This is a genomic window from Flavobacterium sp. HTF, assembly GCF_003105115.1.
Lineage (GTDB): Bacteria > Bacteroidota > Bacteroidia > Flavobacteriales > Flavobacteriaceae > Flavobacterium.
Map to the genome: position 1 here is coordinate 1 of NZ_QETH01000028.1, position 53207 is coordinate 53207.

Below are 53207 nucleotides of genomic sequence, written 5' to 3' on the forward strand. Positions count from 1 at the left end.
CATTTACAGGTATATTCAACAAAATGAGTATTTCTCTTGCGTCGGTTTTTAATGATTCTACTTCGGGGAGTTTAATTAAAAATACAAACTACATTGCTTTTGGTTTAAAGACAAACCTGATTACTTACAGAAACGAAAGACAAAATCAAAAATTAAAAAATGCCCTGGCTAATTTTTCTAAAAGAATAGCCGACTTACGACCAAATCAAAATGATGTTGATAAGCTGGATATAGAGTTAAACAATATCGATAATAAAATCAGGGCACTCTATACAAAACTAAAAAGCGAAACTGATGATGCTGTAAAAGACAGTATTAATACCGAATATCAGAAAGCGATTGCCGAAAGGACACTTATCCAGAAAAAGATAGATGATTTTGAAAACCAGGCTCCTGATTTGTTAGAAGAAAATATCAAAAAAGATACCCTGATCCAGAATTATTTAAAGGAGCTGGATGATCTTCCTTTAATTCAGGTTGATGTCGCCTTTGCTTATTCTGAAGCCTTTCCGGACAACGCAACAAATAAAAAACGTTTTAACAGAAGTGGTCTGTGGGCGACTGCTGCCCTGAATGCCTTTAGCGTTGATAAAGCTCAACTAAATGATAATCTCGCATTTATTTTGTGTGCCAGATTACTTAGTGACAATTTATTAGAAGAAGGCTCTTTGGATGTGTTCAAACGTGAAGATGCATTTGATTTGGGATTTAAATTAGAATATTCCATTAAAGATTTATCTATTTCTTATGAGTACATAAAAAGGGATTATTCAGATAAAAGCAATTTGAACAGTGAGAGAAAAGTGGGTTCTATACAATATAAAATAAGTGACGGATTATATGTAACGGGTGCATACGGAACTAATTTTGGAATTGACAAAAATCTCTTCACTTTATTTGGTATAAACTATGGTTTTGGAAAATCTTCATTAAAAGCAAATTAAAAAATAGAAAGAATTACAATCAATTAATAACATTTAATCAGATTTAAAATTAATTCTGTAAGATAAATCATTTATAATTACACACTTTTTTGAAATTAAACATAAAAACAGGTATTTATACGTGTATGCAGAATAAAAATTAGTGCTAAAATTGCAGAGAATAATTTTTAACCTTAATTTTTTAGTTATCCGCAAGGAATTGTAAATGAAAAACTTTTTTTGGAACAATTAGTGAGATTTAATCCTTCATAAGATTTAAATCTCACTTTTTATTTTAAGACAAATCTAAAGTCTGTAATTATTTCAGCAGATTCTTTCTTTGCAGATCCATTACCTCTTTTGTGTTCGCTTTAATCAGCAAATCGAGAAATTTGCCATAGCCGTTTTCAATTTTATATTCTAATTCGTTTCTGTATACCGGAAACAAACTATAGATATTTATTTTTCTGTCTTCACTGTAAAATTCTGTAAAATCTTCCTCAAATGTTACCGACGGCAGTACAACACAGCCCGAAAAATCGGTTTCTTCATCATAAGGTTCCAAATCTGTTGTAGCCTGCAAACTGTGCCCGACAGCCAGCCAGGATTCATTTTGATGCGGCACTCTCGCTGCTGCTTTCAGCATCGAGATAATCCAGCTGTTTCTTTCTTTTCCTGTATATACTTCATGAAATTCTATCTCTTTAGGGAGTAACAACATGAGTTCACAAAAATGATAATCTTCAGGGTTTTCTATACTTTCGGGTACATTCATTTTTAATAAACTCATTCCGGAAGTGATTAAAATATTAAAATCATTATCGGCCTGGTTTATTAAAAAGACATCTAAATGAAAATCTAACGAGAGTATTTCATGAAAAACGGTAATTTCATCTTCCTCAAAAAACTGATTCAGATGCTGGTCGAGGCTTTCTATATTTTCATAAAAATGCTCTTCTCCATTAATATCTTTGCGTATATCTCTGTCCATATAATTTTATTTTAAATGCTGCTTTTTTGGTAAAAGGTCTTTGTAAAACTAACGAAATCTTTTTAAAGAAATAATACTTTCGCTATAGTTCCTGTTGTTTTAAACCGGATAAAATATCTTACCCATGATAAAACTTTAATCAGGGCCTAATGATTATGAATCAATACGTTCTCAAATATCACTCATTAACAAAAGAAATGCTTAAAAAGGTAATTTTCAGGATGAAAATAGTTAATTAAGGGTTAAAAATATCAATTATTATTTGATTTTTATAGCTTTGCAAAAATCCACATTTTTACCAAACCCAATTGGGAAAACAAATTATAATACCTAATGCCAATGCGATCTATTATTTCGACATTTTTGTTTTTAATATTTGCCTGTTCAAATTCTTACGCACAACTGAGTTCTGATAAAATATTCGAAAGTTTTAAACAGGGAGAACGTACCAATTGTTCTTCTATTGCCTTTATTAAAGCATCCCTGAACATTTACGGATTAGATAACCTGTTTCTGGCTGAGAAATTAACCGACAGTTTATATCAGATAACATTAAAAAATAATGCAACGTTTAAGCTAAAAGCGGATGAATTAAACAAAGCCAAATTTTCTGCCGGTTTTGTATTTATCAAATTCAATGAAGACAGCGAAAGAATCAAGGATTATGCCGTATTGACTTATGCGGTAATGGCCAAATACAAACAGATTATCGATAAGCAGAAAACTTTTGACAGAGCGTTGGAGAATTTAGAAGACGGTGAAGTATATACCCCGACTATTTATAAATATTTAGGATTCGAAAAAGGCAAACAGGTACAAGAGTTAAAACGACTTACCGGAAGCGAATACTGTGGTGTTGTGGCCTGGTCTAATGCTCATGCAGTTTTTGTTTGCGAAGATTTTATGGATTATTATGGCAACAAAAAAAGCCTTTGGCACAAATATCCGGGACGTTTCAGGATAATAAAATCATAAGGAGTTGAAATAACTAAACTTTAATACCAATACCGCTCAAAAATCAAATTTCGGGTGGTATTTTTGTTTTATATAAATGCCACGAATTAAAGCCTGAACTTATATGACACGAGAAAATTATATTCCCTTTCATAAAGAATTCTTACTCGAACAACAAATTGCCGCTTTTTCTGAAGACAAAAAGAAAGTTGATGATTTTAAAAAGTTATTCGATATTGTCGAACATTATTATCATTACGAAGCCTTTAACCTAAACCGAAACCTGAAAAAAAATTATGCTTTGTTTGATCCGGACCTAAGCGAAAAGGAACGAGAAGCATTTATTGGCAAAAGTGATTTTTCTGTTTTTAAAGAAACGCTGCTTACGGTTTTGAAACATGGTAACTATACCCGGATAGAAAAGGAAACTTTAGACAAAGCTTTTAAAGAATCTGACTTAATCGGTTTGAATCTTTCTATAGATTTTAATGCTTTTAAGGATTATGAGCTGTACGTTCGCGGAAGCCATAAAGCAAAAGAAACCGTTAAAAAATATATTTTCTGGAAAAAGGAAATTGAGGTCGAATACTACGACCGAGTTATGATCTACCTGAATTATAACGAAGCCGATTACCTGAAAGAGAAAAAGGTTAAATTAGGAAAAATGCCTGTTGATCCGGGTTCTATCGGATTGAAAATATTTAAACGTGTTCCTAAAAATGATTTGGAAACGATTTTTCCAAACGCAATTCCGAGAATGTCAACCCGGGATAAATTATTCTTCTGGGTGCCGGGAATCGGTGGCGGAATCTCATTATTAAGCACAACGGTAATTCCTGCCTTAATTGGCATGTACGCTGCGTATCAATCGGGAGAAGCAATTGATTTGCTAAACAGTAAAGCTTCGCTGAATCAGGGCTTGATTGCTTTGGGAATTCTTTGTGCGTATCTGTTCCGCCAGTATAGCAATTTCATTAATAAAAAAATCAGGTACGGAAAAATGCTTTCTGACAGTCTGTATTTTAAAAATCTTGGAAATAACAGTGGTGCTTTTTATTCGCTTCTGAATTCATCTGAAGAAGAAGTGCTTAAAGAAACTATTCTGGCATATGCCTTTCTGGACAGAAGCCCGGAGCCATTAACTGCCGAAGAACTTGATCTGCAAATAGAATCATGGTTTGAAACCAAACTCAAAACACAGCTTGATTTTGATGTAAAAGACGCTTTGGAAAAATTAAAAAGTATTGGCCTCGGAATAGAAACCAACGGAAAATGGGACGTTATACCGCTCGATAAAGCCCTTATAAAAATTGACGAATTATGGGATAACGTTTTTGATTATAACCAGAAATAAAAAAAGAGAACTATTAAGTTCTCTTTTTGTTGTATAATATTGTAAATCTATTCGTTTTCTGCTTCTACCAGATCTTCTATAGATTCTCCGGCATCACCAACGGCAACCAATTCAGGTTTTGAAGCTTTTAGGGCGTTGAATCTTTCCAGTTGTTCCAGCTCCCCTTCTTCTCCGCTAAAATACGGGAACACATCCATAATCGGAGATTCTGAAATCGCCGGGATTGTGTAATCACCCATTGTATTTTTCATTACCGTAATCGTATTGTCGTAAGCTTCCTTTACATCATTGGCCTGGATCAGGAGATACATATTCGATTTTCTTTCTTTACCGCTTTCTTCATCATAAGCCATAAGGGATACTTTTGATTTAAACCAGCGGTCGGCATTTTCAAACGGATGTATTTCGGCATAGTTTGCCACTTTTATATTCGTGATTTTAAATTCTTCACTTACATACGCCGCCATTTCTTCATTGATTCTGCTTTCTGCTTCAGTATACGATACAGCATCTACCAAATAAGGTTCTGTCGTCACTTTTTGCCCGCCAAGCTCATCTGTTTTTCTGTATTTTACTTTGCATTCGTACCAAATTGCGCTCATTTCTTCTATTTTTTAAGGATGCCAAAGATAGATTTTAGCGAACATAAAAACGGTAAATTCAAAAAATAGATATTCACAATTTGAGTTAAATTTTAGTTTTGGCTTTTCTGCTGCATTTTGCTTTCTTAATGTTTTATTAATCAAAATGCTATGCCAAACAGTAAATTAAACTCCGAAATAATTTCTAAATTTGTAAGGATAATCTATAAAAACAGTATCTACCCCAAAACTATTTATACAAATTTAAAAACTACAAAATGAAACTTACCAAGTATTTAAGCGAACAAGGTTATGATTTAATTGAAGGTCCCGTAAGAAATCATAAGCCTTTGCAGTTATGGCTCAAACAACCTCTTGATGAAGCGCAGCTTTATTATGCAAGTATAGATCACGCTTTTAAGAGCGATGTTGTCCTGACCGAAATTGAAAACCCGACACTGAATGTAAACGGAACTCAAAAAGACGATTACGGATTTAATATCGGGATTACTCTTTTAGAGGAAATTCTGAGAACGCTGGGCCTTGGCTCTCTTGAAATAACTTCTAAAATCAAATCGGGCAAAACAGTAACGATTAGTTATGAAAATTCAATTACAAAAGAATATGCTATCGGAAATGTTGAAGAATATTTGTATGCCGCCGATTTTCTGCACCCAAATCCGTCACTTCTAAAAAATGCAAACCGCAATAATCTCCTCCTGATCACAGGAACTGTATTTGCCAAAAACCTTGTCGTGGATATCGAAAATAATTTTGCTTTGGACGCTGCACTGGTAACGAGCCTGAATAATATTGCTACCGGTAAACTGGATTTTACGATAAGCAATCAGAATACACTAAAAATGACCTCTAATGTTGGTATTTATTTTCCGATTGCGGTAAAAGTAAACCGTATCGATTTTGACCGAAGCCGGTTTAAAAAATTGATATTGATAAGCGACGGCAATAATATATTCTAGCCATACATTTTTGTGAAATGTATAATTTTTGGGATGTAAAAACAAAGTGAGCAAAAATTCTATAGCTTTGTTATATAACTAACTAAACCCAAAATTATGAGAACATTAGACCAATGGTTTGAAGAATACGCAGTAAGCCATCAGAACCCGAAAAACAAAGCGATACATTATGTATGTGTTCCGGCAATTTACTTTTCGATTGTAGGCTTATTAATGAGCATTCCGAGTGGATTTATTGCCAATACTTTACAACTCAATGCGCCTATTATAGAAAACTGGGCTGTTGTGGTTTTGCTTTTTGTGCTTATTTTCTATATCCGGTTATCGGTTGCAATGGCTGTCAAGATTGCGATTTTTTCGGCAATCTGTCTCGTTGTCAATTATTACATTGGTCAGTTTGTGCCTTTGTGGCTGTTCTCTATTGGTGTTTTTGTAATCGCCTGGATCGGGCAATTTTACGGCCATAATATTGAAGGCAAAAAACCTTCTTTCTTAAAAGATCTTCAGTTTTTGATGATCGGGCCGGCTTGGGTTGTCGAGAATTTGTTTTCCAGAAAAAGTTAGGAATTAAGGGCTATAAGTAATGAGTTTTATGCCAATTGGAAATTTATAAGCAGTAAAGTTTTGCAGCCTCATTCTGTTTAGACAGATATACGTTTGGTATATTTTTGGCTTACTAATAAGTATTTATTAATCTTAAAAATTAATTATTATGAAAGTAACTTATTATGGGCATTCCTGTTTTTCTGTTTTTGCAAACGGAAAACATATTCTTTTTGACCCTTTTATTACGCCAAACGAATTAGCAAAAGATATTAATGTAGACGATATAAAAGCAGATTATATCTTTATTTCGCATGCACATTACGATCATATTTTAGATGTTGAAAGAATTGCCAAAAACACAGGAGCGAAGGTTCTGGGAAATTTCGAAATCTATAACTGGCTCTTAAAAAACGGAATTGAAAATGCGCATCCGATTAATCCGGGTGGTAAATTCAGTTTTGATTTTGGGACTGTAAAATGTGTTATAGCCCAGCATCCGAGCAGCTTTATGGACGGTTCTTATGGCGGAATTGCCTGTGGTTTTGTGCTTTCTACTGTTGATGGAAATTTCTATTACAGTGGTGACACTGCACTGACGCTTGACATGCAGCTGATTTCGAAATTTACTGCGCTTGATTTTGCTGTTTTTCCAATAGGCGATGGACTCACTATGGGTATTGAAGAAGCTATTGAGGCTTCTAAGCTTGTTGGGGTTTCTAAGATATTAGGGGTTCATTATGATACTTTTGGTTTTATCGTAATGGATCATGAAAAGGCAGAAAATGATTTTAAAAACGCAAATCTGAATCTTTATTTACCTAAAATCGGCAGTACAATTGAGCTGTGAGCTTAGTCATTTTTTCTCTGTATTTCACTGAATGTTATCTTTTTAACGAAATACAGTCAGACGATATATTCATTAAATTGCTCAAATACATATTTACAATCATTTTCTGAAAATAGTTTTTCCGGATTTTGCTTTTGAAAACCGGTGCCCTAGCCCAGACAGGAACGGCATCCTTTTTCTGGCTTCTTTAGCCAGGAAAAGATATAGTGGATGGCTGGATTAGCTCCTAAAAAAAATTGAGACAAAAAAAGATCTTCTTTGTCTCAATTGAAATATTTTTAAAATTATTTGAGCAGTTATCGCGCAGTATTTTTTAAATCGTTGGTGATTTTTTCTTCTGTTGGTCTCAATGTAGCCAAATAAATAATGAGTAAAATTCCAATTAATAGAAAATCAGGCTTTACAAACAATATCACAAACGCTGCTCATTCTAGAATTGCCCATCGTACAATGGATGCTGTTTGGTAAACCGGTAAATTTTCTTCGGGAGTTAATTGCGGATTTGCTTGTTTTAATTGCGATTTAAAAATAAAATTACCCATCACTATTGCCAGAACCGGTATTATCAGATACACAACTGATGTAGCATCTATAGTCGGAATTTTTAAATATTGAGCAGAGGGCTCTGCAATAAAAAAATAAGCTAAACTTACGCCCGCACAAACGGCAAGGTGAATAATTTGAATGGTTTTAATTTTTTCTTTCATGGTTAATTTTGAAACAGGTTAGTTTTTCCTGAACGAATATAAGAATAATCAATTCTAAATCGAGAAAGAAATTAAAACAAAAACATCTTAGGGATACTAAGATGTTTTGAACATAATGAGGCTAATGATTTAATCTATTAGTATACTTTCAATTGCTTTTTCCATAGCATGTTCCTGTACTTGTGGTACTTTTAAGCCTTCTGCACGAATTGCTGTAAGATCTGTCATTCCCAGAAATCCGAGGAAAGCTTTTAGAAAAGGTATCACAAAATCGTTTGCCTTACCCGGGCCTTCAGAATAAATACCGCCGGAAGTCATTGCTACATAAATTTTCTTTCCTGTAACCAATCCGACAGGGCCGGTTTCTCCATATCCAAAAGTTATTCCGGCTCTGGTGATATGATCAATCCATGCTTTTAAGGATGTATGTATGGTGAAGTTATAGAGAGGAGCACCAATAACGATAATGTCAGCCGCTAGTAATTGCTTTACCAAATCATTAGAAAGGCGCAAAGATTCTCTTTCTTCCGGAGTCAGCTGTTGATCGGGAATAAAAAATGTACGAAGAACTTCGGGAGTCAGATGCGGAATTTCCAAATCAACGAGGTTTACTTCTTCGAGTGTGTTTTCAGGATATTTTTCCTGAATTTTTTCGATTATGGCATGACCTAATTTGATGCTATATGACTGGTTGCCTTGTAAACTTGACATTAAATGAAGGATTCTTTTCATAGAAAAAATGTAATTAATTAATAGTTTTTGTTTTCTTTAAATTCTAAAAGACTGCTTTTAATATTCATCATTTGATTATTGTATAACAGAATTTATGATCAACAAAATTACATCCCACAGTAGCTCAAAAAGCATGACTTACCAAAAGGAAAGCGGTTACTTTTAGGAAAGTGCTTATCTTTGTACCTATGAAAATAGTTGAAAATGAAGTGCTTCCAACCAAACAAGAATGTGATAGTTCGTTAAGAAATATACTAGACGCTTTGTATGTTTTAAACGGAAAATGGAAAATACCATTGATTCTCTGTCTGGTACAATCGCCTAAACGATTTAACGAAATCCAGAATGCACTTGCCGGGATTTCGCCAAAAGTACTGGCAAATGAACTCAAGGATTTAGAACTGAATGATTTTATAAAACGGAATGTTTATCCCACAACTCCCGTAACTATAATTTATGAAGCGACTGATTATAGTTCAACTTTAAAAAGTGTTATTACTGAATTAAGCATTTGGGGCGAGCAGCATCGCGAAAAAGTGAAGGCAAGTATGCGAAAATAAAGTTTTCAAAAGCAAAGCTTTTTCTTACATAATTTAACTGAAATTTATTCAAAATGTTATACTTTTATGAGAAGTAAATCATATTAGGTTAATAAATTTAAAAACATGATTAAGATAAATTATAAGATTCAGTTTTGCCTATTTGCAATCTCTCTTTTCTTTATTGGACTTGGAATTTTCCAAATTACAGATGAAGGACTAAAGACAGGAATTGATCTTTTCTGGCAAATCTCACATTTTGTTCCTTTTGTAATGGGAGCAATTATTTTTGGTAATAATTTGTATTCTAAAAGAGTAGAGAATTTTAAAAATTAGATAATACAAAAGCCTGCAAAGTTTTAATTTTTGCAGGCTTTTTATTTTTTGTTTTAGTGACCGCGGAGGGGTTCGAACCCCCAACCCTCAGAGCCGAAATCTGATATTCTATCCAGTTGAACTACGCGGTCAGTTTATTTAATATTCAATTTTTCAAATTCCAAATTCCAGGTTTTGCATTGGAATTTGGAATTTTTATATTTGGAATTTTATGACAATAGTTTTTTAACTATAGAAGAAATGGTTTTTCCTTCAGCAGTTCCGCCTAATTGTGCAGATGCTAATCCCATAACCTTCCCCATAGATGCAATTCCGGAAGCACCTGTTTCAGCAATAATTTTAGCAATTACAGCTTCTACTTCAGCTTCGCTTAATTGTGCCGGTAAAAACTTCTCAATTACAGCTACCTGAGCCAATTCTGGTTCAGCCAGATCAGGACGGTTTTGTTCTGTAAAAATTCTTGCGCTTTCTTTACGCGTTTTTACCAGTCTCTGAAGCAATTTAATTTCTTCGTCTTCTGTTAATTCTTCTTTAGATCCTGTTGCAGTTGCAGCTAATAACATTTCAGACTTTATCGCTCTTAATGCTTCTAATGCTACTGTATCTTTTGCTCTCATGGCCGTTTTGATTTCGTCCATTATTTGTGCCTGTAGACTCATTTTATTTTTATTTAAATAAGCAGTGCTTATAAATTGATATTGTTTTGAAAGGTGAATCTTCACAAAACTCAAAATTCTTTTTATTCATCAAAAGAAAGTCAAATTCTCAAATTCTGTGCGAAGATAAAAAAAATAACCCGAAAATTAAATCCAATCTTCGGGTTATCCTATTATTATAATTGTAACCTTAATCTACGTTGTCGTGCAAAAATGAATTATTTGAACGCAACTGCAAATCATTATTACTATCAGTACCAACAGATATTCTTGAATTGGTTGTATTTGACTGATTATTTGAAAGGTCGATTCCTAGTCTTTTGTAAGCAGGCTCTTTTTCAAGTTCATCAATTCTTGAAACATTATTATGGAATTTATAATTAAATTCTTTTAGTTTCTTTCTTCTTTCTTCAGCTCTAAGGCGCAAAGTCTCTTCGATTGTCAATTCCATCGGAGAAACATTATTTACCGTTGTATAAGCCGGTTCTTGTGCAAAATCAACTTTTGGTTTAAGTGTGATATTCAATTCCTCAGGAACCACATCTTCAATTACTTTTTCTACCGGTTTAGACGCTACTAAATCATTTTCAACTTCCATGTATTCTTCTAACGAATATTTGATAATTCCGTTATCAGAAAGTTCCGTTACAGGAACAAATTGTACATGGTCGTTAACTTTTATATTACGGGTTTCGTTTGTCAGTTCAAACAAAATTTTAGTGTCCTCAACAACCGGTTCCTTTTTTACTTCCGGCTCAGTTCTGAAAAGAGGCAGATCAAATGAAAAAGTAGTTTGTTCTTCTTTCTCAAAAACTCTTTGCTGAACTGGTTTTATTTCCTGAAATGACTGAACTTCCGGAGTTGAAATTTTAAAATCGATATCCGTAATTGGCGAAACGATTTCAAAAGTAACATCCAGGTTTTTGATAAACTCAGACATAACCACTAATTCTTCCTGATTGATTGTTGGAGCAACCGGAGTAACAGCAACCGGAGTAGGTATTACGGGAGCAACCGTATCTTCCATCAAATCAAAAACGATCTTTTGTTCTGCCGGAGCTGCTGGTGTTTCAGCATTTAGATCAAAAGAAGTAATCGGTCTGTTAGTCAGATTATGAACACTTCTTTGCTCATCTTCCAGCGTGTGGATAATTTTTTTAGGTTCAGTATTTACAATTTCATTTTGTTGTTCTACATCAAAACCAGTAGCAATAATAGTTACAGCAATAGCTTCACCAAGAGTTTCGTCTTCACCAACTCCCATGATGATATTGGCATTATAACCTGCTTCTGCCTGAATATGATCATTGATTTCTCCGATTTCATCAAGCGTGATTTCGTTAGATCCAGAAACGATAAGCAACAATACGTTTTTGGCTCCTGTAATTTTGTTGTCGTTTAATAACGGAGAATCCAATGCAGTAACAATTGCATCTTTTGCTCTGTTTTCGCCCGAAGCAACAGAAGATCCCATGATAGCGGTTCCGCTGTTTGCTAAAACAGTTTTGGCATCACGTAAATCGATATTTTGAGTATAGTGGTGCGTAATTACTTCCGCAATACCTCTTGAGGCTGTTGCCAAAACTTCATCCGCTTTTGAGAATCCTGCTTTAAAACCAAGATTTCCGTATACTTCTCTTAACTTATTATTATTAATTACAATTAATGAATCGACTTGCTTACGCAATTTTTCGATTCCTAAAAGCGCTTGTTCCTGACGCACTTTCCCTTCAAACTGAAACGGAATTGTTACGATACCTACTGTCAGAATTTCTCTTTCTTTTGCCAATTGTGCAATTACCGGAGCTGCACCTGTACCTGTTCCTCCACCCATACCGGCGGTAATAAAAACCATTTTGGTACCGCGCTCTAACATTTTTTCGATTTCAGAGATACTTTCAATAGCAGATTGCTGTCCTACGTCAGGATTTGCTCCTGCTCCAAGACCTTCTGTTAAATTTACTCCTAACTGAATTTTATTTGGTACAGCACTGTTTTGAAGTGCTTGTGAATCTGTATTACAAACGATAAAATCTACCCCTTTAATACCTTGCTTGAACATGTGGTTTATAGCATTACTTCCGCCTCCACCGACACCTATTACTTTAATTACATTTGATTGATTTTTTGGTAAATCAAATGAAATATTTCCAAATTCTGAGTTGCTCATCATCTTTTTGGTTTTGAAATTCTTATTAAATACATTTTTTACTTCCTGACTTGGGGCAAAAAGTAATTCCTTTTCTCTTTATTATTTATTCTGCGTTGTCTAAAAAATCTTTGATTTTATCAACGTATCGGTCAAAAAATGACCTTCTGATTTTTGTTTCGGTAGATTCATCTTTTACAGCCACATTATTTCTAATTTCTCTTGGCGGTTCAAAAGTTTCTACTCTTTCAACGTAGTTTTCTTCAACTTCGTATCGCTGTTGTACCGGTTGTTGCGGCTGGGTATTAACATTTCTGTAAACTACTTTTGGCTGCTCATTTACAAGTTCCATTCTAACAGCACTTTGCGTACTGTTTTCAATACTATTCATAACCAGACCAACTGCAGTGGCAAATAACGGACTTGAAATTTCTTCGCTCGAATTTCCTGCTAAATGCTCATTTGGATATCCTATTCTGGTATCCATTCCCGTAATATACTCTACTAATTGTTTGATATGTTTTAGCTGAGCTCCACCACCGGTAAGAACGATTCCTGCAATTAATTTTTTACGCGGATCTTCGTGACCGTAAGCTTTGATTTCTGCAAAAACCTGTTCTACAATTTCCACTACACGTGCGTGAATAATTTTAGATAAGTTTTTAAGCGAAATTTCTTTTGGTTCTCTGCCTCTTAACCCTGGGATAGAAACAATTTCGTTGTCTTTATTTTCTCCTGGCCAGGCCGATCCGAATTTTATTTTTAAAAGCTCGGCTTGTTTTTCAATAATGGAACATCCTTCTTTAATATCTTCTGTAATTACGTTTCCTCCAAAAGGAATTACAGCTGTATGACGAATGATTCCGTCTTTAAAAATCGCCAAATCTGTTGTTCCGCCACCAATATCGATAAGCGCAACACCAGCTTCTTTTTCTTCCTGACTTAAAACTGCATCTGCAGAAGCTAATGGCTCTAACGTTAGTCCTGACAATTCAATTCCTGAACTCTGAATACATCTTCCAACGTTTCTGATTGAAGAAGCCTGTCCGACTACCACGTGAAAACTGGATTCTAATCTTCCGCCGTACATTCCGATTGGTTCCTTAATTTCAGACTGACCGTCGATTTTAAATTCCTGCGGCAAAACGTGAATGATTTCTTCTCCCGGTAACATGGCTAATTTATTAACCTGATCGATTAGGAGCTGAATATCATTTTCGCCAATTACTTCTTCCGGATTACTACGGCTGATGTAATCTGTATGCTGAATACTTCTGATGTGCTGCCCGGCAATACCTACAACAACATCTTTTATTTTATAACCTGAATTATTTTCTGCTTCAAGTATCGCTTGCTGAATAGACTGAATGGTTTGTGTAATGTTGTTTACTACACCTCTGGCAACACCTAAGCTTTTGGATTTTCCTATACCCAAAATTTCAAGTTTACCATATTCATTCTTCTTGCCTATCATGGCAACTATCTTTGTCGTTCCAATATCTAGACCTACTGCAATATTATCTTTTTCCATTTTCTATTATTTTGTGCAAACTACTTGTTCCGTAAACCTAAGGTCAATCTTATTGTATTTATATAACGAACTATCTAAAACTGCTTTTTGAAAAAAGGCTTTATAGTTTCTGAATTTCTTATCAACATTCATCGTTCTTCCAAAATCGATGAAGTAATCGTAATTTCTATTAAACATTTTTAAGCTACCATTAGGCATAATTTGGATCGCAATGATGTTTTTTTTCAAAAACGCATCGTCGTAAATTGTGCGAAATAGGGCAGCTAAATCTTCGTTATTTTTTTCATTTATTGTCCCAGAAACAAGCGGAACATGCGCCGTAAAATTGTCCGATAAAGGCATTTTATTACCCTCATAGTCAATATAAAAAGACCTGGTGCCATCATAAATACGGGCAATCGGGGTCTTCTGTTTTACTACTGCTTTTAGAACACCGTCGATACTTACAAAAACATCTGACTTTTCAATCATGTCTTGCGTATCAAGGTTTTTTTCAATCTTATTCAAATCTAGTTCATCTTTTCGGATACTGGAAGCGTCTTTTTTATTTTCTATCAACAATTTATTAACTATTTCCGGTCTTACGAAAAGCGTATTTTCCCCTACAAAAACGACAGTAGATTTTTTTAATTTTCTATTCCCATTTCTATGCTGAGCGAACGAGTACAAAAAAAGTACAAGCCCAAAAATGAGTAATAATCGAATATTTGTCCAATTAAATATTTTCATTTAGCATTTTTTTGATTGATGGAACCATTTCACCAATATCACCAGCTCCTATTGTTACAATTATTGGCGCATCGCTGTCTTTTATGAGCTCCAGTAAATCATTTTTTGCAACAATTCTTTTGTTCGAATTTGTCATTTTCCCCAACAGCCATTCTGATGTAATCCCTTCCATCGGAAGCTCGCGTGCCGGGTAAATATCCATTAAAAACACTTCATCAAAAGCAGAAAGGCTTTCTGCAAACCCATCAGCAAAATCTCTCGTTCTGCTGAATAAATGCGGCTGAAAAACGGCCAACACTTTACGGCCCGGATATAATTCCCTAACGGCCTGATGTACTGCATTTATTTCTGTCGGATGATGTGCATAATCATCTATATAAACCAGTTGATCTGTCTTAATCTGGTATGAAAAACGTCTTCTGATTCCGTTGAATGAGCCAATGGCTTTTGCAATGGATTCGGTTGGGGTTCCATAGGTTTTGGCCATTGCAATAGCCATCAGTCCATTCATTAAATTATGTTTTCCGGGTAATCCAAAACGCAAATTTTCAATAGTTTCTGATGGTGTCTGAACATCAAAAACATAATTAGCATTTTCTATGCGGACATTGAATGCTTTATATACAGCATCTTCATTTATAGCACATTGCACTCCGTCAAGAGGCAGTTCTTTGGTTATAAAGAGATTGTTTTTATTTTCGACTTTATTTGCAAATTCAACAAAAGAAGCTTCTATAGCATCACTCGTTCCGTAAATATCCAAATGATCCGCATCCATAGAGGTCACACAGGCAATATCCGGATGTAAATGAAGAAATGATCTGTCAAATTCATCTGCTTCAACAACAGTTACAGTCTTTCCGTTTCCGATTAAATTAGAATTATAATTCTCTACAATTCCACCGACAAAAGCTGTTACATCTGCTCCACTTTCGTGCAAAATATGACCTAAAATACTAGACGTCGTTGTTTTTCCGTGTGTTCCTGCAACAGCAAAACAAAAAGTGTCTTTTGTAATGATCCCTAAAACTTCAGCACGTTTTTTAATTTCATAATTTCTTTCGATAAAAAAGTTCCATTCTGAGTGTGTTTTGGGAACGGCCGGCGTAAAAATCACCAGGGTATTCTCAACATAATAATCACTAGGAATCAAACTAATATTATCTTCAAAATGAATATCAATACCACTTTCAATCAATTCATTCGTCAGCATTGATGGCGTTTTATCATAACCTGAAACCTGTTTTCCAATATACTTGAAATAACGGGCAAGGGCACTCATTCCTATACCTCCAATACCAATAAAATAAACGTTTTGTATTTGATTTAAATTCATTTTTATTTGTTTTCTAAAGGCTGTTATTTTTGTTTTTATTTTCTAAAAAACTAACTGTTAAGCCTTTATATTTTTTCTTGTTTTAACATCCAAAAATGCCTAAAATAGCATTCTGCTTTTCTATTACTGTTCTATAATTTTATTAAAAAATTACATTATAACAACTTTTTAATCTCGTTTACAATGTCTTTTGTAGCATTGGGTTTAGCGATTTTTTTTATGTTTTCGCTTAATTGTTTTTGTTTTCCATCATCTTTCAATAAGGCTTCAAAAACAATACTGAACTCGTTATCCAGTTCTGACTCTTTCAATAAAACAGCACCTTTGGCGTCAACAATTGCCTGTGCGTTTTTGGTCTGATGATCTTCTGCTACATTTGGAGACGGAATAAAAATTACCGGTTTTCCAACAATACATAATTCTGAAACTGATGATGCCCCGGCTCGTGAAATAATCACATCGGAGGCCGCATAGACAAAATCCATTCTTTCAATAAAATCAATCACCTTTACATTGGGCTGATTGTATTTTTTATAATCTTCAAAATATAGTTTTCCACACTGCCAGATAATCTGAACGCCTTGTGAAAGTATATTCTTTAATTCCTTCTCGATTAACTGATTGACTCTTCTTGCTCCTAAACTTCCTCCTAAAATCAATAGTGTTTTTTTGTTCTGATCTAAGCCATAGAAAGCAATTGCTTCGTCTCTTTTGCTGTCAATATCAATCAGATCCTGACGAACCGGATTTCCTGTCAGAATAATTTTTTCTTTAGGAAAAAAACGCTCTAAATTTTCGTATGCCACGCAAATCTTATTTGCCTTCTTACTCAATAATTTATTGGTAATTCCGGGAAATGAATTTTGTTCCTGAATAACTGTCGGAATTCCTGCTGAACCTGCTGCCTGTAATAATGGACCACTGGCAAAACCTCCGGTTCCTATAACTACATTTGGCTTAAATTTTTTAATGATTCTTCTTGACTCCAGCAAACTTGTTGCCAGTTTTAATGGAAACATCATATTTTGCAAAGTCAGTTTTCGTTGTAAACCTGCAATCCAAAGTCCTTTTATTTCATAACCTGCCTGAGGTACTTTCTGCATTTCCATTTTATCTCTGGCACCAACAAAAAGAAATTCAGCGTCGGGAAATTGTAATTTTAATTCATTTGCAATCGCAATTGCAGGATAAATATGTCCTCCGGTTCCGCCTCCGCTTAGTATGAATTTATACTTTGTCATATTCTTAAAGTTACAACGTCTTAAAAACTATTCTTTTAATTACTTATCTGTTTAATACTGCATTCATGGGATTTTTAGAATTATCCTCTATTGAATACATTGGCTCTCCTTCGTATATTTCTTCTTTTGTATCGCTAACCAGATCTTCTTCTGCCAGTTCTTTGTCTATCAGTCTCTGAAGTGCTTCTTTTCTTCTTTCTTTTTCCTGTTGCTCTTCGGCGATTTCTTCTTCTTTTTTAGTTACACTAATGATAATTCCAAGAGAAAAACAGGTCATCCAGATGGAACTACCCCCACTACTAATCAAAGGAAGTGTTTGTCCTGTTACCGGCAATAATTCTACAGCAACTGCCATATTGATCATCGCCTGAAATATCATTGGAAAACCAAGCCCGACGACGACTAATTTTCCAAATAAAGTATTCGCTTTATGTGAAGCAATTACAAATCGGAACAGCAACAATAGATACAAAAGCAAGATTGAAACTCCCCCAACCAAACCATATTCTTCCACAACAATGGCATAGATAAAATCTGATGATGATTGCGGTAAAAAGTTTTTCTGAACACTTTTTCCAGGTCCCAATCCCCCTAATCTTCCTGATGCAATTGCAATTTTTGCCTTTTCTATCTGATAATCATCTTCATCCGGTTTATCAGTTGTAAAGTTCGTAATACGACTTTCCCAGGTTGAAACCCTACTAAAGAATCTTGATTCCGGAAATGCTTTGGCAACCAATAAAAAGAACGCCAGCATTGCAATTCCTGAACCAATAATGAAACCTATATATTTTAATGGATATTTACCAATAAACGTCAACATCATAACCATTGAAAAAATCAACGCCGTTGTTGAAAAGTTGGCCGGTAAAATAAGCACCAGCGTAATAAATACCGGAATCCAAAGCTGAATAAATGAGGTTTGAAACGGCTCGTTTTCTTCTTTGGTTTTCGACAAATAACGTGCTACATAAATAAACAATACGCTTGCCGCTAATGTCGAAGTCTGAAACGTAATTCCAATGAACGGTACCTGAATCCAACGACTGGCATTTGCTCCTGCAATTACAGTTCCTTTCAACAAGGTGTACAATAATAATAACCATACTACCGGAAGCGCAATTTTTGAAATCGCTCTAAAATAATGGTACGGTACTTTATGTACCCAGTAAATAATAAGGAAACCTATACAAACGTGAGCCAAATGCTTAACCAGATAACCCAGGGTATTTCCGGTTCCGTGACCTATATATGCCAGATTACTACTCGCACTAAAAACAGGCATAAACGAAAACAACGCCAATAAAGCCACAAATGACCATATTACCCTATCTCCTTTTAGTTTGTTTACTAGCTCCTTCATTGTTATTTAGTTTCAGGTTTCTTTTGTTTCAGGTTTCAAGTTCCTCTTAACGTGAAACTTGAAACATGAAACTATTTTTAAAGATTATGTACCGCTTGTTTGAACTGCTTTCCTCTGTCTTCGTAGTTTTCGAATAAATCGAAACTTGCGCAGGCAGGAGACAACAAAACGGCATCACCTTTTTCTGTTAATCTTTGAGCCGTTTTTACTGCATCATTCATATTGTTTACTTCAACCATAATATCGACCACGTTTCCGAAAGCATCAATAATTTTACGGTTATCGATTCCTAAACAGATGATTGCTTTTACTTTTTCGCGAACTAATGACATTAATTCGTTGTAATCATTCCCCTTGTCAACACCTCCAACAATCCAAACCGTTGGAACATTCATACTGTCCAGAGCAAAGAATGTAGCGTTTACATTTGTTGCTTTTGAATCATTAATATATTGAACGTTCTGAATTTTTAATACTTTTTCCAAACGGTGTTCAACACCCTGAAAATTAGATAAACTTTCGCGAATTGTTGCATTTCTGATTTGCATCAATTTTGCTACGGAGCTTGCTGCCATTGCGTTTTTCATATTATGTTTTCCTTCTAACGCAATGTGTTCTGTTTCCATTGTAAACTCTTCTTGGTTGATCTTTATTTCCATTTTGTTGTTATTTATAGAAGCTCCTTCATCAAACTTTTTTGTCAATGAAAAAGGAATTAATTTTGCTTTCGTCTTATTGTTCTTTAACCATTCTGTACTCGCTTCATCATCGGCATCATAAATCAGGTAGTCGCTTTCTGTCTGATTCATTGTTATTCTGAACTTCGAGTCGATATAATTTTGATATTTATATTCATATCGGTCTAAATGATCAGGACTAATATTGGTTATTATCGCAATATCCGGTCTGTATTCTACAATTCCGTCGAGCTGAAAACTACTTAATTCGAGCACGTAGGCATCGTATTTATTTTCGGCTACCTGCCAGGCAAAACTTTTTCCGATATTTCCGCCCAAACCAACATTTAAGCCTGCTGATTTTAGCAAATGATGCGTTAACATCGTAGTAGTGGTTTTACCATTACTTCCTGTAATTCCAATTGTCAGGGCTTCTGTGTAAGGTTTTGCAAACTCAATTTCAGATATCACCTTAATACCGGCTGCAAAAAGCTTTTTTACTATCGGAGATTTCTCCGGAATTCCGGGACTTTTCATGACGACATCGGCATTCAAAATCAGGTCTTCGGTATGTTGCTCTTCTTCCCAGGCTATTCCATTAATAATAAGAACTTCTTTATAGCTTTCTTTTATTTTTCCAAAGTCAGATACAAATACTTCATATCCTTTTTTCTTTCCGAGGATTGCGGTTCCAACACCACTTTCTCCTCCTCCTAAAACTACCAATCTCATCCTCTATCTTAGTTTTAATGTAACGATTGATAATATGGCTAACATGATTGCAACAATCCAGAATCGGGTAACAATTTTACTTTCGTGATATCCCTTTTTCTGGTAATGATGATGCAAAGGCGACATCAGAAAAATTCTTCTTCCTTCACCAAAACGCCTTTTTGTATATTTAAAATAAGCTACCTGAATAATTACAGAAGCACTTTCTGCAAGGAAAATTCCGCAGAACAAAACGATTAATATTTCTTTACGAACCGCAATGGCCAAAACAGCAATGATTCCACCGATTGTCAAACTACCGGTATCTCCCATAAAAACAGAGGCCGGAAAGGAATTATACCACAGAAACCCAATCAGAGCCCCTGTAAAAGCAGATATAAAAACCGTCATCTCTCCCGAATTGGGGATATACATAATATTCAGGTAATTTGAAAAAATAATATTACCCGAAACAAACGTAAAGATCCCGAGTGCGAGCACGGATATCGCCGAGGTTCCTGCAGCGAGACCATCAATTCCGTCCGTTAAATTTGCTCCGTTCGAAACTGCTGTGATGATAAAAATAACAACCGGAATAAAAATTAACCACGCCCATTTTTCGTATCCTTCTCCCATAAAAGACAGAATTTCGGCGTAATCAAATTCATTGTTTTTTACAAACGGAATTGTTGTCGCTGTTGATTTCTCTTCAACCGGGGCTGGTAAAACTACCGTTGGACTTACATTTTTATAAATATCTGTTCTTCCGGTATCTGTTCTTACTGTTACAGCCGGGTTAAAATATAAAACGGCGCCGACAATGATTCCCAGACCAACCTGACCAATAACTTTAAAAATCCCTTTAAGACCTTGTTTATCTTTTTTGAATATTTTAATATAATCATCAACAAAACCAATTGTTCCCATCCATAGAGTGGTTACGATAAGCAATACGATGTAAATATTATGCAGGCGGGCAAATAACAAAACCGGTACCAGTGTTGCAAAAATGATAATAAGCCCCCCCATAGTCGGAGTTCCTGCTTTTTCATTTTGTCCTGCAAGACCTAACTCACGTACTGTCTCACCTACTTGCTGATTACGTAAAAAATTAATAATCCTTTTTCCGTAAATCGTTGACAAAAGCAATGAAAGCATAAATGCTAAAGCTGATCTAAAAGTGATATATTGAAAAACTCCCGTTCCGCTTATATCTAATGTTTTGTCAAAATATTCAAATAAATAGTATAACATATTTTTCTGTTTTTTTAAATTCCAATTTCGAATTAAATTCTAATCCCTAAGCCTCGGGATAATTCCCAAATCCCAACCTTAAATTGGAATTTGAAATTTCTATTTTGTTATTTATTTAGTTGATCTAAAATTTCTTTTACCGTTTCCATATCATCAAAATGATGGCGAACACCATTTATTTCCTGATAGGTTTCATGTCCTTTTCCGGCAATCAGAATAATGTCTTTTGGCTGGGCCAACTGACAAGCGGTTTTAATGGCTTGTTTTCTGTCTGTAATTCTTAATACCTTTTTATAATTATGACCTTCCACACCTTTTTCCATTTCGTCCAAAATCACTTCAGGATCTTCATTTCTAGGGTTATCTGATGTCAGAATTGCTTTATCACTAAGATCTGTAGCAATTTTTGCCATAATTGGTCTTTTTGTTTTATCTCTGTTTCCACCACAGCCTACAACTGTTATCAGTTGTTCGTTTTTTGTACGGATATCATTAATCGTTTTTATAACATTGTCTAATGCATCGGGTGTGTGTGCATAATCTACAATAGCCGTAATATTTCCTTCTGAAACTATATATTGAAAACGACCCGAAACACTTTGTAAATCAGACAGTAATCGCAATGCTTCAAGACTATCCATTCCTAACTGCACAGCTGTTCCGTAAATAGCCAAAACATTGTATGCGTTAAAAGTTCCAATCAGTTTTACCCAAACTTCATTATCATTTACTTTTAATAATAAACCGGATAACTGGCTTTCCAAAATCTGTGCTTTAAAATCAGCATACGATTTTAAGGCATAAGTAAACTTTCTGGCAACTGTATTTTGCAGCATCACAGTTCCGTTTTTATCATCAATGTTAGATAAAGCGAAAGCTGTTTTTGGCAACGAATCAAAGAACGATTTTTTTACATCTCTGTATTCTGCAAAAGTTGGGTGATAATCTAAATGATCATGAGAAAGATTCGTAAAAATTCCTCCCACAAAATGCAAAGCTTCTGTACGTTTCTGATGAATTCCGTGCGAGCTTACTTCCATAAAGCAATGCGTTACACCAGCTTCAACCATTTCATTTAAGTAATGATTAATTGTAATAGAATCCGGAGTTGTATGTGTTGCTTTATATTCTGTCTTATCTACCATGATTTTTACGGTTGATAATAAACCAACTTTAAAACCTGCATTTTCGAACAATTGAAATAATAAAGAAGCAATTGTTGTTTTACCATTCGTACCCGTTACACCGACCAATTTTAATTTTTCAGAAGGGTTTCCGAAGAAATTAGCCGCCATGAAAGCCAATGCCGAATTGGTATCATTAACTTTTATGTATGTAATTCCTTTTTCAATATTTGTTGGCAATTCATCGCAAATAATTGCAATTGCCCCTAACTGAATTGCTTTTTCAATAAAATCGTGACCATTAGAAAGCGATCCGCGAATGGCTACAAAAACATCATCCTGCTCAATTTTTCTTGAATCAAATTCAATTTTATGAATAGCAATATCTGTTGAACCTGTTACGGATTCAATAGCTACTTTGTATAATATGTCTTTCAGTATTTTCACGATAATTCTAATACTATTGTTGCGTTTTTATTAATGTTTTCCCCGGCTTGTAAAGATTGTTTTTTCACTTTCCCTACTCCGTTTACTTTTACTTTCAAGCCTAAATTCTCCAGCAAAGCGATAGCATCCATTCCGGGCATTCCTTTTAAATCGGGAATTTGTTTTACTTTTCTTTCTGCTTTGGCGTAATATTCATTGTAACTGATTTCTTGTTTTGGAATTTTAGAATCCAGCTGTTTTATTTTATTTGTTGAAGGTGCATCTGTAAATATTTTTTGAGCAATTCTTTTAAAAACCGGCCCGGCAACATCTGCTCCATAATAATTATTATTAGCTGTATTTGGTTTATGAACCACTACAATACAGGAATATTTTGGGTGATCGGCAGGAAAGTATCCTACGAAAGAAGAGGCATAATACATTCCTTCTCTTCCTGCTTTACCATAATTTACCATAGCCGTTCCTGTTTTTCCTGCCATCGGAAAATCTTTCGAATACAACTTAGACGCAGTTCCTTTTTTTACCACATTTTGCAAAACTGCCCTTACTTTTTTAAGGGTCTCAGGCGAACAAACCTTTGGATTAATCACTTCTGTATCGAACTTTTTGATTGTTTTATTCCATTCTTTAATTTCTGAAACAAATTGCGGTCTTACCATTACACCATTATTCGCAACCGAATTATAAAATGCCAGTGTTTGCATTGGTGTAACTGAAACTGAATATCCAAAAGCCATCCATGGAAGCGAAATTCCTGACCAGGTTTTACCTCCCGGATGCGGAATAATTGGTCTGCCTTCTCCTTTAAAATGCAGCCCTAAAGGTTTATCCAAACCAAAACTTCTAATATGATCTACAAATTTTGACGGATTGCTTTTATAATTATTATAAACCGCCTGGACCATTACTGTGTTTGACGAAAGTTCAAATCCGCGAGCCAATGAAACTTTTCCGTAACCCCCATTATGTGAATCGCGTACAGATCTTCCATAATATTTTACAACACCATTATGACTGTCATAAACCGTACTTGTATCAGCTACTTTATCTTCTAAAATTGCCATTAAATCAACCAATTTAAAAGTTGATCCTGGTTCGTGAGACTCTGCTACGGCATAATTTGTAGTTTCAGTATATGATCCGTCTTCACCTCTTCCCAGATTAGAAATCGCTTTTACATGCCCTGTTTCTGTTTCCATAACAACAACACAACCGTGATCTGCTTCGTAATCCTGAAGTTGTTTCAATAAAGCGTGGTGTGCAATATCCTGAATAAATACATCTATCGTCGAAATCACATCATAACCATCAATAGGGTCTACTTCATTTACGTCACGAATTGGTTTCCATTGACCTTTTGCAATTTTTTGCTTTAAGATTTTTCCATCTTTTCCGTTCAGGTAATTTTTAAAAGCCCATTCGATTCCTTTTCCAACTTCAATTCCGGTTGCAGGATCAATTCGGTCGTAACCAATAGTTCTTTCGGCAATTTGCCCTATTGGGTGTTTTCTTATTGTTTCCTGTTCTACAATAATTCCGCCTTTAAAAGCCCCTAAATTGAATAATGGAAATCCTTTAATTTTCACATATTCGGTATAGCTTAAATTGCGGGCAATCAAATAATAACGGTTTTTATTTGTTCGTGCTTTTCTTAATTCTTTTTCGTAATAACCGGATGGCCTGTCTAAAACAGTTTCCAAAGAATCTGACAACTGTTTTACATACTTCTCAAAAGTTTCTGTTTTTGGCGCTTTTGCATCAAATCTAATTTCGTAATTAGGAATTGATGTTGCCAGTAAACTTCCGTCAGCCGAATAAATGTTTCCTTTGTTTGCCGGAATTACAAAATTTCTAACTGTACGCTGTTTTGCCAGTTTTCTATAATAATCTCCTTCAACCCACTGAATATTGGTCAACTTAACAACAATAGCAATTGCCATCAAAAAGATGAAAACTGCTACGAGGTAAATTCTGTAGGATATATGTTTATCGTCTACTGCCATATTCTTTTAAAGAAACTTTTTTCTTCTTCTTTTTTTACTTCTATTTTTACAGGAGGAACTGTCGATGGAAAAATCTGTTTTTCAAGCATTTTATCCGATATCGTTGACTCCATTTTTAACTTCATTAACTCTGAACGACGGTCTACAAATTCTGATCGCAATTCTTTTACTTCATTGTTCAGTTTTGCAATTTCAAAAACCTTTTGTTCGTATCGCTGTGTGTTGGCAATCATTATTATGGCAAGCAATATGATAAAAACAATGAATCGCCAGTTTTTTACAGCGTCATCATTGATAAGAAATCTTGCTTTTAATATGCCAAATACTCCACTTTTCATTTTCTACCTTAATATTATATCTTTTCAGCAATTCTTAATTTTGCACTTCTTGCTCTGTTATTGATTTTGATTTCGGCATCATCAGGAACGATTAATTTTCCGATTGTTTTAAACGGTACTGAAAAATTACCGTAAAAATCCCTTTCAGGTTCTCCTTCAAACATTCCGTTTTTGATGAATCTTTTTACCAGTCTGTCTTCTAAAGAATGATAAGAGATTACCGAAAATCTTCCGCCAGGGTTTAGAAGTTCTAATGATTGCTCAATAAACTCTTTCAAAACATCCATTTCCTGATTTACCTCAATACGAATCGCCTGATAAATCTGCGCTAATATTTTATTTCGAACTCTTTCTGGCAGATATTTCGCCAAAACTTCTTTTAATTCATCTGTCGTTTTGATTGGGTAGCCCTGTCTTGCCTCTACAATTGTTCTGGCTAAAACCGGTGCATTTTTCAATTCCCCATAATCAGAAAAAACACGACGCAAATCCTGTTCTTCATATTCATTGACTACACGGTAAGCATTTAAGTCATTTTTCTGACTCATTCGCATATCGAGCCCGGCATCAAATCTTGTTGAGAAACCTCGTTCCGGAACATCAAACTGATGCGAAGAAACTCCTAAATCTGCCAAAATTCCATCTACGGATTTTACGCCATGAAAACGTAAAAATCTTTTTATAAACCTAAAGTTCTCATTAATTAAAGTAAACCTTTCATCTGGTAATGTATTTGCCAGCGCATCTTCATCCTGATCAAAAGCAAACAATTTTCCGTTTGGCCCTAATCTTTTCAGAATTTCTTTTGAATGACCTCCGCCGCCAAACGTAACATCAACATACACGCCATCGGGCTTAATATTTAAACCATCAACTGTCGGATGAAGCAAAACCGGATTATGATATTCCATTGTCGTCGTCATTAATATTTCCCATTACTTCTTCGGCCAGATCTGCAAAATCCATATCTTCGCCGCTTATTGATTTTTCGTATAAATCCTTATCCCAAATCTCTACTATATTAACCGCAGATGAAAAAACAACATCTTTAGAAATATTTGAAAAAGCCACCAAATCTTTCGGAACCAGTAATCTTCCCAATGCATCAATTTCTACCATTTTAACTCCTGCAGTAAATCTTCTGATGAAATCATTGTTCTTTTTTACAAAACGATTCAGTTTGTTGATTTTTTGCATCATCAAATTCCACTCATCCATCGGATATAACTCTAAACAAGGTTGAAAAACAGAGCGCTTCAAAACGAATCCGTCCTGAAGAGAAGAAGCCAATTGCTTTTTTAAAGGTGCAGGCATCATTAGCCTTCCTTTAGCATCGACTTTACACTCATATGTTCCTACAATTGTGTTCAAGAAATACTTTACTATAGTTATACAGCAAAAATATAAAAAAAAATACCACATTTTACCACTTTATACCACTTTGTTAATAAGTTTAACCACTTTTAGACCTAATCCATTAATTAAAAGACAATCAATACTTTAGATATAAATTATTCGAAATGCGATATTGTTCAGAAATTGCAAAAATTTGATAGTCATTCTCTTAAAAAACTAATTATTATTCATTTTTTTTAACATATGAGAATTACCTCAAAACACCCTCTATTAGCTGATTCATAAAGACTTAGTAGTTCGACAAAAATTATCTAGTTAAAAAAAGCTGGCAAAAATTCATTTTTATTTTTTTAACCCTATATTTGTCCAAATTGAAATTGGCATTAAACTAGATGGACAAAAACTACAAAAAAGAAGGCAAATACAGCTACTATGAAGCTGGTGAAGGAACCCCTATTGTTATTTTACATGGATTAATGGGAGGCCTTAGTAACTTTGATGGTGTAGCGCAATATTTCCCGAACAAGGGGTACAAAGTTGTAATCCCGGATCTGCCAATCTATACGCAAAGTATTTTAAAAACGAATGTAAAAAGCTTTGCTAAATACGTTAAGGACTTTATCAATTTTAAAGGTTTTGACAAAGTTATTTTACTAGGAAATTCGCTTGGCGGACATATCGCACTTTATCACACAAAACTATATCCTGAAAAAGTAGCAGGACTTGTAATTACCGGAAGTTCCGGACTTTACGAAAGTGCTATGGGAGACAGCTACCCGCGACGAGGTGATTATGAATACATTAAAAAGAAAGCTGAAGATGTATTTTATGACCCAAAAATTGCCACTCCGGAACTTATTGATGAAGTATATGCAACAGCAAATGACCGAATCAAATTAATTAAAACCCTGACAATTGCCAAGAGCGCAATTCGCCACAATATGGCAAAAGATTTGCCAAAAATGACAGTTGAAACCTGTATTATCTGGGGCAAAAATGACTCTGTAACACCACCCAATGTAGCAGAAGAATTTGATAAATTATTACCAAATTCTACTTTATACTGGATTGACAAATGTGGACACGCAGCTATGATGGAACATCCTGATGAATTCAATGAAATTCTTGAGAAATGGCTCACTGAGCAGAAATTATAGCATCTAACTTTCGATTTTTAAGGAGGTTTTAAAAATAAAAGAATATGAAAATTAATACCGCCGAATTTATTATCAGTAATTCTGATGCATCAAAATGCCCAGCTGAGTTTTTGCCGGAATATGCATTTATAGGCCGATCAAACGTTGGTAAATCATCTTTGATCAATATGATTACCAATCATAAAAATTTAGCAAAAACATCCGGGAGACCAGGAAAAACACAACTGATAAATCACTTTAAAATCAACAGTAATTGGTTCTTAGTCGATTTACCCGGTTATGGTTATGCTAAAGTATCCAAAAAAACAAAATCTGTTTTTCAGCAATTTATTACAGATTATTTTGAAAACAGAGAACAGCTTGTATGTGCTTTTGTTTTAATTGACATTCGCCACGAAGCTCAAAAGATCGACATTGAATTTATGTCGTATATGGGAGAAAGCGAAATTCCGTTTTGTATTATTTTTACCAAAGCAGATAAAATCAGTAAAGTAAAAATTGATTCTCATATTGCCGCTTACAAAAAACAAATGTATGCCAACAACTGGGCAGAAATGCCTCATTATTTCGTAACCTCATCAACAGAATCAATAGGAAAAGAAGAACTGCTTTCTTATATTGATGATGTAAACCAGGAAGTTTTTAAAAACAATAATCAATTTTAAATTCCAAATTTTAAAATTCCAAATTCATCCTTCGACTTCGCTCAGGAGGACAGTTTCATAAAAAAAATCCCAAATTTCAATCTTACAATTGGAATTTGGGATTTTTATTTTTTTTAATTCAATCCTAATTTTTGGAATTTGGAATTTAATTACTTTGTCAAATCCAGCTTTTCTGCAAAATAATCACAAAAGTCTTTCATTGTGTCTGCCATTTTTTCGTCGTCGGTAGCACGTTTAAAAGTATCTGACATAGCCACTAACGTCTGGTGAAAGAAAATTTTCATTTCATCAACAGGCATATCTTTTGTCCACAGATCAATTCGCATTGTTTCTTTGGCTTTACTATCCCAAATAGACAACATAATTGCTTTTGCATCTTCTTTCTGTACTCCGCCATCCTGAGCGCTCCATGTTAATTTTTCAGGGACACGGTTTTCGTCTAATTCTATATTGAATTTAATTTCTGAGTTTATTGTATTTGACATTATTTCTTAGGTTTATATTTTGACTTCTCGAAAATTTCTTTTGCATTTGTTTTTAATAATTCCGGCAATGTAGCTTTATTGTTTTTCATATAAGAACGAACCATTTGCCAGCCAATCCACGCTCCGACTCTTCCCGGTGAATCATTATCGATTTCAAGAAAGAATTTTGAGAATGGGGCAGGCGCAATAAAACGTGTATTCAATTTTGGATCATCACTGTACAGAACTTCATTTTCTATAAAATAACGCCACATATAGCTTTCGTTTTCCTCACACCATTTTATTTGTTCCGGCGTGTAACCCATTTTTTCAGCATCTGTGTATTCAGGCAAAAGCAAATCTTTTGCGTACAATTGTTTTCCTTCAAAAATCATCTGCGAAAGCAAACTTCTGTCTGGTGAAGCAGGAATTTTTCTGAAAGCAAAACTCGAAACTACATCCGGCATGATTTGCCTTTCTTCAAAATTTTGTTTTAAATAACTTGGGAACTGGTAAAACTTGTGTTCTTTTCCTAAATACAATTCTAATGAAACTATAACCAGACTATCTGCATAAATAGCTTTCGAAGTATAGTCCATTTCAGAAATTATGGTAATTACTTTAGGTGTTTTAACTTCCGGAAAATAATATTTTATGTGTTGAAACAAACTATTAAACTCTTCTCTGACTGGTTCAAAATTTGAATATTTTTTTTCAACCTCCGTATAAACTTCCCTCCAGAGCGGATCCTGCATTTTATTCAGCCAGACACTGTCTTCATTACCGGCAGGAAAAAAGAACGGATATTGTTTTTTTATCTTGGCTAAATCTTCCGGTTTGGTTTCGAAAAATACTTTATCAAAGCGCTCAACTTTGATATCAACAGGAATTTCTTCAACTTCTTTTTCTACTTTACTTTTCTGATCACAGGACAAAAAAAACAAACACAGAAGGATTACAAAGCGATATAATTTCATTTTATTTTAATTAGATTTGTGTTGCTGGAATTTAAGCATCGCTGATACTTAAAAATAATTCTGCAAATATACATATCCTGTATCTTAAAACTCGACCTATTATGACTAAAAAAAGCACAATTCAGACAGAAAAAGTAAACGCCCACATTGTAGAGTGGTTAAAAAATTACGCTAACAATGCAAAAGTAAACGGATTTGTAATCGGAATTTCCGGCGGAGTAGATTCTGCTGTTACTTCTACATTGTGTGCTCAGACTGGTCTAAAAGTTTTATGTGTAGAAATGCCGATTCATCAGGCGCCGAATCAGGTTTTGAGAGGAAGGGAACATATTGATCAGCTACAAAAACGTTTTCCAAATGTTTCAAGTGTAGAAACGGATTTGACTGCAACTTTTGAAGCTTTTAAAAATGCTGTTCCAAAAACCGATGATGAGGCTAAAGTAAATTTATCACTTGCAAATACGCGTGCACGTATCAGAATGACCTCTCTTTATTATTTAGCAGGAATTCACGGACTTTTGGTTGCCGGAACCGGTAACAAGGTAGAAGATTTTGGTGTCGGTTTTTATACAAAATATGGTGACGGCGGAGTCGATTTAAGTCCGATTGCCGACTTAATGAAGTCAGATGTGTATGCTTTAGGTGAATTTTTAACAATTCCGCAGTCAATTTTGACTGCAGCACCCACAGATGGACTTTTTGGTGACAACCGCACCGATGAAGACCAATTAGGAGCAAGTTATGACGAACTTGAATGGGCGATGCTTGCCGCCGAATCAGGAAAGACGCCAGCTGACTTCATTGGGAGAGAAAAATCTGTCTTTGAAATTTATAAAAGACTAAACACCAACAACAAGCATAAAATGGATGCAATTCCGGTTTGTTTGATACCAAAATTGTTAAAATAAAATCTTTTAACATTTGTCAGCTATTAATTACAGAATTTATTTATTAATTTTACCGTTCCAAAAAACATGAACAATTCTAAAAAGGTAAAATTATGATTAAAGTATGTCTAGCAGACAATCATCCTGTTACGCACTTTGGTGTAAAGTCTTATTTCAAAGACCACGATCAAATTTCAATTGTTGCCAACGTAGGCAATTTTTCAATGGTAAGAGATATTCTTCAAACGAAGGAGATCGACATCCTAATTCTCGACTTAGAGTTAGAAGGTCTTTCGAGCATCTTTGAGGTGAAATCTATCCTGAAGAACTTCCCAAAAACAAAAATTGTTATTTTCAGTGATCTTGCAGAGCAAATGTATGCTCCAAATGCAATTAAGGCAGGAGTTTCCGGGTATGTACACAAAACAGAAAAACTTGAAACATTAGGTCATTCTATTATTAAAGTACACGAAGGAAAAATTATTATCAATGAAACTGTTCGTAAAAACATGGCTCTTATTGCGAAGCAAAGCAAAAGCGAACGTCTTTACCGAAAACTTTCAAATCGTGAAATTGAAGTTTTGCGTTATTTAAGTGATGGTAAGAAAAACAATGAAATCTCTAAAATCTTAAACCTGAACGAGAAAACGATCAGTACTTACAAACTAAGATTATTGACAAAATTAAATGTTACTAATCTTGTTGACTTAGTAAATAAAGCTAAGACTTTAGAAATTATTTAATGCCTAATCGATTGGCTCTTTTCTAAAGTCATCGAAAAAACAAGTAAAAGCTCTATAATTCTATTCAGATTTATAGAGCTTTTTTCTTTTTTAATGATAAGGAACTACTACTCTTCCCAGCTTTTTGGAAAAATTATTTAATAGTTTAGAATAATCAACTACCATAGACAAGACTTCTGTATTGTCTTCCTGTGGATCTGTAAGCAGGGAATTCTTTAAATCTGAGATTAATTTTGATACCAAAAACCAACGCATAGAAAAAATAGTATCTGAAACGTTTTGTTCAATAGTAACATTTTTATGCTTCGGAAAAATATTTTGTCCTTCCCAGTTATGAATGACTACTTTTTCATCTTCCATTAAAATATTAGTAACTTCCTGAGCAAATTCAGGCTGCAAATGCATCAGGTATTTATCCAGACTGAAAGTTTCATTCTGATTATAAAAATCAATTACATTATTGTAAATACTTTGAAACAGTCCATTAGAAAGTTCTACTTCGTCTTCCTGAAGACTTAAGTAAACTTTTTCATAAACTTTATATTGTCTTTTTTCAGAGACTTCTTTTAAATTTCCTTCTTCATCGGCCTTAAAAAAAACATCTTCAAAATTTTCGGTTACACTACCATAAAGGAGCAGGATTTCAATAATCTTTCGTTCAAAACCATATAAAATATCTACTTTTTCTGTAGTTGCTTCCGAATAATATCCAGGCTCTCCGGGATAATCGTCCGGCGGACCTACTCTTGGATCTTCGGGATCTCCTCCTGAATACCCCGTATTTTTTGGGTTTTGGTTTCTGACAACTTCAAAAGGTTTTTGCTCCTGTTTTTGTTTTTTGTTAGCTTCTGCAATATCTTTCTGAATCAGCTGCGCCAGCGTACTTACCAAAACCTGCTCAGAAATATCCATAATCCTGGCACATTCCTGAATATAGACTTCGCGCTGAATGCGGTCCGGTATTTTAGAAATACTGGTCACCATATCACGAATCAGATCGGCTTTTTTGATTGGGTCGTTTTTAGCTTCACCCATCAGGATAGAAGCTTTAAACTGTATAAAGTCTTTGCTGTTTTCTTCTAAATAAGCAACTAATGCATCGTGTGAATTTTTGCGGGCAAAACTATCCGGATCTTCTCCATCAGGAAAAGAACAGACTCTGACATTCATCCCTTCTTCCAGAATCAAATCGATTCCACGGATTGAGGCACGCAGACCAGCAGCATCTCCATCAAAAAGAACGGTTATATTTCTCGTCAGACGATTTACTAAACGAATCTGATCTGGTGTTAAAGCCGTACCTGAAGAAGCCACAACATTTTCAATTCCGGCCTGGTGAAACTGAATTACGTCTGTATAGCCTTCAACCAAATAACAATTATTTTGTTTGGCTATTGATTGCTTGGCGTGGTAAATTCCGTAAAGCACTTTACTCTTATGGTAAATTTCGCTTTCCGGTGAATTCAGGTATTTGGCCGCTTTTTTATCATTGGTTAAAATACGTCCTCCAAAACCTAAGACACGTCCCGACATACTTTGAATCGGAAACATTACACGCCCCTTAAAACGATCAAATGGACGGTCTTCTCTGGCAATTGTTAAACCTGTACTTTCCAGGAACTCCAATTTATACCCTTTTCCAAGAGCTTCTTTTGTCAAAGCATCCCACGTTTCCGGAGAATATCCCAAACCGAATTTTTTGATGGTTTCGTTTGTAAATCCTCTTTCTTTAAAATAAGAATATCCAATTGCTTTTCCTTCTTCACTATTTAGCAGGACATCCTGAAAATATTTGGCTGCAAATTCAGAAACCAGATACATACTTTCACGAATATCTGTATTTGCTTTTTCTGCTTCAGATTGCTCCGTTTCTTCAATTTCGATATTGTATTTTTTAGCCAGATAACGAATGGCTTCCGGATAAGTAAACTGCGAATGTTCCATCAGGAATTTAACAGAATTCCCTCCTTTTCCTGTACTAAAATCTTTCCAGATTCCTTTTGCGGGCGACACCATAAACGAAGGAGAACGCTCATCTGAGAACGGACTTAATCCTTTGAAGTTACTTCCGGCTCGTTTTAAATTAACAAAATCACCAATCACCTCCTCTACACGGGCAGTTTCAAAAACATTGTCTATGGTGTTTTGTGATATCAAAATGTAAAATGTATTTTAAAGATGAGAGCCTGCAAAAATACACAAATCAATCCTGAATTTTTGATTATTTCAAAGAAAAAAAGCGCTCCTTTCGAAGCACTTTTATTAACTAAACTCAAACTCAATATTTAATTAAGATCAAAACGTATTCCTAATGAAATATTATTCTCCTCTATTAAATTATCCTGAAATATTGGATTCAAATCGTATTTTAAGTACAAACTTATATCTCTGTAACCTATGTAAGAACTTAAGCCATAGATAAAGTTATTTACATTATAATCTCCTTTTATGGTCGTTTTATATTTAAGATCCTCATCTTCAAATTTTAGGATTTGTTTTGATTTTACATTGATTCCGGCATAACCCCCAATTCCGAAGCGGAAACTTTTATGGGTTCTGAAATATTTTTGTCCGTCATTTTCGAATGGTTTTGTAAAATCAAATTCCAGATGCAGCGGCAAAACGATATAAACATTTCTAAAACGTGATTCGTCTAAGTTTACCGGATTTACTTCCAGATTCGTCTGATCCCCGTTTACAACAAAACTACGGTTATCTGTCGGGCGTATATTATTGTACATTAACGAAAGACCATATTTGGCATGCAATAAGTTGTCATTTTTCATTAATCTGGAATTATAGGTAAAACCCCATTCATAAAAATGCGACCCTATAAAACTGTAATTCGAATCCTGAAGTTTTCCATCAGCCATTGTATTATTTAAACCCAATGCAAAGACAAACTGCGAAGTGGTTCTTTTTTCTCCGTGAGCAACATCTTTATCCTTGTTTTTTGGATTCCATCGTATTACATATATACGCGACGAATCCTGTTCCTTAATCTTTCCGTCTACTTTTTGCTGTACCAGATCATTAAGTTCGTTTTGTACTAAAGTTACTTTTTCTTCGATGATTACAGCTCTTGCTTCTGCTAATTCCTTTTTGCGTTTATCCGCTTGTTCCTGTGATATTTTGCCTTCAGACAACTGAACGTTTACAGCTTCGACTTCTTCTTTCAGAGCTGCTTTTTCTTCTTTTGTAATCTTCTCAATTTTTCTGGCAATTGCTGCTGCTTTAGATTCAAAAGTTTCCTGTCCCATCACTTTACTAACGAGGAGTAACAAAAAAAGAATGGCATAAATGGTAAAATTTTTCATGATTGATTTTTTAAATTGATTGTTGATTGATTGATGATTATAATTATTCTTTTTGATTTCTGTTTGCCAGAGCTACTTTTACGGTTTGGTAATTTTTATTGACTTTTGTAATTACTTTTTCCCTAAATGAAAGTTCTAATTCGCCGTCGACCTGATTTAATAAATCGTTGGCATTGATTTTTATTTTGGCTTTTGGCTTAGCCGAATTTTCTGCGACAACTGATTTTCCTGCAGCGTTTAGCAACTGATCTGTGGTTTCATTTTTAGGCATTTCTGAAACAGAAATTTGATTGTTGCCTGATTGCGTTTGTTGATTTTTTTGACTGATGACTGAAGACTCCGCTATTTGATTTGATTCATTTACAGTAATTTGATTTGGTTTTTGTTTTGAAATATTTGTTTTACTCTTTGAATTTCCTGAATTTAAATTTGATCCTTTCTCTGAAATTACAATTTCTTCTTTTACAGGATTTATAGGATTCAAGCCCGGATTTACAACTGAATCTTTGTGGATATTGCCTTTTGTAACAACTTCAATTTTTGGTGTTTCGATAGTTTTCTTCTGATTGAAAAAGAAAGTTCCAACTAACAGAAAACCCACAATACTGGCGGCTATATACAACCATTTGTTTTTTCTTTTCGGTTTCTTTTCTTCGGCAACAGTCAGCATCGCATCTAGTCTGTCCCAGGCTTTATTGCTTGGTTCAATTTTGCGTTGATTCAGTTTTTCACGGAAATCCTTTTCAAAATTATTCGGTTCCATTATCTTGTTTTTTTAATGTATTAATTTGTGTTTGCAGCATCTTTCTGGCGTGCGATAACTGCGATTTCGATGTTCCTTCATTTATTCCTAACATCTTCGCTATTTCATTGTGTTTGTATCCTTCGATGGCATATAAATTAAAAACCATTTTATAGCCATCCGGCAAAGCATCAATTAAAAACTGAATCCGATCTACCGTAAACTGGCTGTCGATAGCATTAAAACTTTCTTCAACAAAAAATTCATCTTCGGCAAACTTTACTTTTTTCTGAACTCTTAAATAGGATATGCATTCGTTTACCATAATCCGGCGAATCCAGCCTTCAAAACTTCCTTTGTGCTCAAAGTTTTTTAGATTCGTAAACACTTTCATAAAAGCGGTTATCATTACATCTTCTGCCAGCTGAATGTCTTTTATATATTGACGACATACACTCAGCATTTTTGAGGAAAACTGACTATAAATCTGCTGCTGTGCCTGTCGATTGTTTTCGACTGCCAGCTTTATGATTTTAGCTTCTTCCTGATGTAACTGAATAATTTTCATTAATAAGCTTTGGTTTTCTTTTCTGTTTTTGGTTTTAGAAACAGACTTCTATTAGCATAGACGATTGTCGATTTGAAATGGTTGCATGAGGTATAAAAAAATTCAATTTAAAAAAAACAAATTCCAATAATAACAAATACATAACTGATTTACAACGAAATAAAATAATCCCTATTTATATAACTTTTTATATTTTAAGAATAGCATATGTTTAAATTATAAGTTTTTATTTATATTTTTGCATTTTATATTTTATACAATGATAAAAAAAATAAGCATTGCTATTATTTTTTCGTTTTGTTGTTGCAAACAAATTGAATCAAATACAACGAATGTAATTTCGAAAGAAAAAAGTAGCGTCGTTTACAAATCAATTACAAACATAAATTGGTTTGAAAACTTTAAAACAGATACAATTATTACTAATGAAATCTATTGGAAAAATATCATTCAAAAAGATTCTTTAAAGAAAGAATTTAAAACTGACTTTGCTAATTCACTTCCTTTAAGAAATAAAACCATAAAGTTTTTATGGCAAACAAAAGCACATGATATTCTAATAAATCAAGATTATTGCAAAACAATATCTGAGCCAGAGCGAGCAGCTTTATCCTACGTTGCCATGGAAGCTTTAAGTGATGGTAAATTAGATAAATCAAGGAAAGAATGTACTATACAAACCGCTTTAGATTTAGATTATCAATGCTCATTTAAATATAAATGTTATTTGGAATTATGGTTTCGTAATGACTACTCATCGTTAACTAAAATATATAAGTGCGATATACATTCAAATATGTCTTCTGTTCAAAATCGATTTGATGAAATTACTTTGACGGTAAAAGGAAATAAGATTTATATTGATTTTGAGCTAGAAGGTTTTAATAGAGATATTTGGCATAGCCGCAATACTGGAAATGCTGTATTTTTAGTAGAAGATGACAATATAAGGGTAGTTAAAGAGGTATTATCACAAACAAAATACATATACTATTATCCTAACAGTTCTGGAGAAGTACCACCGAAAGGTTATAAAAGTAATGGTCATGGAGAATATTGCCTGCCTAAAAAGAAAAAAAGTAATATTTATTTCTTCCTTTCAATTACATAATTCACCATCAAAGTCAGCGCCTCTTTATACTCAGAATCTTCGAAGTTTTGAAGTAACGAAAGTGCTTCCTGCTGGAATTCGACCATTTTATTTTCGGCGTAAGCCAAACCATTATTATCTTTTACAAAAGCAATAACTTCTTTGACACGCTTTTTGTCTTTGTTGTGGTTTTTGATGGAGTTTATCAGCCATTTTTTTTCCTGCGGTGTGCAGGTATTCAGAACATGAATTAGAGGCAACGTCATTTTTTGTTCCTTGATATCAATTCCGGTTGGTTTTCCGATTGCTTCTTCGCTATAATCAAATAAGTCGTCTTTGATTTGAAATGCCATTCCGATCAATTCACCGAACTTTCGCATGTTTTCTACCTGAATTTCATCTTCGATTACGGCTTTCGCGCCAAGCGCACAACAGGCAGCAATAAGCGTAGCAGTTTTTTTTCTGATGATTTCGTAATAAACGTCTTCTGTAATATCCAGTCTTCTGGCTTTTTCTATCTGAAGCAATTCTCCTTCACTCATTTCGCGTACAGCAACAGAAATAATTCGAAGCAAATCAAAATCGCCGTTATCAATAGAAAGCAACAAACCTTTTGAAAGTAAATAATCTCCAACCAGAACAGCAATTTTGTTTTTCCAAAGAGCATTTATAGAGAAAAATCCGCGACGGCGGTTACTGTCATCTACTACGTCATCGTGAACCAATGTTGCGGTATGAATTAACTCAATAACAGAAGCTCCCCGGTAAGTTCTTTCGTTAACGGTTCCTCCGGAAACCATTTTTGCGGTCAGAAAAACAAACATCGGACGCATTTGTTTTCCTTTTCGGTTTACGATATAATAAGTGATACGGTTTAACAAGGCGACCTTTGAAGTCATCGATTCGTGGAACTTTTTTTCGAAAAGTTCCATCTCGTTAAAGATAGGCTGTTTTATTTGAGAAGTAATATTCATTTCGATTTCAAATATACTATTTTAAATAAAAAAACGTTGTGTATTTAAGGTTAGTATATCAACATTTATGCACTAATCTTAAAAAACAAACCAAAAAACATATCCTCTAATATCTAATTTGAATTCACTATTAAAGTAAACCTTAAATTATGTATTATGAAAACAAAATTTTTATTAATTGGTACTTGTATCAGTTTATTGTTTTTAAGCAGTTGTAATTCTGATGAAAACGGAAATAACGGATCAAATACGGCAATATCAAATGACGAGATTATCACCAACTCTAAAATTGATGCTTCTATTGAAGATGTAACCACAATTGCTGAAGACCAGTTTGACGCACAGCAAAACAGTGCAAACAAACCTGGCGGAAATGTAAAAAACTTTCTACCAGATTGTGCTACCATTACTACCGTTTTAACAAACAGCACATGGACCCGAACCGTTGATTTTGGTGTTGAAGGATGTACGCTGCCTAATGGAAATTCGGTAAAAGGAAAAATGGTTATTTCATTTTCTAATGACTTTACCGCTTCAACACAGTCTATTAATTACACCTTTGAAGGTTTTTATCACAACGGAAAAAAACTTCAGGGAAGTAAAAGTATTGTACGAACCAAAAAAGCAACTGATTTACTTGCAGAAGTGCACCCTGTAACAACTGCAGCAATTGATATGACCATAACTTTTGATGACGGAAGCATTTACAGCAGAAAAGGTTCATTGGTTAAAGAAGTAATTGCAGGTTACGATACCTGGTATAATTGGGAAGATAATGTTTCTGTTGTTACCGGAAGCGGGTCAACAACTTTCCCGAATGGCGATACTTTCTCGGCAGAAATCACTACTCCGCTTGAATTTAATGCATCCTGCAAAAAACCATTTGCGGTAAAAGGAATTTTGTCCCTTACCAAAAACGATGCTACTGCCCTTGTTGATTTCGGAAACGGAGAGTGCAATACATTAGTAAAAGTTACCAAAGACGGTGTTACCGAAGAAATAGATTTAAAAAAATAGCCCTTTTTTGCCCCCAACAAAAAAAGCATTAACAATAAGATTTTGTCTTATTGTTAATGCTTTTTTTATTTTTAAAGGTATTTGGTTATCCTTCTTTATTCGCTAATTGTCCGCAGGCAGCATCAATATCTTTTCCGCGGCTGCGACGCACTTTTACTACTATCCCCACATTTTCCAAAGCTTTTATATAAGCCATAATAGATTCTTCTGATGCTTGTTGGAACTCGCCATCATCGATTGGGTTATATTCAATCAGATTGACTTTACAAGGCACATATTTACAGAATTTAACCAATGCATCAACAGAAGCTTTGTCATCATTGATTCCTTTCCATACTACATATTCAAATGAGATTTTGCTTTTTGTCTTTCTGTACCAGTATTCTAAGGCTTCGCGTAAATCTGCCAAAGGAAAGTTTTTACTGAAAGGCATGATTTTGGCGCGGATTTCATCTATAGCCGAATGCAGGGAAACTGCCAGCTTAAACTTCACATCATCATCGGCCATCTTTTTGATCATTTTTGGAATTCCGGATGTTGACACCATAATACGTTTCGGAGACATTCCTAAACCTTCGGGAGATGTAATCATATCGATTGCCTTAATGACATTGTTATAATTCATTAAAGGTTCTCCCATTCCCATAAAAACAATATTAGAAAGCGGGTGATTATAATACAAACGGCTTTCTTTATCAATAGCCAGAACCTGATCGTAAATTTCGCCCGGTTCCAGATTTCGCATTCTCTTTAATCTGGCTGTCGCACAGAAATTACAATCCAGACTACAACCCACCTGGCTCGAAACACAAGCTGTTGTTCTGGTTTCTGTCGGAATAAGAACCGATTCTACAACCAAACCATCATGCAGACGAACGGCATTTTTTACGGTTCCGTCACTGCTTTTCTGCATCGTATCAACCTTAATATGATTGATAACAAAATTATCTTCCAGCATAGCCCTTGTAGGTTTTGCCACATTGGTCATATCATCAAAACTGTGGGCTCCTTTGCTCCATAACCATTCATAGACTTGGTTGCCACGAAAAGCTTTGTCGTTATTTGCGACAAAAAAATCTCGTAATTGATCTTTAGATAAGGCTCGTATGTCTTTTTTCTCGATTTGCATGCCGCAAAGTTAATCACTTTTGTCATTTTTTCTTGATTTTTAGATCTATTCCTTAACCGAAAAGAGAAAAACAGAAAGAAAATCGCCAATGTTTCAAATATATTCTTTCATTTTAAAGGATTATTGAGGTTTGTTTCCTGAATCTAAAAAACCACAATTAAAATCGTAATTTCTTTTCCCGGCTTATTTCAAACAACTCACAAATAACTACTTACTTAGAAATTATTTTTTTCTACAGTTTGCATACAACAGTTGTACTTCCTTCCTTAATCTTTACAATAATGATTTAATAAAACATTGGTCATGATTTTTATCATTCCGTTTTCTGTACCTGCACAATAATTTTGATTAAAGAAATAAGGGCAGCTTTTCATTATTACCACTAATGGAATTTTAGGCTTTCCTTAATTAATGATTAATCTAAATTTTTCCAAATGAAAACAATTCAATCTATTTTACTGACTGTAATTTTCACAGCAGTAACACTACAATTAAATGCTCAAAAAAACTATACTTTAGATACAAACTCAACTTTTGAAGTTGCCGGAACTTCTACTGTACACGATTGGGTAATGAAATCGACAGAAGGAAGCGGCATTGCTAATCTAACAGTTAAAGATTCTAAAATAGGCAGCATAAACAGTTTAAGCATTTCATTATTGGCAGAAAGCTTGAAAAGTTACAAAACAAGCATGGACAATGTCGCATATGAGGCCTTAGACACCCAAACATATAAATATATTGAGTACGTTTTAAAGTCTGCAGAAAGAATAAATGATACGACCTGGAACCTAAATGGTGTCTATACCATTGCAGGTGTGAGTAAAGAGTATCAGACTCAGGTAAAAACAACCGTTACTAAAGGAACTGTTACACTACAAGGTTCCAACCAAATCACTTTTGGCGATTTTGAAATGACACCTCCAAAAGCCGCTCTTGGAGTAGTTAAAGCAGGAAAAGATTTAACTCTAATTTTCAATCTGGTCCTGAGTGATGCGGATTCAAATTCTAAAATTCAAAAATCGCTATCTAATTTGTAATCTACCCTCTTCTTTTTGAGAAATGATCTTCAGTATTAAAAGTTATAAATATAAAAATTTATCAAAAATCAATATCCGTTTTTGCATAAGTGATCGATTTTGTGAAAATGAAAACGTTGTAGTTATTATATAATTATTTAATAAAATTTTAACAATGATTTTTGTCATGTGTTAAGCAAGTTTATAGATAGACCTTTGGTACAAATCAAAAAAACATTAGTACTAAAAAAATAGAATCAGGCCTAGTTATCAACTTAAATTTTAAATCAAAAACATTATATAAAATGAAAATCAACAGAATAAAATCAATCGTCTTTACAATTGCAGTTTTCGGAATCACAACATTTGCTACAGCACAAAAATCATACAACCTGGACAGCAAATCAACTTTCTCAGTTGCGGGTACATCAACACTTCATGACTGGGAAATGAAGTCAGCTTCCGGAACCGGTACAGCATCACTTAACATTGCCAATGGAAAACTTACAGATATTGAAGCTTTATCGGTTACGCTCCTGGCAGAAAGTATAAAAAGCGAGAAAAAAAGCATGGACAGAGTCGCGTATGAAACTTTAAAAACAGATAAAAACAAAAACATAAAATATGTTCTGAAATCTGCCGAAAAAGTAAACGAAACGACCTGGGAGTTAACAGGAACTTATACCATTGCAGGTGTCAGCAAAGTTTACAAAACAACGGTAAAAACAGCTGTAACAAAAGATGGGGTAAACTTTCAGGGAACTAACAAAATCACTTTTACAGACTTCGGAATGAAATCTCCAACTGCAATGCTTGGTACCATAAAAACAGGAAAAGACCTAACCATAAAATTTAATTTAAACTTTAATTTATAACCGTCATGAAGAACATTTATATCCTATTTATTACATTAATAAGTACGTTCGCTGTTCAGGCACAAGTTAGCTTTGGACATATTCAAAATCAAATCCCAAGAAGTCAAAAAGGAATCAACCAATTTGATGTTAAAAAAGATACTGTTGCTTTCAAAGGAGTAAGTGTAGATATGGGTGCCGCATTTGCACTGCAGTTTCAGGCTTTAAATTCGTTTAATGATCAGGAAAAACTGGCTAGCGCTCCCGGTTACAGACTGAATAATTTAACTAACAATTTTAATCTTCCAAATGCCAACTTCACCATTGGTGCCCAGCTATACGATGGTGTGCGCGTAAACTTAGATGTGTATTTAGCATCCAGACACCACAATGAAACCTGGGTAAAAGGAGGTTATTTGCAAATTGACAAACTGGACTTCATTAAGAAAGATTTCCTTGCCGATTTCATGCAGTATACAACGATCAAAATTGGTCAAATGGAGAACAACTATGGTGATGCACACTTTAGAAGATCCGACAATGGAAATGCTTTTATGAATCCATTCGTAGGAAACAACATCATGGATGCATTTATAACAGAAATGGGAGCTGAAGTTTATTACAACAGATCCGGCTTTGTTAGTATGATTGGAGTTACGAATTCTAAACTAAATCAAAACGTTCAGGAAATTGTACCGGCTGCACCTACTGCAACAAAACCAGATAACAATACAACAATAAGCCCTTCAATCCTTGCTAAATTAGGTTTCGACAAACAAATCAATGAAGATTTGAGAATTAGATTAACAGGTTCTTATTATCATACCGCAAATTCTAGTGGGAATTTATATTCTTCTGACAGAGCAGGAAGCCGTTTTTATGGTGTAATGAGCCACTCGGAATACAATATTATAAATCCTGCAACCGGAGCGATGGTAAATACTGTTGCCAATAATTTTGATCCGACAGCCAACAAAGATACAGGAAGATTTAATCCCGGATACGGAAACTGGGCAACATCTTATATGTTAAACCCTTTTATCAAATATAAAGGCCTTGAGTTCTTCGGAACATTAGAATTTACTTCCGGAGGTGATTACAAAGGAACTGACGACACAAGAAAAGTAAATCAATATGTGGGAGATCTTGTATATCGATTTGGAGAAAATGAAAGATTTTATATTGGTGGTAAATACAATTTAGTAGACGGAAAACTAGCAAATGCAAACACTCAAAACATCCAAATTAACCGATTTGAGGCTGCTGCCGGATGGTTTATGACTAAAAATGTTCTTGCAAAATTAGAATACGTAGACCAGAATTATAAAAATTTCAGCCAATTTAATGGCACAACACCGAACGATCTTTTTGGCGGAAGCTTTAAAGGACTAATGTTCGAAGCAGTAATTTCATTCTGACACAAATGTTAAACAGGTTTCAAATATTGTTTATGGGTTTAGTACTATTCTTTTTATCAGGAAGTGCTAAACCCACTTTTTTTCCGGAAGATACCGCTGTGGTGATAAATAAAATCAAAATAGAAATCACAGGACTTTCTACAGTTGGCAAGTACAACTGCTCTAATACCTTTAACATAAAGGATACGGTTTATGTAAATTCAATTAAAAAAAACACTTTCAATACTGATATTAAAATGTCCGATTTTGATTGTGGCAATAAAATAATGACAAAGGATTTACAAGGAACCGTGAAAGTGAAAAAATTTCCAAATAGTACCGTAAGTATTACCGATATTAAAAAAGAAGGTAGAAATTACAAATGCAGACTAAACTTTTACATTACTGATAAAACACTGAGGTACAAAGATTTTATCTTATACAATTCTGATGATAAAATTCAGGGAACACTGAATTTAAAATTCTCTGATATCGAATTGAAAGCTCCGGTAAAAATGGCCGGATTAATAAAAGTCAAAGATGATATTGTCATAAATTTCAGTTTATATAAAAATTAAAAAAAAATATCTTTCTTGCTTCAAAATTGATTTTTTTGGCACGAGAATTGTCTTGCTCTCAACAGAAAATTAATCTTACAAAGAGCTCAACCATTTTAAAATTTGTATTTTTATTTTCAGCTTTATAACCTTTATATTTTATCAACTTTAAAAAATTTAATTAATCATGAAAAAACAAATTTTAAGTTTAGCTGTTGTAGCCATGTTAGCTTTTTCACTACAATCTTGTGGAGACAAAAAAGAAACCAAATCAGAAGAAGACCTAACACTGGGAAACAGAGTTGATTCTCTGACAACAGACATTGAAGAAGTAAAAGACAGTGCTGTGATTAAGGCCGAAGATGCAGCTGCTAAAGCTAAAGCAGCTTCTCAAAATGCGCTGGAAGAAGCAAAAGACAAGACCAAAAAAACAGCAGAAGATGTTGAAAATGCAGCAAAAAAGACGGCAAATGACGTAAAAGATGCTACAAAAAAAGGAGCTGAAAAAGTAGAAAATGCTGCAAAAGCAGCCAAAGACGGAACTGTGAAAACAGCTAAAGATGTTAATGAAGCTTTAAAAAAATAATTCCCATTAAACTCAGACTTAAAACCATTCGTACAACGGATGGTTTTTTTTATATCAAAAAGTTCACCGATATTTTTTTGTATTTTTGCACTTTAAATTTAGAACATCATCACATGCATTTTATATCACAGGAATTAGAAGATTACATTGAGCAGCATTCTGAAAACGAACCGGAATTACTGGCAAAATTAAACAAAGAAACCTACCAGAAAATCCTTTTGCCAAGAATGTTAAGCGGGCATTTTCAAGGCCGTGTTCTGGGTATGTTATCTAAATTGATTCGTCCTGTAAATATTCTCGAAATTGGCACTTACACCGGTTATGCCGCATTATGCCTATGCGAAGGAATGCAGGAAAACGGACAACTGCACACAATTGATATCAAAGAAGAATTAGTCGATTTTCAAAGAAAATATTTTGATGCATCTTCATGGGGGAAACAAATTTTTCAGCACTTGGGCGAAGCCGTAGATATCATTCCAAATATTGATCTGAAATTTGACCTTGTCTTTATTGATGCCGATAAGGAAAATTACCTGAACTATTGGGAAATGATTGTCCCAAAAATGAACAAAGGCGGAATTATTTTATCTGATAATGTTTTGTGGAGTGGAAAAATTCTGGAACCTGTTCATCCAAATGATGTGAGCACAAAAGTCCTTTTAGAATATAATCAGCTTTTAAAAGAAGATCCACGTGTTGAAACCGTTTTACTGCCTATTCGTGATGGATTGACAGTTAGCAGAGTACTTTAAAAAAGGTTCTAAGATGCTGAGGTGCTAAGGTTCTGAGTTTTTTTTAGTAAATATTATAAATGAATTGTCTCATGCTTTAGTAAAAGTAAGAATCTAATATATTAAAAAAGGCTTTCTCCAAAACACTAAATGTTTGGCGAAAGCCTTTTTTAATTATTGCCATAAAATCTTAGAATCTTAGCACCTCAGAACCTTAGTAACTTTGAAAAAACTACCCTGGAAAATATTGTGGTTTCAATTTTCGGTAAACCAGATAAAGAAGAAATCCGAAAAGTGCCCCAAAGAAATAACCTGTCAGAATATCTCCCGGATAATGCAATCCCAGATAAATACGGCTGTAAGCAAAAATTAACGGCCATAAAAACAAGAATCCCAAATACCTGAAATGACGTTTTAAAATCAAATATAAAAACGAGGCTACAGCCATAGTATTAGCAGCATGTCCGGAGAAAAAGCTAAATGACTGCCTAACCTGAACGATTCTTATAATCGATTTAAGATCAGGATTATTACACGGACGGAGACGTTCAAAAGTATGTTTGAATAAATTAGTTGTCTGATCTGTAAAAGCAATTAAAACTGCTATAAAAAGCAACAAATACAAGGTTTGTTTCCCTCCTATTTTTTTATAAATAAGAAAAAACAATAATAAGAAAAAAGGCGTCCAGTACAACTGGTTTGTAATGATCAGCCAAAATTTATCATATGTTTCAGAGCCTAAACCATTAAGATATACCAATAAACTGACATCTAATTCTTTTATTTTTTCAAGCATTATCTTTGGCGTTTAACAGGTCCTGAGATTGTTTCTATATCTTCTTTTACTTTGTCGATTTCTGTCACAGTATCACCCAATAAATTAGTGGTTACACTGCTGGTATCGCCTAATAAATTAGTTTTGGCTTCAGTAATCTGAGCATTAATGTTACCGGTGATATCCGTTAAAGATTTGGCATCAAGTCCATTTGCTTCTGCCCCTTTTTGAATTTCACTTTTAATATCATTGGTTGCATTTTTTAACTGCGCCATTGCTTTTCCCATTGTACGGGCTATTTCAGGAACTTTATCTGAACCAAAAAGCATTAAAACTATAAATAGTATGAAAACTAATTCTCCTCCTCCTATACCAAACATAACTTTTATTTTTGTGTGTCACAAAGATATTAAATTTTACAGCTGTTGAACTTTAAAATTTCCTTAAAAAAAAGACTCTTTTCAGAGTCTTTCATTTTTATTATTAATCAAATTTTGATTTTTCTTCTGCTTTTGGCCATGAGTTATTAGTCACATCAATATCAGCAGTCATTAATTTCGGATCTATCTGAATACTTTTGATTGCTTTTTCAGTTGCATAAACTTTCTTGGCTGTATCATTATTTTTTCTCCAGATTTGTGCCGGGTACTGGAAATTTTGTTTTGAACCATCCTCGTAAGTGATCTCAACCAAAATTGGCATGATCATTCCGCCTGGTTTATTAAATTCCACTTCGTAGAAATATTTTGGTGATTTTAGACCTGCTTTTTCTTCTGCTGTAAAAGTCTGGTCAACATAATCAGACAATAGTTTTACCTCATCTACTTTTAAGGCTTTTTTCTTAGAAGCATTTACCTCAGCATTATCTCCTGCTACCAGGTAAACAAAAGGTCCTTTTTCGAATCCAAAACGTCCTTTTCTAACTTTTACATCCTTGATGTCTGCCGTTGGGGTATCAGAAACGTAATATTGTTTTACATCTTTGATTCCGATATCTACAAAATCAGTTGAATAAAACCATCCTCTGAAAAACCAGTCCAAATCTACTGCAGAAGCATCTTCCATAGTTCTGAAGAAATCCTCGGGAGTAGGATGTTTAAACTTCCATCTGTTTGCGTATGTTTTAAAAGCATAATCAAACAATTCTCTTCCCATTACTACCTCTCTTAAAATATTAAGTCCGGTAGCCGGTTTTCCGTAAGCGTTATTTCCAAATTGGTGGATAGTCTCAGAATTAGACATAATAGGTTCTAAAAACTTCTGATCACCACTCATGTAAGGAACAATATTTTTTGCCGGTCCGCGTCTTGACGGGAAAGTAGGATCTAATTCCTGCTCTGCCATATACTCCATAAAAGAGTTAAGGCCTTCATCCATCCACGTCCACTGACGCTCGTCTGAATTTACAATCATTGGGAAAAAGTTGTGCCCCACTTCATGGATTACAACACCGATCATTCCGTTTTTAATTTCTTTGCTGGTCACTCCGTTTTCGTCAGGACGACCATAATTCCAGCAAATCATTGGATATTCCATACCCTGATCTTCTGCAGAAACAGAAACAGCTTTTGGATAAGGATAATCAAATGTATGTGAAGAATAGCTTTTTAAGGTATGCGCAACAGTCATGGTTGAAGTTTCTCCCCAAAGCGGATTAGCTTCTTTAGGATAAACTGATTCTGCCATAACAATTTTATTATTCAGCTTTACAGCCATTGCATCATAGATGAATTTTCGGGAAGAAGCAATACCGAAATCACGAACATTTTTAGCACTGAATTTCCATGTTTTTTTCTTTTCAGAAAAACCTTTTTCAGTAGCTTCAGCCTCAGCCTGAGTTACAATTACAACCGGTTTGTCAAAAGATTTCTGCGCCTGTTCATAACGTTTTACCTGTTCTGCCGTAAAAACTTCACTTCTGTTCATCAATTCTCCTGTTGCATCAATAACATGATCAGCAGGAACCGTAATGTTTACATCAAAATTTCCGAAAGGAAGAGCAAACTCACCGCTTCCCCAGAATTGCATATTTTGCCAGCCTTCTACGTCATTATAAACAGCCATTCTTGGATAAAACTGGGCAATTACATATATTTTATTTCCGTCTTTTGAAAACAATTCATAACCGGAACGTCCACCTTCTTTTTGATAATTATTGATGTTGTACCACCATTTTATCGCTAATGAAATTTTCTCTCCCGGTTTCAATGGTGTCGCCAGGTTTATACGCATCATGGTTTCGTTGATTGTATACGACAACGGATTTCCTTTTGCATCTTTAACCTGCTCAATATTAAAACCTCGCTCTAAATCTTTCTTTAAATATTTACTTGAAAAACCATCAAGCGGCAACACCTGATTGATTTTTTCACTCTCTGCCAAAGGTGTCTGAGTATTTGCTTTTGCCTGATTCTGATCCAGCTGAATCCATAAATACTCTAAGCTGTCAGGAGAATTATTTGAATAAGTAATAACTTCAGAACCTGTCAGTTTTGAATTTTTATCATCCAATTCAATATCAATTTTATAATCTGCCTGTTGTTGGTAGTAAGCCGGTCCCGGTGCTCCCGAAGCTGTACGAAACATATTTGGCGTAGCCAGTAAATCGTACATTTGGCTAAATTTGTTCGTATCGTATTTTCCTTGTTGTTTTGGCGCAACAGGTGCTTTTTCCTGAGCTATTAACATCGCTGGAAAAATTAATAATAGCGAAAGTTTTTTCATAAATGCTTTGGTTTTTTTTGAGGATGTGAAAATAACAATTAATATAATAATTCTCTATACCAATTAATACTTTAACACTTCTTTCCTTGAAGATTCTGTAAAAAGAACACTCTTTTTAGTGCCGAATGCTGAAATATGTGTAATGTTTTGCTGCTCAGCATTCCAGTCAACCAAAACAGAGTTAGAAATCTCGATAGTTTTAAACTTATCAATATCTTTTATTCGTGAGTAACAAACCAAAACATCACCTGCTTCTACTTCTTTAGATAAAAAAGTAATTGGTTTTAACTGGCCGTTTATTTTTATGGAGAAATTATCAGCTAAATATTTTTTTAACAGATCAACGTCGGCCTGGGTTTCTTTTTCTGTACCGACAAATGTTTTTTTATGGTACTTTTTTTCCAGTCCGTTATTTAAATCATCGATAAAAATACGGGAAGTAATCTGAACCATTTTTTTTTCAGCTGCATAATTGACCTGAAAAATTCCCATGTAAAATTTATGAAAGGTAAAAGCTGAAAGAGATATAAACAATATCCCTATCAGCCCATAAATTAATTTATTTTTCATTTTTGACTTACAGCAATTTTTTTGAATTCTTTATTCTTATTGACCATAAAATCCATTAATAGAAATTTATCATCCGGTTTTAAATATTTTTTAGATTCTGCGTCATTAGAGCAGTACATCAAAAACAATTCTACTTCATCCGGTTTCAGATCTAATGTCTTACCGTAAAAATCCGGTGTAAAATTATCCTTAGCATATTCTACAAATGCAATATCCGAAACCACATCTTCCTGTACGTCTTCTTTTTTGCTGAGAAGTTTTTTTACGTCTTTAAAAATCCTCACAAAATCAGTTCCGTATTTTATGGTCTGATCAGAATACATCGCAATATTTTTTGCGGTAGATTGTTTGTCATCTTCAAATTGAAGATCAGTATAATGTTGTGAATTCTGGTCCAGGGATTTTACTTTTAACTCTTTATGAACTACCACTTCTTTCAGTTCATTATTAACCAGATCAAGTTTTACCTTAAAAAGGATTTCAGCACAGTCTTTTTCAGTCAAAACAATCTTTTTTGACTGGAATGCCAAACCAGAAAACAGTAAAGTATCTTTCGGACGGGCCATAATATCAAACAATCCGCCGGCACCGATAAAAGTTCTGACATTTGCGTTCACATTCATAATGTAACCACTTTCGATTGCAAGAAAATCATTTACAACCTGACCATGTAACGGTTTTCTTGAGTTGTTTTGTCCTAGTACGATTTGACAAAATAAGCAGACAAAGAGTATTCCTAAATTATTTTTCATTTTCGAGAATTATTAGATATTTTCGGGCTAAATCAGTTATTAAAAACATACTCATTGTTTTGTTCTTGGTATTCAAAGATACAGCAAATTCGGCATCTTCTATGCAATATAATTGAAAACCTTTGATATCTTCCGCTGAAATTTTCAATCTTTCCGTATAATAATTCTCATCAAACAGATATTCCATTTTCCTAAAAAGAGTTTCTTTTTCCTCTACTTTCATCTCTTTTTTCAGCATTGCCGTCCTTCCTGAAATCTTATTTAATAGTTTATCCACAGAAGTAGAAGTTGCTGTGTAAAGTTTTCGTTCTGCAGGAGTATATTTTTTTTGTCCGTACGGAATAATCCCCAGGTTTTCGGCTGTAATATTTGAGTTTTCATTTACAACCACCTCTTTTAGTTCAATTTCTTTTGCTGTCATTTTTACAACCAGATTTTTACTTAAATCTTCTGTTGTAATTCTACGCTTGACAGGCTCCAGGTTTACTGATGAGAAGACCAGCACATCTCCCTCTTTTACCACAATCGAAAACATTCCGTTTGCATCTGAAACTGTGGTAATTTGTGTCGTATTGTTAATAATATTTACCCCTTCAATTCCTGTGGATTGTTCCAAAACCTGACCCAGAATTTCTTTCAAAAGAGGTGTCTGGCAAAAAGCAATTTCAGCAGTTAAAAAAAGCAGGAAGAGTAAAATTTTATTTGTTTTCAATCGCAAGAATGTCTTTATATTTAACAGCAAGTTCTCCTAATAAAAACTCTGTTGATGTTTTGTTTTTTGAATTTAAAATCTTTGTGAAAGACTCATTTTCAACTGCATAATATTCAAATCCTTTTACATATTCTGCCGGGATTTTTAACCTTTCTACAAAATGTTCAATACTAAACATGTTTTCAAGAAGTTTCATGAAAAATTCTTTTTTCTCTACTGCAACTTCTTTTTTCAGCATAGCAGTACGCCCGGATAAAAAATTAAACAACGGATCTGCAGATATTGATCCTCCCGCCAATGAACCGGCATTTGCTGTTGGATTTAGTGCGGTAGCAGTATGCAGTTTTCGTTCTGCTTCTGTGTATGTTTTTTGTCCTGCCGGAATAATTCCTAAAGAAACAGCATTTATATTATTGTAATTCTTAATGATAACTTCTTGCAACTGGTGCATTACCAGACTTAATTTTACAGTAAAATTGAGGTCAGAAAAATTTCCAGCGGTAAGCAAAATTCTGGTTTCTTTAAATTGTATCGAAGAAAAAACAAGCGTATCTCCTTCTTTTGCCAAAATTGAAAAAGTTCCGTCTGCATTTGTGGTTGTCATTACTTCGGTTTGAGCGTTTACAACATAAACACCTTCCAGATCATTTGTATTAGAAACTATCTTACCATTAATATTGAGACGATCAGAATTTTGCGCCATCAAAGACTGACCCAAAATTATAATCAAAACACACCAAAACTTATCAGTCAAAATATAAAAATTAGAATTACTCTTAAAAGTGTAAAAATATCTTAATGTCTTCCAAATTTAGTATTAACAGCTTGGTAAAAATATGTTAATTAAAATTTTAATCTTAAAAATCAAAAAGGAGTTTTTAATATCTTTAACCTAATCAATTTGAGTTAAGACCTTATGAAAAGCATAATCATTGCCAGCACCTCTACACTACACGGAGGCAGCTATTTAGAGTACATTTTACCTGCACTAAAACAACATTTCCAAAACTGCAACAGCATTTTATTTATTCCGTATGCGCGCCCGGGCGGAATTACGCACGATGATTATACAGCCAAAGTTGCAGAGGCATTCGCTACAATTAACATCAGTGTAAAAGGAATCCACGAATTTGAAAATGCCGGACACGCTATAAAAAACGCTGAAGGTATTTTTACCGGTGGCGGAAATACTTTTTTGCTGGTAACACAATTATACCAACAAAATGCAATGCAGATTTTGTCTGAAACCGTAAAAAATGGAACTCCATATTTAGGAACCAGCGCCGGAAGTAACATCTGCGGTTTATCGATGCAGACTACTAATGACATGCCAATCGTTTACCCTCCAAGTTTCCAGACTTTAGGACTAATTCCTTTCAATCTAAACCCACATTATTTAGATCCGGAGGTAAATTCACAGCATATGGGAGAAACCCGTGAAACGAGAATCAAAGAATTTCATGCTTTTAATGCTATTCCGGTTTTAGGTTTAAGAGAAGGAAGCTGGCTGGAAGTAAAAGGAGAAAAAATAATTCTGAAAGGTTCTTTGCAAGCAAGACTTTTTAAACAAAATCAAAATCCCGAAGAACTGGAACCGGAAAGTGATTTGAGCCATCTGAAATAATTTTTGAAACCATACAAGTTATTTAAGCCAGCTAATTTTTTTGTTAGTTTTTTTGAATGAACTTATATGACTTTTATGGTTTCAAAAAAATAATAAAAACAAAAAAGCCTCAAACAATGTTTGAGGCTTTTGAAGAGCGAAAGACGAGGCTCGAACTCGCGACAACCAGCTTGGAAGGCTGGAGCTCTACCAACTGAGCTACTTTCGCATTAACAGGGTGCAAATATAAACAATTAATTGTTTTTAAAAAATAAAAATCAAAAATTATTTAACTTTGACAAAAACCAAACAATTAAATTATGGTTTTTAGAGCGAAAGACGAGGCTCGAACTCGCGACAACCAGCTTGGAAGGCTGGAGCTCTACCAACTGAGCTACTTTCGCATTACTGGTGCAAATATAAAAAATAAGTTAAGTTCAAAACAAGCTTTTTCTCAAAAAAAAATTAATTAAAACAATATTTTTATATAACATATTTAAAACTAAAAAGTTATATATTTATTTTTTTTCACATATTATGAATATCATTAAACAAATACCCTCAAAACAAACTTATATTGTCCGCCAGCCCGTACTTAGAAAAGGAAAACCTATCGAAAGCTGCATTTTTGAAGGTGATGATCTAAAAGACACTTACCATTTTGGATTGTATGAGGCGGACGAATTAATAGGAATTATTTCGTTATTTACAAAAATCAATTCTATATTTGCCGAAAAAAGTAAGGCAACAATTCGCGGAATGACAATTTTAGAGTGACATACGAAGAAA

Annotated in this window: 55 protein-coding genes and 3 tRNA genes; 22 read left to right on the plus strand and 36 right to left on the minus strand. The window is 34.3% G+C overall.

What is annotated here, in order from left to right; all coding sequences use genetic code 11:
- On the plus strand, positions 1-944 hold a 944-nt coding region (locus DCO46_RS10470), incomplete at its 5' end, for a hypothetical protein (RefSeq protein WP_207784963.1).
- 298 nt (positions 945-1242) lie between these two features.
- On the opposite strand, the gene DCO46_RS10475 is transcribed toward DCO46_RS10470, so the two are convergent.
- Positions 1243-1914 carry a suppressor of fused domain protein gene (locus DCO46_RS10475; protein WP_116752504.1) on the minus strand — a complete coding sequence of 224 codons (672 nt, stop codon included), beginning with the start codon at positions 1912-1914 and terminating at the stop codon, positions 1243-1245.
- A gap of 339 nt (positions 1915-2253) precedes the next feature.
- On the opposite strand from DCO46_RS10475, the gene DCO46_RS10480 reads away from it, so the two are divergent.
- Positions 2254-2889 (plus strand): hypothetical protein, encoded by a 636-nt coding sequence (locus DCO46_RS10480; RefSeq protein WP_116752553.1) that lies wholly within the window; start codon positions 2254-2256, stop codon positions 2887-2889.
- A gap of 103 nt (positions 2890-2992) precedes the next feature.
- Positions 2993-4222: a TMEM143 family protein gene (locus DCO46_RS10485; RefSeq protein WP_116752505.1), complete on the plus strand. Its 1230-nt coding sequence runs from the start codon at positions 2993-2995 to the stop codon at positions 4220-4222.
- Between the two features lie 47 nt (positions 4223-4269).
- Here DCO46_RS10485 and DCO46_RS10490 read toward each other — a convergent pair whose 3' ends face one another.
- Complete coding sequence (locus tag DCO46_RS10490) at positions 4270-4824, minus strand: DUF4494 domain-containing protein (RefSeq protein WP_116752506.1); 555 nt, start codon at positions 4822-4824, stop codon at positions 4270-4272.
- 257 nt (positions 4825-5081) lie between these two features.
- On the opposite strand from DCO46_RS10490, the gene DCO46_RS10495 reads away from it, so the two are divergent.
- From DCO46_RS10495 to DCO46_RS10505, 3 genes are all read left to right on the plus strand, one after another.
- Positions 5082-5783, plus strand: a complete 702-nt coding sequence (locus tag DCO46_RS10495) for a hypothetical protein (RefSeq protein WP_116752507.1) — start codon at positions 5082-5084, stop codon at positions 5781-5783.
- Positions 5784-5879: 96 nt separating this feature from the next.
- Positions 5880-6347, plus strand: a complete 468-nt coding sequence (locus DCO46_RS10500; RefSeq protein ID WP_116752508.1) for a DUF962 domain-containing protein — start codon at positions 5880-5882, stop codon at positions 6345-6347.
- Positions 6348-6495: 148 nt separating this feature from the next.
- The gene (locus DCO46_RS10505) at positions 6496-7176 is read left to right on the plus strand and encodes a metal-dependent hydrolase (RefSeq protein ID WP_116752509.1); all 681 of its coding nucleotides are present in this window, start codon (positions 6496-6498) and stop codon (positions 7174-7176) included.
- A gap of 425 nt (positions 7177-7601) precedes the next feature.
- Here the strand turns inward: DCO46_RS10505 and DCO46_RS10510 are convergent, their stop codons facing one another.
- Together DCO46_RS10510 and DCO46_RS10515 are read right to left on the minus strand one after the other, a co-directional pair.
- The gene (locus tag DCO46_RS10510) at positions 7602-7883 is read right to left on the minus strand and encodes a hypothetical protein (RefSeq protein ID WP_243416292.1); all 282 of its coding nucleotides are present in this window, start codon (positions 7881-7883) and stop codon (positions 7602-7604) included.
- A 129-nt stretch (positions 7884-8012) separates the two neighbouring features.
- Positions 8013-8615, minus strand: a complete 603-nt coding sequence (locus DCO46_RS10515; protein WP_116752510.1) for an FMN-dependent NADH-azoreductase — start codon at positions 8613-8615, stop codon at positions 8013-8015.
- A gap of 188 nt (positions 8616-8803) precedes the next feature.
- Here DCO46_RS10515 and DCO46_RS10520 point away from each other — a divergent pair, with 188 nt between their 5' ends.
- Positions 8804-9175 carry a winged helix-turn-helix transcriptional regulator gene (locus DCO46_RS10520; protein WP_116752511.1) on the plus strand — a complete coding sequence of 124 codons (372 nt, stop codon included), beginning with the start codon at positions 8804-8806 and terminating at the stop codon, positions 9173-9175.
- 105 nt (positions 9176-9280) lie between these two features.
- Complete coding sequence (locus DCO46_RS10525; protein ID WP_116752512.1) at positions 9281-9490, plus strand: hypothetical protein; 210 nt, start codon at positions 9281-9283, stop codon at positions 9488-9490.
- Between the two features lie 57 nt (positions 9491-9547).
- On the opposite strand, the gene DCO46_RS10530 is transcribed toward DCO46_RS10525, so the two are convergent.
- The 15 genes from DCO46_RS10530 to mraZ form a co-directional block, all read right to left on the minus strand.
- Positions 9548-9621 (minus strand) — tRNA-Arg (locus tag DCO46_RS10530).
- A gap of 78 nt (positions 9622-9699) precedes the next feature.
- Positions 9700-10149 carry a GatB/YqeY domain-containing protein gene (locus DCO46_RS10535; protein ID WP_116752554.1) on the minus strand — a complete coding sequence of 150 codons (450 nt, stop codon included), beginning with the start codon at positions 10147-10149 and terminating at the stop codon, positions 9700-9702.
- A gap of 187 nt (positions 10150-10336) precedes the next feature.
- Positions 10337-12319, minus strand: coding sequence for a cell division protein FtsZ (gene ftsZ / locus DCO46_RS10540; protein WP_116752513.1), 1983 nt, complete (start codon positions 12317-12319; stop codon positions 10337-10339).
- A gap of 82 nt (positions 12320-12401) precedes the next feature.
- Positions 12402-13826 (minus strand): cell division protein FtsA, encoded by a 1425-nt coding sequence (gene ftsA / locus DCO46_RS10545; RefSeq protein ID WP_116752514.1) that lies wholly within the window; start codon positions 13824-13826, stop codon positions 12402-12404.
- A gap of 6 nt (positions 13827-13832) precedes the next feature.
- Positions 13833-14555 carry a cell division protein FtsQ/DivIB gene (locus DCO46_RS10550; protein WP_116752515.1) on the minus strand — a complete coding sequence of 241 codons (723 nt, stop codon included), beginning with the start codon at positions 14553-14555 and terminating at the stop codon, positions 13833-13835.
- Positions 14542-15891 (minus strand): UDP-N-acetylmuramate--L-alanine ligase, encoded by a 1350-nt coding sequence (gene murC, locus DCO46_RS10555; RefSeq protein ID WP_116752516.1) that lies wholly within the window; start codon positions 15889-15891, stop codon positions 14542-14544. Before murC ends, DCO46_RS10550 begins: the two co-directional genes overlap by 14 nt.
- Positions 15892-16046: 155 nt before the next feature.
- Positions 16047-17132, minus strand: coding sequence for an undecaprenyldiphospho-muramoylpentapeptide beta-N-acetylglucosaminyltransferase (murG, locus tag DCO46_RS10560; protein WP_116752517.1), 1086 nt, complete (start codon positions 17130-17132; stop codon positions 16047-16049).
- 43 nt (positions 17133-17175) lie between these two features.
- Complete coding sequence (locus tag DCO46_RS10565) at positions 17176-18495, minus strand: FtsW/RodA/SpoVE family cell cycle protein (protein ID WP_116752518.1); 1320 nt, start codon at positions 18493-18495, stop codon at positions 17176-17178.
- 77 nt (positions 18496-18572) lie between these two features.
- Complete coding sequence (murD, locus tag DCO46_RS10570) at positions 18573-19904, minus strand: UDP-N-acetylmuramoyl-L-alanine--D-glutamate ligase (RefSeq protein WP_116752519.1); 1332 nt, start codon at positions 19902-19904, stop codon at positions 18573-18575.
- Between the two features lie 3 nt (positions 19905-19907).
- Positions 19908-21137, minus strand: coding sequence for a phospho-N-acetylmuramoyl-pentapeptide-transferase (mraY, locus tag DCO46_RS10575; protein WP_116752520.1), 1230 nt, complete (start codon positions 21135-21137; stop codon positions 19908-19910).
- 107 nt (positions 21138-21244) lie between these two features.
- Positions 21245-22708, minus strand: coding sequence for a UDP-N-acetylmuramoyl-L-alanyl-D-glutamate--2,6-diaminopimelate ligase (locus DCO46_RS10580; RefSeq protein ID WP_116752521.1), 1464 nt, complete (start codon positions 22706-22708; stop codon positions 21245-21247).
- Positions 22705-24711, minus strand: coding sequence for a penicillin-binding protein (locus tag DCO46_RS10585; RefSeq protein WP_116752522.1), 2007 nt, complete (start codon positions 24709-24711; stop codon positions 22705-22707). The genes DCO46_RS10580 and DCO46_RS10585 overlap by 4 nt, the downstream gene beginning before the upstream one ends.
- Positions 24702-25049 (minus strand): FtsL-like putative cell division protein, encoded by a 348-nt coding sequence (locus DCO46_RS10590; protein WP_116752523.1) that lies wholly within the window; start codon positions 25047-25049, stop codon positions 24702-24704. The genes DCO46_RS10585 and DCO46_RS10590 overlap by 10 nt, the downstream gene beginning before the upstream one ends.
- Positions 25050-25063: 14 nt before the next feature.
- Entirely contained in the window at positions 25064-25972 is a 909-nt protein-coding gene (rsmH, locus tag DCO46_RS10595; protein WP_207784964.1) for a 16S rRNA (cytosine(1402)-N(4))-methyltransferase RsmH, read from the minus strand.
- Positions 25947-26420 carry a division/cell wall cluster transcriptional repressor MraZ gene (gene mraZ, locus DCO46_RS10600; protein ID WP_116752524.1) on the minus strand — a complete coding sequence of 158 codons (474 nt, stop codon included), beginning with the start codon at positions 26418-26420 and terminating at the stop codon, positions 25947-25949. The genes rsmH and mraZ overlap by 26 nt, the downstream gene beginning before the upstream one ends.
- A gap of 377 nt (positions 26421-26797) precedes the next feature.
- On the opposite strand from mraZ, the gene DCO46_RS10605 reads away from it, so the two are divergent.
- Together DCO46_RS10605 and yihA are read left to right on the plus strand one after the other, a co-directional pair.
- Complete coding sequence (locus DCO46_RS10605; RefSeq protein WP_116752525.1) at positions 26798-27562, plus strand: alpha/beta fold hydrolase; 765 nt, start codon at positions 26798-26800, stop codon at positions 27560-27562.
- Between the two features lie 44 nt (positions 27563-27606).
- The gene (gene yihA, locus DCO46_RS10610; protein WP_116752526.1) at positions 27607-28227 is read left to right on the plus strand and encodes a ribosome biogenesis GTP-binding protein YihA/YsxC; all 621 of its coding nucleotides are present in this window, start codon (positions 27607-27609) and stop codon (positions 28225-28227) included.
- Positions 28228-28376: 149 nt separating this feature from the next.
- Here yihA and gldC read toward each other — a convergent pair whose 3' ends face one another.
- Entirely contained in the window at positions 28377-28712 is a 336-nt protein-coding gene (gldC, locus tag DCO46_RS10615; RefSeq protein ID WP_165828910.1) for a gliding motility protein GldC, read from the minus strand.
- On the minus strand, positions 28712-29668 hold the full coding sequence (gene gldB, locus DCO46_RS10620; RefSeq protein ID WP_116752527.1) for a gliding motility lipoprotein GldB: 957 nt from the start codon (positions 29666-29668) through the stop codon (positions 28712-28714). The genes gldC and gldB overlap by 1 nt, the downstream gene beginning before the upstream one ends.
- 101 nt (positions 29669-29769) lie before the next feature.
- On the opposite strand from gldB, the gene nadE reads away from it, so the two are divergent.
- Together nadE and DCO46_RS10630 are read left to right on the plus strand one after the other, a co-directional pair.
- Entirely contained in the window at positions 29770-30576 is an 807-nt protein-coding gene (gene nadE, locus DCO46_RS10625) for an NAD(+) synthase (protein ID WP_116752528.1), read from the plus strand.
- Between the two features lie 92 nt (positions 30577-30668).
- On the plus strand, positions 30669-31298 hold the full coding sequence (locus DCO46_RS10630; RefSeq protein ID WP_116752529.1) for a response regulator transcription factor: 630 nt from the start codon (positions 30669-30671) through the stop codon (positions 31296-31298).
- Between the two features lie 90 nt (positions 31299-31388).
- On the opposite strand, the gene dnaG is transcribed toward DCO46_RS10630, so the two are convergent.
- From dnaG to DCO46_RS10650, 4 genes are all read right to left on the minus strand, one after another.
- Positions 31389-33455, minus strand: a complete 2067-nt coding sequence (dnaG, locus tag DCO46_RS10635; RefSeq protein WP_116752530.1) for a DNA primase — start codon at positions 33453-33455, stop codon at positions 31389-31391.
- Between the two features lie 128 nt (positions 33456-33583).
- Positions 33584-34615 carry a hypothetical protein gene (locus tag DCO46_RS10640; RefSeq protein ID WP_116752531.1) on the minus strand — a complete coding sequence of 344 codons (1032 nt, stop codon included), beginning with the start codon at positions 34613-34615 and terminating at the stop codon, positions 33584-33586.
- 43 nt (positions 34616-34658) lie between these two features.
- Entirely contained in the window at positions 34659-35378 is a 720-nt protein-coding gene (locus DCO46_RS10645; protein WP_116752532.1) for a hypothetical protein, read from the minus strand.
- On the minus strand, positions 35365-35925 hold the full coding sequence (locus tag DCO46_RS10650) for an RNA polymerase sigma factor (RefSeq protein ID WP_116752533.1): 561 nt from the start codon (positions 35923-35925) through the stop codon (positions 35365-35367). The genes DCO46_RS10645 and DCO46_RS10650 overlap by 14 nt, the downstream gene beginning before the upstream one ends.
- Positions 35926-36184: 259 nt before the next feature.
- On the opposite strand from DCO46_RS10650, the gene DCO46_RS10655 reads away from it, so the two are divergent.
- Positions 36185-37036, plus strand: a complete 852-nt coding sequence (locus tag DCO46_RS10655) for a hypothetical protein (protein ID WP_116752534.1) — start codon at positions 36185-36187, stop codon at positions 37034-37036.
- Here the strand turns inward: DCO46_RS10655 and DCO46_RS10660 are convergent.
- A complete protein-coding gene (locus DCO46_RS10660; protein WP_116752535.1) occupies positions 37012-37989 on the minus strand; it encodes a polyprenyl synthetase family protein in 978 nt (325 codons plus the stop codon). The genes DCO46_RS10655 and DCO46_RS10660 overlap by 25 nt on opposite strands.
- A gap of 156 nt (positions 37990-38145) precedes the next feature.
- Between DCO46_RS10660 and DCO46_RS10665 the strand changes: the two genes are divergently transcribed.
- A complete protein-coding gene (locus tag DCO46_RS10665) occupies positions 38146-39006 on the plus strand; it encodes a hypothetical protein (RefSeq protein WP_116752536.1) in 861 nt (286 codons plus the stop codon).
- A gap of 85 nt (positions 39007-39091) precedes the next feature.
- Here DCO46_RS10665 and rlmN read toward each other — a convergent pair whose 3' ends face one another.
- Complete coding sequence (gene rlmN, locus DCO46_RS10670) at positions 39092-40135, minus strand: 23S rRNA (adenine(2503)-C(2))-methyltransferase RlmN (protein ID WP_116752537.1); 1044 nt, start codon at positions 40133-40135, stop codon at positions 39092-39094.
- A gap of 434 nt (positions 40136-40569) precedes the next feature.
- Between rlmN and DCO46_RS10675 the strand changes: the two genes are divergently transcribed.
- From DCO46_RS10675 to DCO46_RS10700, 6 genes are all read left to right on the plus strand, one after another.
- Positions 40570-41175, plus strand: a complete 606-nt coding sequence (locus tag DCO46_RS10675; protein WP_116752538.1) for a YceI family protein — start codon at positions 40570-40572, stop codon at positions 41173-41175.
- Between the two features lie 284 nt (positions 41176-41459).
- Positions 41460-42029, plus strand: a complete 570-nt coding sequence (locus tag DCO46_RS10680) for a YceI family protein (protein WP_116752539.1) — start codon at positions 41460-41462, stop codon at positions 42027-42029.
- 5 nt (positions 42030-42034) lie between these two features.
- Entirely contained in the window at positions 42035-43426 is a 1392-nt protein-coding gene (locus DCO46_RS10685) for a hypothetical protein (protein ID WP_116752540.1), read from the plus strand.
- Positions 43427-43458: 32 nt separating this feature from the next.
- Positions 43459-43983: a YceI family protein gene (locus DCO46_RS10690; protein WP_243416293.1), complete on the plus strand. Its 525-nt coding sequence runs from the start codon at positions 43459-43461 to the stop codon at positions 43981-43983.
- A 166-nt stretch (positions 43984-44149) separates the two neighbouring features.
- The gene (locus DCO46_RS10695; RefSeq protein WP_116752542.1) at positions 44150-44548 is read left to right on the plus strand and encodes a hypothetical protein; all 399 of its coding nucleotides are present in this window, start codon (positions 44150-44152) and stop codon (positions 44546-44548) included.
- A 113-nt stretch (positions 44549-44661) separates the two neighbouring features.
- Positions 44662-45303, plus strand: a complete 642-nt coding sequence (locus DCO46_RS10700) for an O-methyltransferase (protein ID WP_116752543.1) — start codon at positions 44662-44664, stop codon at positions 45301-45303.
- Between the two features lie 211 nt (positions 45304-45514).
- On the opposite strand, the gene DCO46_RS10705 is transcribed toward DCO46_RS10700, so the two are convergent.
- From DCO46_RS10705 to DCO46_RS10735, 7 genes are all read right to left on the minus strand, one after another.
- A complete protein-coding gene (locus DCO46_RS10705; protein WP_116752544.1) occupies positions 45515-46078 on the minus strand; it encodes a phosphatase PAP2 family protein in 564 nt (187 codons plus the stop codon).
- Positions 46078-46437 (minus strand): twin-arginine translocase TatA/TatE family subunit, encoded by a 360-nt coding sequence (locus DCO46_RS10710; RefSeq protein WP_116752545.1) that lies wholly within the window; start codon positions 46435-46437, stop codon positions 46078-46080. Before DCO46_RS10710 ends, DCO46_RS10705 begins: the two co-directional genes overlap by 1 nt.
- Positions 46438-46540: 103 nt before the next feature.
- Complete coding sequence (locus tag DCO46_RS10715; RefSeq protein ID WP_116752546.1) at positions 46541-48781, minus strand: M1 family metallopeptidase; 2241 nt, start codon at positions 48779-48781, stop codon at positions 46541-46543.
- A gap of 63 nt (positions 48782-48844) precedes the next feature.
- Positions 48845-49351 carry a DUF6702 family protein gene (locus DCO46_RS10720; RefSeq protein ID WP_116752547.1) on the minus strand — a complete coding sequence of 169 codons (507 nt, stop codon included), beginning with the start codon at positions 49349-49351 and terminating at the stop codon, positions 48845-48847.
- Positions 49348-50103, minus strand: a complete 756-nt coding sequence (locus tag DCO46_RS10725; protein WP_116752548.1) for a hypothetical protein — start codon at positions 50101-50103, stop codon at positions 49348-49350. The genes DCO46_RS10720 and DCO46_RS10725 overlap by 4 nt, the downstream gene beginning before the upstream one ends.
- Entirely contained in the window at positions 50093-50815 is a 723-nt protein-coding gene (locus DCO46_RS10730; RefSeq protein ID WP_116752549.1) for a carboxypeptidase-like regulatory domain-containing protein, read from the minus strand. Before DCO46_RS10730 ends, DCO46_RS10725 begins: the two co-directional genes overlap by 11 nt.
- Positions 50802-51569 (minus strand): carboxypeptidase-like regulatory domain-containing protein, encoded by a 768-nt coding sequence (locus DCO46_RS10735; RefSeq protein ID WP_243416294.1) that lies wholly within the window; start codon positions 51567-51569, stop codon positions 50802-50804. The genes DCO46_RS10730 and DCO46_RS10735 overlap by 14 nt, the downstream gene beginning before the upstream one ends.
- Positions 51570-51731: 162 nt before the next feature.
- On the opposite strand from DCO46_RS10735, the gene pepE reads away from it, so the two are divergent.
- Positions 51732-52439, plus strand: a complete 708-nt coding sequence (pepE, locus tag DCO46_RS10740) for a dipeptidase PepE (protein ID WP_116752551.1) — start codon at positions 51732-51734, stop codon at positions 52437-52439.
- Between the two features lie 135 nt (positions 52440-52574).
- Here pepE and DCO46_RS10745 read toward each other — a convergent pair.
- Positions 52575-52647: transfer RNA gene (locus DCO46_RS10745), tRNA-Gly, on the minus strand.
- 102 nt (positions 52648-52749) lie between these two features.
- Positions 52750-52822: transfer RNA gene (locus tag DCO46_RS10750), tRNA-Gly, on the minus strand.
- A 133-nt stretch (positions 52823-52955) separates the two neighbouring features.
- Here DCO46_RS10750 and DCO46_RS10755 point away from each other — a divergent pair.
- Positions 52956-53195 (plus strand): hypothetical protein, encoded by a 240-nt coding sequence (locus DCO46_RS10755; RefSeq protein WP_116752552.1) that lies wholly within the window; start codon positions 52956-52958, stop codon positions 53193-53195.
- Positions 53196-53207 lie beyond the last annotated feature (12 nt).

What these genes read in the sequence shown, in the direction of transcription:
- DCO46_RS10475 (WP_116752504.1), bottom strand. Translation starts at nt 1,914, where the DNA reads ATGGACAGAGATATACGCAAAGATATTAATGGAGAAGAGCATTTTTAT.
- DCO46_RS10480 (WP_116752553.1), top strand. Translation starts at nt 2,254, where the DNA reads ATGCGATCTATTATTTCGACATTTTTGTTTTTAATATTTGCCTGTTCA.
- DCO46_RS10485 (WP_116752505.1), top strand. Translation starts at nt 2,993, where the DNA reads ATGACACGAGAAAATTATATTCCCTTTCATAAAGAATTCTTACTCGAA.
- DCO46_RS10490 (WP_116752506.1), bottom strand. Translation starts at nt 4,824, where the DNA reads ATGAGCGCAATTTGGTACGAATGCAAAGTAAAATACAGAAAAACAGAT.
- DCO46_RS10495 (WP_116752507.1), top strand. Translation starts at nt 5,082, where the DNA reads ATGAAACTTACCAAGTATTTAAGCGAACAAGGTTATGATTTAATTGAA.
- DCO46_RS10500 (WP_116752508.1), top strand. Translation starts at nt 5,880, where the DNA reads ATGAGAACATTAGACCAATGGTTTGAAGAATACGCAGTAAGCCATCAG.
- DCO46_RS10505 (WP_116752509.1), top strand. Translation starts at nt 6,496, where the DNA reads ATGAAAGTAACTTATTATGGGCATTCCTGTTTTTCTGTTTTTGCAAAC.
- DCO46_RS10510 (WP_243416292.1), bottom strand. Translation starts at nt 7,883, where the DNA reads ATGAAAGAAAAAATTAAAACCATTCAAATTATTCACCTTGCCGTTTGT.
- DCO46_RS10515 (WP_116752510.1), bottom strand. Translation starts at nt 8,615, where the DNA reads ATGAAAAGAATCCTTCATTTAATGTCAAGTTTACAAGGCAACCAGTCA.
- DCO46_RS10520 (WP_116752511.1), top strand. Translation starts at nt 8,804, where the DNA reads ATGAAAATAGTTGAAAATGAAGTGCTTCCAACCAAACAAGAATGTGAT.
- DCO46_RS10525 (WP_116752512.1), top strand. Translation starts at nt 9,281, where the DNA reads ATGATTAAGATAAATTATAAGATTCAGTTTTGCCTATTTGCAATCTCT.
- DCO46_RS10535 (WP_116752554.1), bottom strand. Translation starts at nt 10,149, where the DNA reads ATGAGTCTACAGGCACAAATAATGGACGAAATCAAAACGGCCATGAGA.
- ftsZ (WP_116752513.1), bottom strand. Translation starts at nt 12,319, where the DNA reads ATGATGAGCAACTCAGAATTTGGAAATATTTCATTTGATTTACCAAAA.
- ftsA (WP_116752514.1), bottom strand. Translation starts at nt 13,826, where the DNA reads ATGGAAAAAGATAATATTGCAGTAGGTCTAGATATTGGAACGACAAAG.
- DCO46_RS10550 (WP_116752515.1), bottom strand. Translation starts at nt 14,555, where the DNA reads ATGAAAATATTTAATTGGACAAATATTCGATTATTACTCATTTTTGGG.
- murC (WP_116752516.1), bottom strand. Translation starts at nt 15,891, where the DNA reads ATGAATTTAAATCAAATACAAAACGTTTATTTTATTGGTATTGGAGGT.
- murG (WP_116752517.1), bottom strand. Translation starts at nt 17,132, where the DNA reads ATGACAAAGTATAAATTCATACTAAGCGGAGGCGGAACCGGAGGACAT.
- DCO46_RS10565 (WP_116752518.1), bottom strand. Translation starts at nt 18,495, where the DNA reads ATGAAGGAGCTAGTAAACAAACTAAAAGGAGATAGGGTAATATGGTCA.
- murD (WP_116752519.1), bottom strand. Translation starts at nt 19,904, where the DNA reads ATGAGATTGGTAGTTTTAGGAGGAGGAGAAAGTGGTGTTGGAACCGCA.
- mraY (WP_116752520.1), bottom strand. Translation starts at nt 21,137, where the DNA reads ATGTTATACTATTTATTTGAATATTTTGACAAAACATTAGATATAAGC.
- DCO46_RS10585 (WP_116752522.1), bottom strand. Translation starts at nt 24,711, where the DNA reads ATGGCAGTAGACGATAAACATATATCCTACAGAATTTACCTCGTAGCA.
- DCO46_RS10590 (WP_116752523.1), bottom strand. Translation starts at nt 25,049, where the DNA reads ATGAAAAGTGGAGTATTTGGCATATTAAAAGCAAGATTTCTTATCAAT.
- rsmH (WP_207784964.1), bottom strand. Translation starts at nt 25,972, where the DNA reads ATGACGACGACAATGGAATATCATAATCCGGTTTTGCTTCATCCGACA.
- DCO46_RS10605 (WP_116752525.1), top strand. Translation starts at nt 26,798, where the DNA reads ATGGACAAAAACTACAAAAAAGAAGGCAAATACAGCTACTATGAAGCT.
- yihA (WP_116752526.1), top strand. Translation starts at nt 27,607, where the DNA reads ATGAAAATTAATACCGCCGAATTTATTATCAGTAATTCTGATGCATCA.
- gldC (WP_165828910.1), bottom strand. Translation starts at nt 28,712, where the DNA reads ATGTCAAATACAATAAACTCAGAAATTAAATTCAATATAGAATTAGAC.
- gldB (WP_116752527.1), bottom strand. Translation starts at nt 29,668, where the DNA reads ATGAAATTATATCGCTTTGTAATCCTTCTGTGTTTGTTTTTTTTGTCC.
- nadE (WP_116752528.1), top strand. Translation starts at nt 29,770, where the DNA reads ATGACTAAAAAAAGCACAATTCAGACAGAAAAAGTAAACGCCCACATT.
- DCO46_RS10630 (WP_116752529.1), top strand. Translation starts at nt 30,669, where the DNA reads ATGATTAAAGTATGTCTAGCAGACAATCATCCTGTTACGCACTTTGGT.
- DCO46_RS10640 (WP_116752531.1), bottom strand. Translation starts at nt 34,615, where the DNA reads ATGAAAAATTTTACCATTTATGCCATTCTTTTTTTGTTACTCCTCGTT.
- DCO46_RS10645 (WP_116752532.1), bottom strand. Translation starts at nt 35,378, where the DNA reads ATGGAACCGAATAATTTTGAAAAGGATTTCCGTGAAAAACTGAATCAA.
- DCO46_RS10650 (WP_116752533.1), bottom strand. Translation starts at nt 35,925, where the DNA reads ATGAAAATTATTCAGTTACATCAGGAAGAAGCTAAAATCATAAAGCTG.
- DCO46_RS10655 (WP_116752534.1), top strand. Translation starts at nt 36,185, where the DNA reads ATGATAAAAAAAATAAGCATTGCTATTATTTTTTCGTTTTGTTGTTGC.
- DCO46_RS10660 (WP_116752535.1), bottom strand. Translation starts at nt 37,989, where the DNA reads ATGAATATTACTTCTCAAATAAAACAGCCTATCTTTAACGAGATGGAA.
- DCO46_RS10665 (WP_116752536.1), top strand. Translation starts at nt 38,146, where the DNA reads ATGAAAACAAAATTTTTATTAATTGGTACTTGTATCAGTTTATTGTTT.
- rlmN (WP_116752537.1), bottom strand. Translation starts at nt 40,135, where the DNA reads ATGCAAATCGAGAAAAAAGACATACGAGCCTTATCTAAAGATCAATTA.
- DCO46_RS10675 (WP_116752538.1), top strand. Translation starts at nt 40,570, where the DNA reads ATGAAAACAATTCAATCTATTTTACTGACTGTAATTTTCACAGCAGTA.
- DCO46_RS10680 (WP_116752539.1), top strand. Translation starts at nt 41,460, where the DNA reads ATGAAAATCAACAGAATAAAATCAATCGTCTTTACAATTGCAGTTTTC.
- DCO46_RS10685 (WP_116752540.1), top strand. Translation starts at nt 42,035, where the DNA reads ATGAAGAACATTTATATCCTATTTATTACATTAATAAGTACGTTCGCT.
- DCO46_RS10690 (WP_243416293.1), top strand. Translation starts at nt 43,459, where the DNA reads ATGGGTTTAGTACTATTCTTTTTATCAGGAAGTGCTAAACCCACTTTT.
- DCO46_RS10695 (WP_116752542.1), top strand. Translation starts at nt 44,150, where the DNA reads ATGAAAAAACAAATTTTAAGTTTAGCTGTTGTAGCCATGTTAGCTTTT.
- DCO46_RS10700 (WP_116752543.1), top strand. Translation starts at nt 44,662, where the DNA reads ATGCATTTTATATCACAGGAATTAGAAGATTACATTGAGCAGCATTCT.
- DCO46_RS10705 (WP_116752544.1), bottom strand. Translation starts at nt 46,078, where the DNA reads ATGCTTGAAAAAATAAAAGAATTAGATGTCAGTTTATTGGTATATCTT.
- DCO46_RS10710 (WP_116752545.1), bottom strand. Translation starts at nt 46,437, where the DNA reads ATGTTTGGTATAGGAGGAGGAGAATTAGTTTTCATACTATTTATAGTT.
- DCO46_RS10715 (WP_116752546.1), bottom strand. Translation starts at nt 48,781, where the DNA reads ATGAAAAAACTTTCGCTATTATTAATTTTTCCAGCGATGTTAATAGCT.
- DCO46_RS10720 (WP_116752547.1), bottom strand. Translation starts at nt 49,351, where the DNA reads ATGAAAAATAAATTAATTTATGGGCTGATAGGGATATTGTTTATATCT.
- DCO46_RS10725 (WP_116752548.1), bottom strand. Translation starts at nt 50,103, where the DNA reads ATGAAAAATAATTTAGGAATACTCTTTGTCTGCTTATTTTGTCAAATC.
- pepE (WP_116752551.1), top strand. Translation starts at nt 51,732, where the DNA reads ATGAAAAGCATAATCATTGCCAGCACCTCTACACTACACGGAGGCAGC.
- DCO46_RS10755 (WP_116752552.1), top strand. Translation starts at nt 52,956, where the DNA reads ATGAATATCATTAAACAAATACCCTCAAAACAAACTTATATTGTCCGC.